At 39.6% G+C, this 57,671-nt stretch carries 38 protein-coding genes (1 of these 38 running past the window's edge); 30 read left to right on the top strand and 8 right to left on the bottom strand.

Features of this window, described 5'->3' with window-relative positions:
• The 3 genes from VB711_RS11195 to VB711_RS11185 all read left to right on the top strand — a co-directional run.
• A protein-coding gene (locus VB711_RS11195) for a ribonuclease R family protein (RefSeq protein WP_323286049.1) crosses the window boundary here: on the top strand, positions 1-735 show its final stretch. It extends 1,614 nt beyond the left edge of the window; the window shows 735 of its 2,349 coding nt (coding positions 1,615-2,349); its start codon lies off the left edge, out of view; the stop codon is at positions 733-735.
• A gap of 161 nt (positions 736-896) precedes the next feature.
• Entirely contained in the window at positions 897-1,517 is a 621-nt protein-coding gene (locus VB711_RS11190; protein WP_323286047.1) for a flavin prenyltransferase UbiX, read from the top strand.
• 175 nt (positions 1,518-1,692) lie between these two features.
• Positions 1,693-2,322 (top strand): LapA family protein, encoded by a 630-nt coding sequence (locus tag VB711_RS11185; protein ID WP_323286046.1) that lies wholly within the window; start codon positions 1,693-1,695, stop codon positions 2,320-2,322.
• Positions 2,323-2,329: 7 nt separating this feature from the next.
• Here the strand turns inward: VB711_RS11185 and VB711_RS11180 are convergent, their stop codons facing one another.
• Entirely contained in the window at positions 2,330-2,524 is a 195-nt protein-coding gene (locus VB711_RS11180; protein ID WP_323286143.1) for a hypothetical protein, read from the bottom strand.
• 357 nt (positions 2,525-2,881) lie between these two features.
• Between VB711_RS11180 and VB711_RS11175 the strand changes: the two genes are divergently transcribed.
• The gene (locus VB711_RS11175) at positions 2,882-3,421 is read left to right on the top strand and encodes a shikimate kinase (RefSeq protein ID WP_323286045.1); all 540 of its coding nucleotides are present in this window, start codon (positions 2,882-2,884) and stop codon (positions 3,419-3,421) included.
• Positions 3,422-3,584: 163 nt separating this feature from the next.
• Here the strand turns inward: VB711_RS11175 and VB711_RS11170 are convergent, their stop codons facing one another.
• Positions 3,585-5,909 carry an AAA family ATPase gene (locus tag VB711_RS11170; RefSeq protein ID WP_323286044.1) on the bottom strand — a complete coding sequence of 775 codons (2,325 nt, stop codon included), beginning with the start codon at positions 5,907-5,909 and terminating at the stop codon, positions 3,585-3,587.
• A 276-nt stretch (positions 5,910-6,185) separates the two neighbouring features.
• On the opposite strand from VB711_RS11170, the gene argB reads away from it, so the two are divergent.
• The 3 genes from argB (at position 6,186) to VB711_RS11155 (ending at position 8,626) form a co-directional block, all read left to right on the top strand.
• Entirely contained in the window at positions 6,186-7,082 is an 897-nt protein-coding gene (gene argB, locus VB711_RS11165) for an acetylglutamate kinase (RefSeq protein WP_323286142.1), read from the top strand.
• A 148-nt stretch (positions 7,083-7,230) separates the two neighbouring features.
• Complete coding sequence (locus VB711_RS11160; RefSeq protein ID WP_323286043.1) at positions 7,231-7,767, top strand: tetratricopeptide repeat protein; 537 nt, start codon at positions 7,231-7,233, stop codon at positions 7,765-7,767.
• Between the two features lie 73 nt (positions 7,768-7,840).
• On the top strand, positions 7,841-8,626 hold the full coding sequence (locus VB711_RS11155) for a DUF3153 domain-containing protein (protein ID WP_323286140.1): 786 nt from the start codon (positions 7,841-7,843) through the stop codon (positions 8,624-8,626).
• A 52-nt stretch (positions 8,627-8,678) separates the two neighbouring features.
• Here the strand turns inward: VB711_RS11155 and ftsH are convergent, their stop codons facing one another.
• Positions 8,679-10,574, bottom strand: coding sequence for an ATP-dependent zinc metalloprotease FtsH (ftsH, locus tag VB711_RS11150; RefSeq protein ID WP_323286042.1), 1,896 nt, complete (start codon positions 10,572-10,574; stop codon positions 8,679-8,681).
• Between the two features lie 604 nt (positions 10,575-11,178).
• Here ftsH and VB711_RS11145 point away from each other — a divergent pair.
• From VB711_RS11145 to VB711_RS11080, 14 genes are all read left to right on the top strand, one after another.
• Positions 11,179-12,846 (top strand): ShlB/FhaC/HecB family hemolysin secretion/activation protein, encoded by a 1,668-nt coding sequence (locus tag VB711_RS11145; RefSeq protein WP_323286138.1) that lies wholly within the window; start codon positions 11,179-11,181, stop codon positions 12,844-12,846.
• A 59-nt stretch (positions 12,847-12,905) separates the two neighbouring features.
• Entirely contained in the window at positions 12,906-15,467 is a 2,562-nt protein-coding gene (locus tag VB711_RS11140; RefSeq protein ID WP_323286041.1) for an S-layer family protein, read from the top strand.
• Positions 15,464-18,448, top strand: coding sequence for an S-layer family protein (locus VB711_RS11135; RefSeq protein ID WP_323286039.1), 2,985 nt, complete (start codon positions 15,464-15,466; stop codon positions 18,446-18,448). The genes VB711_RS11140 and VB711_RS11135 overlap by 4 nt, the downstream gene beginning before the upstream one ends.
• Positions 18,445-21,558: an S-layer family protein gene (locus VB711_RS11130; RefSeq protein ID WP_323286038.1), complete on the top strand. Its 3,114-nt coding sequence runs from the start codon at positions 18,445-18,447 to the stop codon at positions 21,556-21,558. Before VB711_RS11135 ends, VB711_RS11130 begins: the two co-directional genes overlap by 4 nt.
• The gene (locus VB711_RS11125) at positions 21,555-24,488 is read left to right on the top strand and encodes an S-layer family protein (RefSeq protein ID WP_323286037.1); all 2,934 of its coding nucleotides are present in this window, start codon (positions 21,555-21,557) and stop codon (positions 24,486-24,488) included. The genes VB711_RS11130 and VB711_RS11125 overlap by 4 nt, the downstream gene beginning before the upstream one ends.
• Before the next feature lie 43 nt (positions 24,489-24,531).
• Positions 24,532-24,951, top strand: a complete 420-nt coding sequence (locus VB711_RS11120; RefSeq protein ID WP_323286036.1) for an element excision factor XisH family protein — start codon at positions 24,532-24,534, stop codon at positions 24,949-24,951.
• On the top strand, positions 24,939-25,277 hold the full coding sequence (locus VB711_RS11115) for a XisI protein (RefSeq protein ID WP_323286035.1): 339 nt from the start codon (positions 24,939-24,941) through the stop codon (positions 25,275-25,277). Before VB711_RS11120 ends, VB711_RS11115 begins: the two co-directional genes overlap by 13 nt.
• A gap of 100 nt (positions 25,278-25,377) precedes the next feature.
• Positions 25,378-25,983 (top strand): hypothetical protein, encoded by a 606-nt coding sequence (locus tag VB711_RS11110; protein WP_323286034.1) that lies wholly within the window; start codon positions 25,378-25,380, stop codon positions 25,981-25,983.
• Positions 25,984-26,181: 198 nt separating this feature from the next.
• A complete protein-coding gene (locus VB711_RS11105) occupies positions 26,182-28,728 on the top strand; it encodes a CHAT domain-containing protein (RefSeq protein WP_323286033.1) in 2,547 nt (848 codons plus the stop codon).
• Between the two features lie 416 nt (positions 28,729-29,144).
• On the top strand, positions 29,145-30,065 hold the full coding sequence (locus VB711_RS11100; RefSeq protein WP_323286031.1) for a DUF928 domain-containing protein: 921 nt from the start codon (positions 29,145-29,147) through the stop codon (positions 30,063-30,065).
• A 108-nt stretch (positions 30,066-30,173) separates the two neighbouring features.
• Positions 30,174-32,945: a CHASE2 domain-containing protein gene (locus tag VB711_RS11095; protein WP_323286030.1), complete on the top strand. Its 2,772-nt coding sequence runs from the start codon at positions 30,174-30,176 to the stop codon at positions 32,943-32,945.
• Positions 32,946-32,957: 12 nt separating this feature from the next.
• Positions 32,958-34,253 (top strand): response regulator, encoded by a 1,296-nt coding sequence (locus VB711_RS11090; RefSeq protein WP_323286029.1) that lies wholly within the window; start codon positions 32,958-32,960, stop codon positions 34,251-34,253.
• A 189-nt stretch (positions 34,254-34,442) separates the two neighbouring features.
• Positions 34,443-35,438: a zinc-dependent alcohol dehydrogenase family protein gene (locus VB711_RS11085; RefSeq protein WP_323286028.1), complete on the top strand. Its 996-nt coding sequence runs from the start codon at positions 34,443-34,445 to the stop codon at positions 35,436-35,438.
• A 75-nt stretch (positions 35,439-35,513) separates the two neighbouring features.
• Positions 35,514-37,694, top strand: a complete 2,181-nt coding sequence (locus VB711_RS11080) for a pentapeptide repeat-containing protein (RefSeq protein WP_416233574.1) — start codon at positions 35,514-35,516, stop codon at positions 37,692-37,694.
• A gap of 25 nt (positions 37,695-37,719) precedes the next feature.
• Here the strand turns inward: VB711_RS11080 and VB711_RS11075 are convergent, their stop codons facing one another.
• On the bottom strand, positions 37,720-38,205 hold the full coding sequence (locus VB711_RS11075; RefSeq protein ID WP_323286027.1) for a GNAT family N-acetyltransferase: 486 nt from the start codon (positions 38,203-38,205) through the stop codon (positions 37,720-37,722).
• A gap of 67 nt (positions 38,206-38,272) precedes the next feature.
• A complete protein-coding gene (locus VB711_RS11070) occupies positions 38,273-38,971 on the bottom strand; it encodes an ATP-dependent Zn protease (RefSeq protein ID WP_323286026.1) in 699 nt (232 codons plus the stop codon).
• Between the two features lie 185 nt (positions 38,972-39,156).
• Here VB711_RS11070 and VB711_RS11065 point away from each other — a divergent pair, with 185 nt between their 5' ends.
• From VB711_RS11065 to VB711_RS11055, 3 genes are all read left to right on the top strand, one after another.
• Positions 39,157-39,726, top strand: coding sequence for a Uma2 family endonuclease (locus VB711_RS11065; protein WP_323286025.1), 570 nt, complete (start codon positions 39,157-39,159; stop codon positions 39,724-39,726).
• 208 nt (positions 39,727-39,934) lie between these two features.
• Positions 39,935-40,357 (top strand): DUF1636 domain-containing protein, encoded by a 423-nt coding sequence (locus tag VB711_RS11060; RefSeq protein WP_323286024.1) that lies wholly within the window; start codon positions 39,935-39,937, stop codon positions 40,355-40,357.
• Between the two features lie 19 nt (positions 40,358-40,376).
• Complete coding sequence (locus VB711_RS11055; RefSeq protein ID WP_323286023.1) at positions 40,377-41,117, top strand: cobalt-precorrin-6A reductase; 741 nt, start codon at positions 40,377-40,379, stop codon at positions 41,115-41,117.
• Between the two features lie 5 nt (positions 41,118-41,122).
• On the opposite strand, the gene VB711_RS11050 is transcribed toward VB711_RS11055, so the two are convergent.
• Positions 41,123-41,584, bottom strand: coding sequence for a pyridoxamine 5'-phosphate oxidase family protein (locus VB711_RS11050; RefSeq protein ID WP_323286022.1), 462 nt, complete (start codon positions 41,582-41,584; stop codon positions 41,123-41,125).
• 502 nt (positions 41,585-42,086) lie between these two features.
• On the opposite strand from VB711_RS11050, the gene VB711_RS11045 reads away from it, so the two are divergent.
• Together VB711_RS11045 and VB711_RS11040 are read left to right on the top strand one after the other, a co-directional pair.
• Complete coding sequence (locus VB711_RS11045) at positions 42,087-43,124, top strand: ABC transporter ATP-binding protein (protein ID WP_323286021.1); 1,038 nt, start codon at positions 42,087-42,089, stop codon at positions 43,122-43,124.
• Between the two features lie 120 nt (positions 43,125-43,244).
• Positions 43,245-45,404 (top strand): bifunctional serine/threonine-protein kinase/formylglycine-generating enzyme family protein, encoded by a 2,160-nt coding sequence (locus VB711_RS11040; RefSeq protein WP_323286020.1) that lies wholly within the window; start codon positions 43,245-43,247, stop codon positions 45,402-45,404.
• A 309-nt stretch (positions 45,405-45,713) separates the two neighbouring features.
• Here the strand turns inward: VB711_RS11040 and VB711_RS11035 are convergent, their stop codons facing one another.
• Entirely contained in the window at positions 45,714-46,754 is a 1,041-nt protein-coding gene (locus VB711_RS11035; protein WP_323286019.1) for a TIGR03032 family protein, read from the bottom strand.
• Between the two features lie 422 nt (positions 46,755-47,176).
• Between VB711_RS11035 and VB711_RS11030 the strand changes: the two genes are divergently transcribed.
• Positions 47,177-51,850 carry a phytase gene (locus tag VB711_RS11030; protein ID WP_323286017.1) on the top strand — a complete coding sequence of 1,558 codons (4,674 nt, stop codon included), beginning with the start codon at positions 47,177-47,179 and terminating at the stop codon, positions 51,848-51,850.
• 176 nt (positions 51,851-52,026) lie between these two features.
• On the opposite strand, the gene VB711_RS11025 is transcribed toward VB711_RS11030, so the two are convergent.
• Entirely contained in the window at positions 52,027-53,010 is a 984-nt protein-coding gene (locus VB711_RS11025; RefSeq protein ID WP_323286016.1) for a hypothetical protein, read from the bottom strand.
• 385 nt (positions 53,011-53,395) lie between these two features.
• Between VB711_RS11025 and VB711_RS11020 the strand changes: the two genes are divergently transcribed.
• The 3 genes from VB711_RS11020 to VB711_RS11010 all read left to right on the top strand — a co-directional run bounded on the left by VB711_RS11020 (position 53,396) and on the right by VB711_RS11010 (position 57,605).
• Entirely contained in the window at positions 53,396-53,833 is a 438-nt protein-coding gene (locus VB711_RS11020; RefSeq protein WP_323286015.1) for a hypothetical protein, read from the top strand.
• Between the two features lie 342 nt (positions 53,834-54,175).
• Positions 54,176-56,791, top strand: a complete 2,616-nt coding sequence (locus VB711_RS11015; protein WP_323286014.1) for a two-component regulator propeller domain-containing protein — start codon at positions 54,176-54,178, stop codon at positions 56,789-56,791.
• Positions 56,792-56,822: 31 nt separating this feature from the next.
• Positions 56,823-57,605, top strand: a complete 783-nt coding sequence (locus VB711_RS11010; protein ID WP_323286013.1) for a hypothetical protein — start codon at positions 56,823-56,825, stop codon at positions 57,603-57,605.
• Positions 57,606-57,671: the final 66 nt, after the last annotated feature.

Raw genomic sequence — 57,671 nt, 5'->3', positions numbered from 1 at the left:
GGTCAACACTTCGGGTTAGCATTGCCAGAGTATCTCCATTTTAATGCACCTCTACGTCGTTACCCAGACTTAATCATGCAAAGAGTGTATATGGCACTACTCGAACACGGACGCGATCGCCGCAACACTCGTGTAAAAGAGCGTGTTAACCTACGTCACTCCTCCTGTCATGCAGAAATTAATTGGAACGTACTCCCCCCAGAATTGCAACAAGAACTGCAAAGCGATTTAACCAGGGTGATTGTCCAAATTAACGACAGAGAGAAAGAAGTCCAAGAAGCCGAAGCCGATTTAGCCGGTTTGCAAAGAGCCGCATTAATGAAACAACGCATCGGCCAAGTGTTTCAAGGGGTGATTACCGGTGTGCAATCCTACGGGTTCTTCGTCGAAATTGAAGTACCCACCGCAGAGTTAGAAATTAACACCAACCCCGGTACACCCCTGCGAGTTGAAGGACTGGTACACGTCAGTTCCCTCAAAGATGATTGGTATGAATATCGCGCTCGACAACAGGCTCTATTTGGCAGAAAAAACCGTGCTTCCTATAGATTAGGCGATCGCGTTGCCGTCCAAGTTAAGAGTGTCGATTACTACCGTCAGCAAATAGATTTAGTCACCGTTGGTAGCGATGGAGTACCCAAAAGTTTTGGAGTCAACAATGAAGATATCTCAGATATTTACCTATCAAATAACATTGATGTTGACCCCTTAGATGAATATGGTGAAGATGAGTAAAAGGGAATAGGGAATAGGGAATAGGGAATAGGAAATCAATTATTCTCCCCCTGCCCCCTGCCCCCTGCCCCCGGTCACTGAGCGTAGCCGTTCGCGAAGCGTCTCGTAGAGAAGTGCTGCCCCCTGCCCCCTGCCCCCTGCCCCCTGCCCCAAAAAAATCCGTGTCCAATAACACTAAACCTTTGATTTTAGGCGTATCAGGCGCATCTGGCCTGATTTACGCCGTTCGTACTCTTAAATTTCTTTTGGAAGCCGAGTATACGATTGAATTAGTTGCCTCTAAATCAACTTACATGGTCTGGCAAGCAGAACAGGATATCCGAATGCCCTCAGACCTTGATGGACAAGAACAATTTTGGCGAGAAGAAGCTGGAGTGCCACTAGCAGGTAAACTTAATTGCCATGGTTGGAGTAATGTCGGAGCCAATATCGCCAGTGGTTCTTTTCGGACTCTGGGAATGATTGTTATACCATGCAGTATGAGTACAGTGGCAAAGCTGGCAGGGGGATTAAGTTCTGATTTACTAGAACGAGCGGCAGATGTCCAAATCAAAGAAGGAAGAAAGCTAGTGCTTGTCCCTAGAGAAACCCCCTTTAGCCTAATTCATCTGCGTAACTTAACGACTTTAGCCGAAGCCGGAGTGAGGATTGTACCTGCTATTCCTGCTTGGTATCACCATCCCCAAACCGTCGAGGATTTAGTTGATTTTGTCATTGCCCGCACTCTAGACCAATTAGATATAGATTGCATCCCCATTCAACGTTGGGAAGGAACTAGATAAGGGGCAGCACTTCGGCTACGCTCAGTGACCAGGGGCAGGGGGCAGGGGGCAGGGGGCAGGGGAAGCAGGGGAGGAATAATTAATTTATCACCAATTACCAATTACCAATTACCAATTACCAATTACCAATCACCAATCACCAATCACCAATTATCAATCACCAATTCCCCTTTCTATGGCTTTAACTCGCTTAATTTTGTTAGTGGCAGTATTGGGAGGAATAACACTGTTATTAGTACAGAATTTGTCACCTGTCCTCCCATTAGTTTTTTTGGGTATGCGAACCCAAGCATTACCTTATGCTTTGTGGATTTTATTGAGCATTGCTGCTGGCGCATTTACATCTATATTGATTAATACCTTGTTTAAATTTGTCAATTATTCTACCGGACAAACACAAGTAAAATCATCTAAATTTACCGACAGTTCACCTCGTGTAGAGACAACTCCCAGGGAACGAGGTAAATCACCCCCAGTTAGTAAAACCGAGTACAATACCAGCAATGAATTTGATGATTGGGAAACAAGTCCTGGTGAAAATGATGATTGGAACGTACCATCTAATCCTAGCGTAGATAAAAATCAATCAACGCCAAAAGGTGATTCTCAATCAGATTCGGTTTATTCTTATGGCTACCAAGAACCCAAAAATACGGCTGTGGGAAAAACTGAATCTATTTATGATGCTGACTATCGGGTAATTGTCCCTCCACATCAACCAAAAACTAGCAATCAAGACAACGATGATGATGATTGGGATTTTTTTGAAGATGATGAATTTGAGGATGAGCAATCAAATCGGTGAACAAATTCTAGGTAATGCTACACTGTTGGCGTGATTCTTGTATGACTTTACCAGTCATGGCTGCTTCTTGCAAAACCATGAAAGCATTAAAGTCTTCCAAATCATACCGGACTGTTAAAAGTTTTCTTAATTGATTTTCTGCCTCCGTTGTCAAATAGCCAGTTGTTAAAGCTGTTTGTACAACGTCTCGAATTCGAGCCATAGCTGAAACGTCATTCATACCACATTCACCAGATTAGAGTTGATCAAGGCTAAGTATTTACTACGGGACATAAAAAACAAATCATCTCATTGGTATATTTACTTGTAAAGTTTGTATAATCGAGATAGAGCCTTGTTTTTTAGGTTGACAAAGTTTAGTTCCTTAAAGTTTCGGACAAAATATATGAATTTTCCATTAAGATTAAGAATACCCAAGGATTCCATCTATGTCAATTCACTGAACAACAATTCTTCAATTTATGATGAATCCTTGATGAATATGGCTGAATTATGATTTAAGCAGTAGTTTTACTAACAGTGTATTGTTAAATACGATTTTTTAGGAGTTTAAGGTTAAATGAATAACTTACTAAAAGGGGTAAACCTTTACTTAATAGGGATGATGGGCGTTGGTAAGACAACTGTAGGCGGCTTACTAGCAAAGCAACTTGGGTATAAATTTATAGATACTGATGAAGTTATAGTCCAAGCAGCAGGAAAATCTATTAATGAGCTATTTTCAGAAGAAGGGGAACAAGGGTTTCGTCGGTTAGAAAGTGATGTTTTAGCCCAGGTGTGTGCTTATACGAAGTTGATCATAGCGACTGGTGGGGGCATTGTGCTAAGGCAAGAAAATTGGAGTTATTTACATCATGGTTTAATAGTGTGGTTAGATGCCTCAGTAGAAATATTGATAAAGAGATTGGCAGAAGATCACACTCGACCACTGTTACAAGATTCAGACTTGAAAGATAAAGTGCGATCGCTCCTCGAGCAACGTCAACATTTATATTTTCAAGCAGATTTACGCATTACTATCACTGAATCTGAAACACCGGAACAAATTGCCAACCGCATCTTAGAAATAATTCCCAGTATTTTGAAGAGTGAGGAGTAAAAAGCTCCCTTATAAAGCACATCTAGATGGCTTCTCTACGAAATGCTAGGCTAACACTTGAACGAGAAGTTTCTCCATCCTCTAAAATGACTCAATTAATGAAGAATGAGTCAGTGCCATAAGCTATTATGGGACTGACTCAGATGTAAGCACTTGTTAGGGTTTACCTATCATTATTTAATGTGCCTTTATGAATAACGTTCAGAGCGCGTATGGCATAACTGCGTAACTCTCCGTCACTTATATGAACTGTATCCGCTGCTGCATTTGTATCGTGATGAAACTTACCTGCATAGTCATTTATTTCATGAAGTTCGGTTACTAATGGCTTTAGGTAAGAAAGTGGATTAGTTGAGGGAGCGACATTCACATCTCCAATAATCTGTCCAAAAAGTTTCCTCCTTTCCACATATCCTGGAAATCGTCGATGTAAATACCCCTCAAGTAATGGACGAATAGCTCTTGCGACCGTTCGTACATCAACTGACTGGCCGTTATTAATGAAATTATCCAGTGATTTATAGTTTTTATAGTAGTCAGAGGCACATTCACCATCAATATCAAATTCAGAAAAATTGGAGTAATTATTTTGAACCCGATTAATTTTAAGCAGTTGTGCTGAAATATTAACGTTTCTATCTTTCAGATCATCTCGAAGGTCGCGTAAGAAATAAGCATCATGTCCAAGCACAATTAACTGAGCTGATTTTCTACCAATGTTTCGTAAGAGTGTTTTTGTAGTATTTCGTCGATTAAGGTCTAGGCTACATACAGGATCATCTACTACGACAATCTTCTTATTGAGGTTTGGATCATCTTCAAGACGAGCCATGAAAAAAGCAAATGCTAATGTCCTCTTATCACCTTCGCTCAAAGCAGTCGAAAATGATGGAGCAGAATCTGATGAAAGCATTACATCTCGATCTTTTACCTTCAGATAGTAATTGGAACGAGGAAGTCCACCAACATGATCGGAACGTAATGCTTCGATCTGGAATAATGCACTAAACTTTTCCAATAGCTTGTTAATTTCAATCTGGTATTTTTCGAGAGTCGTTGTCATAAGACTATCAAGACTACTACGAGCATTTGCCTTTTGTATTTCATGTAATTTCTTTGCTTCTTTTGCGTCATTCCATTTCTGAATCAAGTCACAAACATTTTGTTCTTGACGAACTTTAATTCGTTTTAATTGTTCAATCTCTTGTTGTATTTGCTGAATATTTTCGCCAGCCAAATTTGCCTTAAAAACTGCGATCTCATCTATCGAAGTACGGATTGACTGGTTATATGTATTTACTGCAAAAAGTATTTTATCCCAGAGAGATATAGCTTGATAATTTTCTGCATCAGATCCTATAGATTCAAGAGGATTTTGCTGTTTGGCTTGTGCCAATTTATTAAATAGATCACGAATTTCCCCAAAATTACATAGTAACTGATCCCTATCAAAATTAGATTTTTGAGAATCAATATTAATATGTTCAGTCCATTCATTAGCTATAGACTGATTTTTTTCTACCGTAACAAAAAGCTCTTGGACAACCGCATCAGAAAGCCTTCTTTCAATATTTAGCGAAAGATTAGCAACTTGAAATTTAATATCTTTATAGGCTTGATTAAAATGAGTTTTGTATGCCATAATTAGGTCACTATTTTTAATAGCTTGTCCGCAATATGGACAATTATTTTCGCTCCCAAATGCTTGACCCTGACTCAGCCAATTCTCAAAGTGTGTATCAGAGTGTTTAGCGATATGTAAACTAACAGTTTCTTCAGCATTTTTTTCAATATCCTCAAGTGTTGTAGAAAGAATTTTGAAAAATGCTTCTAAGTTAAATTGTGGTTCTCTAAGTAGTTCTGGAGATGCTTTTCTTTGGAGATTTTCTCTATTTTTTGCAGTAGTAAATCGCTTTTCTAAAGAGTTAATCTTTTCGTCTACGTTTGGATCTGATTCTAAATCAGCAAATTTTACGAGTGTCATTTCTCCTCTATACTGATTCAATTCTCTCTCGACAATAGTTATTTCTTTTCCTCGCTCAGACGCTTTCTGTGTTTCATTCTCCACTTTTTGTTTTAATTGAACAGCATCTTCACCTAGCGCAAGCGCAAATTCTAATAATCCTTGCCTATGGTTTGGAGCAATTTCGGTACCAGAATATACGTTCTTATTAATAAATTCAGTGTCAAACACTAAAATATCCGGGTACGAACAAGACCATGTGATTCCGTCGAATGTAGGTTGTGGGCGAGAAGTCCCATTGTCGAAAAAGAGTTTTATCTCTGGAGCATTATCACTATCGACTGTCTTCCGACTACTAATTGATGCTGTATCATTTGTGGCACAAGAACGTAATATACTTGCTAGTGTTGATTTACCACGACCGTTTTCAGCATAAATCAAAGTAACTTTATTAAATGCAGGTGAAGTGCAGGTAGCATCCTTAAACAACCCTACATTTTTAATGTGCAATATTTTTTTGAGCATATCTATACCTTGTAAGTAAATTAAACTATAGTTAGTATACAGAAAATTTTACTTACATATACAGTTAGACCTAACTAAGTCACAATAAAACCATGAAAACTCTCTCTTCCTAAGAAAAACAGGTTTTATCCAGTCAAATCAAGATGAAGAGATTCGGTAAATCCTAAATCACAAGGCCTCATGGTTGGGAATAATGATGATTTTGATAAAATTATTGTGGCGAGTTGCAAATTCTTCTAAACTAACTGGATAGGTTTTAAATTTTAACATTTCCTCATAATGGTCAACGATAGAGAGTATATTAGGGAAGTTGAAGCGACTCGCGTGCGTGTCCTCAGCGAAGCACTACCTTACATTCAACAGTTTGTCGGTCGGACTGTGGTTGTCAAATACGGTGGTGCAGCGATGAAAGATAGCACCCTCAAGGATCAGGTGATCCGTGATATTGTATTTTTAGCTTGCGTCGGCATCCGACCGATTGTAGTGCATGGGGGGGGACCAGAAATTAATAGCTGGTTAGACAAATTAGGCATAGAACCACAGTTTAAAAATGGTTTGCGCGTCACCGATGCCCCCACAATGGATGTGGTAGAAATGGTGTTAGTCGGTCGAGTTAATAAAGAAATTGTGTCTTTGATTAACCAGGCCGGAGGCTTGGCCGTTGGACTTTGTGGCAAAGATGGTAATTTAATTACTGCCCGTCCTCAAGGACAAGAAGATATTGGCTTTGTGGGAGAAGTTAGTAATATAAATATCAAGGTTTTAGATATCCTTTCTAAAAGTGGCTATATCCCTGTAGTTTCTAGCGTCGCTGCCGATGATACAGGACAGGCTTATAACATTAATGCTGATACTGTGGCTGGAGAAATAGCTGCGGCATTAGGGGCAGAAAAGTTGATTTTATTGACAGATACTCAGGGGATTTTAAAAGATTATAAAGACCCCTCTACATTGATCCCTAAATTAGATATTCGAGAAGCCCGCGAATTAATTACCACTGGTGTAGTAGGTGGTGGTATGATCCCCAAGGTGACTTGTTGTGTGCGATCGCTCGCCCAAGGAGTCAAAGCCGCACACATTATTGATGGACGGATTCCCCATGCACTGTTGTTAGAAATCTTTACAGATGTGGGGATTGGGACAATGATTCTTGGTTCTCCATTTATGAAATAAGTAGGTGGGCGTTAAAAATTGTCGTTGGAGCAAGGGAACAGGGAACAGGGAACAGGAAGAGAGTTTTGGGCGATTTTACTTTTCTTCACATACCTTTAAATTTGTCCATTTATTGCCACAATTAGGTTAGTGCTGATTGTAGAAACCTGTGAGTACAGAAAGTTTAGAAATTGCCCAATCTCTCTACGAAAGAGGGAAAGCGGCCTTTGAAAATGGTCAATATCGTCAAGCTGTAGAAAATTTAGAAAAAGCCAATGCCCTTTTAACCCGGAATACAGGTTTGGGTGGTGAAGTGGGAATTTGGTTAGTGACAGCTTATGAAGCTGCTGGTAGAAGCCCAGAAGCGATCGCTATTTGTCAACAACTCCGAAAACATCCAAATCAAGAAACTAGACTACAAGCAAAGCAGTTAGTTTACATTTTACAAGCGCCCAAACTCAAAAGACCGAAAGAATGGCTAACAGAAATCCCCGATTTAACTGCACTTTCAGATAATGAATCAAACATTAAAATCACCGTCCAGCCAAAAAAATCGGCCTCTGTCCAGAAGCCTGTAGAACCGGAATATGTTGATTTAAGCCAAGTCAACACCAGAGATAATCGTTTTATTTGGATAGCCTTAATTACTATTGGGTTAATTATTTCGTATCTAATTTGGTTAGGGTTTTCAACATCAATAGATTGATAGTAGGGTGGGCAATGCCCACCTGATCAGGGTTTTCAGTATCAGTAAATTGATCTTTAGGGGATTTTTAATGATGAATTTGTTTAAATTGAAAAAAGATTTATTTTCTTTAGCTAAAATAAAACCTATTTTAGGATTAATAATATCTGTATCATTCCTACTTTCTGGGTGTGTTAAATATGATTTAGGCGTAAACTTTAATAGTGCTAATAACGGCGAATTAGTACAGCATATTAAATTATCTGACCAGCTAACCAGTTTTAGTGGTGATTATATTGATGAATGGTTAAAAAGTCTACAAAATCGGGCTAAAAAATTAGAAGGTTCTGCACAACGGGTTTCTCCAGAAGAAATTATCATCAAAATTCCTTTTAGTAGTGGCAAGGAATTACAAAATAAGTTTAGTGGATTTTTTAACTCCCATATAGATAATCAAGTTCTCAGTGATGATGAACTACCTCTTATTATTTCCAAATTAATAGTAAAAGATCACAATTTTTTACTATTATCTAGGAATCGGTTAATCTATGATTTAGATTTGCGGTCAATGTCTATGTTAACTAGCAAAACAAATACCTTAGAGGGTGCTAATTCTATTATTAACTTAGATTTTAGCTTACAGACTCCTTGGGGAGCTAAAGTTATTCAGCAAGATCAAGATTATATTCAACCAGAAAAGTATGGTAATCAATTGGTATGGCAACTTAAACCAGGTGAATCAACCCACATAGAAGTAGTTTTTTGGCTACCTAATTTTCTAGGAATTGGTGCTTTATTGATTATTTTCTTTGTCTGGGGTGGGTTATATCTCAGATATACATTGATGCCTGTTACTAACATTGAATTTGCATCAAAATAATCTAAACAAGATCCCCAATTTATTTAAGAAATTGGGGATCTATCACACATATCTAATGAGGAACAGCTAACCTTTCATTAGTGATTTGCACCAGAGTATTTTCCTCGATAACCTTCCTAAAGAAATCGCCGTCAATTGTTTCTTGTTCTGCCAACAAATCGACTAAACGCTCCAAAATAATGCGATGTTCTTGTAATAGTTCTTTGGCATGGTTATAAGAACTATTAATAATTTCCCGGACTTGAAGATCAATTTTAGCGGCGATTTTATCAGAATATTCTGATTTATTCATCCAGTCACGCCCTAAAAATACCTCAGAACTTTGATTTTCTAAAGATAGTGGACCCAAATCAGACATTCCAAACTTTGTTACCATTTGTCGTGCCAGATTTGTCACGTATTGGAGATCATTCCCCGCACCTGTGGTAACTTCTGGTTTACCAAAAACAATTTCTTCTGCTGCACGACCACCTAAAGCACCGGTGATTCGGGCGATAATTTGGGAACGGGAAATTAATCCTTGTTCTTCATTGGGAGTGAACCAAGTTAACCCCAGCGCTTGACCCCTGGGGATCAGGGTAACTTTTTGTACGGGATCATGGTCTTTAATCAGAGAACCTACTAGGGCGTGTCCGACTTCGTGATAGGCAATTAAACGCTTGTTTTTGCTATCTACCAAGGCTGTACCTTCCATGCCGGCAACCACCCGATCTATAGCATCATCAATTTCTAAAGTAGTAATTGCTTCTTTGCGTCGTCTGGCGGTGAGAATGGCTGCTTCGTTGAGGAGGTTGGCTAAATCTGCACCTGTAAATCCGGGAGTGCGACGAGCGATCGCCTCTGTAGATACAGTAGGAGCAATTTTTTTATTGCGGGCGTGGACTTGGAGAATTTCCAGCCGTCCTTTCAAGTCTGGTAAATCCACAATCACTTGGCGATCGAAGCGTCCCGGACGTAACAAGGCTGTATCTAAAACATCTGGGCGGTTGGTAGCAGCGATAATAATAATCCCTGTATTCCCTTCAAAACCATCCATTTCTGTTAGCAGTTGGTTGAGAGTTTGTTCTCGCTCATCATTACCTCCACCAATACCCGCACCTCGTTGTCTACCCACAGCGTCAATTTCGTCAATAAATATCAGACAAGGGGCGTTATCTTTGGCTTTTTTGAATAAATCCCGGACACGGGAAGCGCCGACTCCCACAAACATTTCCACAAATTCTGAGCCAGAAATGCTAAAAAAAGGTACACCAGCTTCCCCAGCGATCGCCTTTGCTAATAATGTTTTACCAGTACCAGGAGGGCCAATCAACAGCACACCTTTAGGAATCTTTGCACCCACAGCAGTAAATTTTTCCGGCTGTTTCAAAAAGGTAACAACTTCCTGTAATTCTTCCTTTGCTTCTTCTACCCCAGCCACTTCATCAAACTTTACCCCAGTTTTCGCTTCCATTTGAAAACGAGCGCGGGATTTACCAAAGTTCATCGCTTGGTTAGAAGCATTGGTAGAACGGCGCAGGAACAACAGCATTAACGCCACCAGTGGTAAAATCCACATCAGATTAATTAACAACCCAACAGCAGCCCTATTGTTAGCCGTAGAAACTTCAGCAAAATCAATTTTCTTCTGTTTAAGCTTGTTAATTAACTCAGTGTTTTCTCGCAACAGTTGTACCTGTACAGGTGGTGCATCAGGTTTGCGTCCAGACAAATATACTCTAGCTGTTTGTTCGGTTTGATCAAGTTCTACTTTTTTGATTTGGCCTTTTTCCACTTTTTGGAGTAATTCTCCATAGCTTAAAGTATTGCGCTCTGGTTTTTGGGCTAAAACGGGTGTACCCCCAACAACACTTGGGAAGATCATTAAACCAGCAGCTAAGACTCCTAACCAATTTGCACGCTTACTTTGACGCTGTTTGAGCAAATTTCTCTTTCCTAGATTTTCCATATATAATTTACCCTTTGTCTGTTCGCACAAGTTGAGCGCGGATTTTATGCCTATTCTTCTAACCAAAATAGCAATAACTGGAAATTACTGTTTTCTTATCTAGTTTAACTGTCCCTTCGCGGATTTTAAATAGACAACAGCAATTAAAGTTTTAAAGGAAAAGGATATAGCGGTATGCAGTTGAATGAGATACAACATTATCGGGGGAATCCATGCAAGACTTTCAACTCTGTTCCCTGTTCCCTCCTATAAGAGAGACTTTGTGATTCACAGGGGGAAAGAAGCATGGAAGCGGAGGGCCTGTAGAGTATTGATTTCCTTGCTTTTCAATAGCACCCATTTCCTTAACTCACATAAGGCGTAATATATTAAGATACCAAACCGGTTTGATAAGATTGAGTTGTTGTGAGCCAAGGTATCAAAAATTTCACGTATGTCAAATGTAAACAAGGGAGAAGGGTGCCAGGTGAAACAATTGATTATTAGTTCAATTCTTTATAGAAAAATATTTTATAATATTCTTCTAAGATATATAATCCCTGGTACCAAACCTGCAATACTTGGGTTTATTGTTGCCAATGTGCTATGTATCAATCAACAAGCAATGTCGGCGAGTGGCTATGCTAATGCACAAACTACCAGTCCTACTTCTTTACCGAGCGATGGTGCTTCTGTAAACCCATTACCATGGGATATACTAACCCAACCATCAGAGCCAGAACTATTAATTCCTCCTGCAAAACTGCTAGAACCACAAATTCCCGAACAAGACGATCCGAATCAGAAGTTTAAGATCGATCAGATTGAAGTTGTTGGTAGCACTGTATTCAAGCCAGAAGATTTTATTCCTGTCACATCTCAGTATGTCGGACGAGAACTGACATTTGTGGAGTTATTACAAGTTAAAGAAGCTATCACCAAACTCTATACAGATAAAGGTTATATAACAACAGGTGCCGTGATTACACCGCAGACTATAGAATCTGGGGTGATCAAAATTCAGGTAGTTGAAGGTAGTTTGCAAGAAATTAAAATTGTCGGGAATCGACGATTAAATAGTCAGTACATTAGATCCCGGATCAAACTTGGCGCTGGAAAACCCCTAAATGTACCCCATTTGCTAGAAAAATTACAACTGCTTCGACTCGATCCACGGATTCAAAACCTGTCGGCAGAATTGCAAACTGGTGTGACTCTAGGAACTAATGTGTTACAAGTCGATGTTAAAGAAGCGGACACGTTTAAACTTACAGCAACCCTAGATAATAGACGCTCACCTAGTGTAGGTAGTTTCCGTCGGGAAATAGACATACAAGAAGCTAATTTACTGGGTCTGGGTGATATACTGAGTGTAGGGTATGCCAACAGCGATGGTAGTAATGTAGTCAATCTCAATTACACCCTCCCAGTTAATGCCCATAACGGAACTGTATCCTTTGGTTATAACCAGGGATGGAATAATGTAATTGAAAAACCCTTCACTGTTCTTGATATTCAGTCAAGCAGTAAGTCTTATGACTTTAGTTATCGACAACCACTGGTGCAAACACCAACCAAAGAATTTGGAGTGGGGCTATCATTTTCCCGTCAGGAAAGCCAAACCAAATTAGGTATTGATAATATCGGGGGTTTTCCTTTATCTCCTGGTGCAGACGCAGATGGAAAGACGAAAATTTCTGCTCTGCGCTTTATCCAAGACTATACTCAACGTAGTAATAAGGAGGTTTTTGCAGCGCGATCGCAATTTAGTTTTGGAGTTGATTGGTTCGACGCAAATATCAATAACAACAATGCCCCAGATAGCCGCTTTTTTGCCTGGCGGGGACAAGGGCAATGGGTACGCCAATTGAAACCCGATACTCTGTTTTTAATCAGAGGAGATTTACAAGTAGCAGCAGATTCATTAGTACCCTTGGAGCAATTTGGTCTGGGGGGACAATTAAGTGTACGCGGTTATCGTCAGGATTCATTGCTTACAGATAATGGCGCATTATTATCCACAGAATTTCGGTTTCCTATTATCCGTGACCCAAACAGTAGAGGAGTGTTGCAAATAACACCTTTTATTGATATTGGCAAAGGTTGGAATCAAAATGGCGATAATCCATCACCAAATACACTTGTAGGTACAGGATTAGGACTGTTGTGGAAACAAGATGATAGTTTGTCAGTTCGCCTAGATTGGGGTATACCGCTTAATTCCGTTGAAGGAGAAAAGAATAGTCTTCAAGAAAACGGGCTATATTTCTCACTCAGTTATTCACCGTTTTAGAAGTGTGGGATTTCTAGGAAGTACAAATATTAACAATTAATTTGAGTGAGATTTGGGTTATGAGGGCATTAGCGAAGCTGACCAAAGGTATCGCCAAAGTGACAAACTGGAAAATTAACACATTATTGACAACGGGATTTTTAACATTGGGAATAGTGTCACCAGGAACGGCTCAAGTGACATCCGATGGGACAACTAACACCCTTGTCAACCAAAGTGGGAATAATTTTAATATTCTTAACGGTATAGATAAAGGTAATAATTTATTTCATAGCTTTAGTAATTTCTCTGTGCCTACAGGTGGTTCAGCAAATTTTGATTTAATTAGTACACCAAATATTACAACTATATTTAGTCGGGTGACAGGTGGAAATGTTTCCAATATTGATGGGTTGATTCAAACGCTTAATAGTAGTAATCCAGTAAGTTTATTTTTAATGAATCCAGCAGGGATTTTGTTTGGGCAAAATGCCAGTTTGAATATTGGCGGCTCATTTGTTGGTACGACTGCCAATACGATTAAGTTTGCTGATGAGACAGGATTTAGTGGAATTAACACCAACACAACTCCTTTATTGACTATGAGTGTCCCCATTGGATTACAGTTTGGCGACAATCCAGGAACTATTTCTGTTGAGGGAACAGGAAACAATCACATATTAAATGGTATATCTCCGATTTCGGGATTAACCAGTACCAATGGATTACAGCTATCATCTGGAAAAACACTAGCTTTGGTGGGTGGTAATCTCGTCCTCAATGGGAGCTTTCTGTCCGCACCAGGAGGACGCATTGAACTGGGAAGCGTCAATCAAGGCGATGTCAATATCAATGTCAATTCTTCAGCATTCACCCTGAGCTATCCTCGTGACAACTATAGCTTTGGTGATATTCAAATGAGCCAACGTGCTGTAGCGTCTGTGCGTGGCATCATTCCAGGAGCGATACAAGTTCAGGGAAAACAAATCAGTCTTCAAGACGGTTCTTTGGTGGTAGTACAAAATCTCGGTAGCCAGACTGCGGGTGATATTACTATCAATGCCACAGAGTCATTGCAAGTGATGGGTATGTCCTCAAACTTTCAAAGTTCCAGTGGTATCGTCAATGAAACTCTGCGAGTAGGAGCAGCAGGAAATATTGCTATTATCACCCCAAAACTCACCATTGATCGAGGTGCGATCGTGATTAACCGTACCTATAGTTTAGCACCCAGTGGTAATGTCGTAGTTAAAGCCAATGAAGTTTTAGTGGGTGGGATTCAACCGGGAAATCCTAATGCTAATCCGATATTTGGCGTGCTGATGGCTGCAACTTATGGTAACGGTCAAAGTGGAGATTTATTGCTTTCTAGCGATCGCCTATCAATTTTTGGTGGTGGTAATGTAGGTACGAGAAGCTTTCTTACAGGTAATGGTGGCAACGTTAAAATCAGTGCTGAAACTGTTGATATATCAAGCTTAAATACCCTCCCAGGGTCTTATTTAATTAGTCTGTTATCAGCTAATACTTTTGGCTCTGGGAATGCTGGCAATCTTCAGCTTAATACACGCAAACTGTCGATTCAAGATGGCGGTTTAGCTTCAGTTTCGACTGTGAATTTTGGCAACGCTGGCAACCTGACGATTAATGCCACTGAATCAATTGATGTAAATGGAATCAAAGACTCACAAAATCCTAGCTATATTGGAGCGATCGCTCGTCCATTAACTGTGTTTACAATTTCTGGTATCAGTGATAATAGCAACTCTACTGCCAAAGCCGGTAACATCACCATCAATACGCCTCAATTAACCGTTCGTAACCAGGGACAAGTTTTTACCCAAAACCAGATTCTAGGTGATGCCGGCACTTTAACAATTAACGCAAATACCTTACATCTGGACAATGGTGGTAGTCTTTCGGCATCTACAAAAGCAGGCGAAGGCGGTAACATCAATCTACAACTGCGGGATGTATTATTGATGCGTCAAGGCAGCTTGATTAATGCCGAAGCAGGTAGTAATGGCAATGGTGGCAACATCAACATTAACTCACCCAATGTGATTGGTCTAGAAAACAGCGATATTATCGCCAATGCAGTGCAAGGAAATGGTGGCAATATCGACATCACAACCCAAAGCATTATTGGTCTAGAATTCCGTAACACCCTCACCCCCAAAGATGACCTCACCAATGATATTACCGCCAGTTCCCAATTCAATCTTAACGGTACGGTGCAAATTAATAATGTTGATGTTGACCCCAACTCTGGCTTAGTGGAACTACCACAGAATCTCAATGACCCATCACAACAAATTACCAGTGCTTGTGATGTCAACCAAGGTAGTACGTTTGTCGCCACAGGCAGAGGTGGCATACCGCAAAATCCCACTCAGGAGGTGAGGAGTGATGTCTACAACGGGCGACACCTACGCACCTGGTCTGATATACGTGACATTTCTGCATACCGTAAAACTAGGGCAGTTAAAGTAGAAATTCCTCAGTCTCCAGAAGCCCTTGTGCAAGCAACAAATTGGCGACGCAATGCCCAGGGAAAAGTAGAATTATTTGCCGATAAATTTCCTGTTATCCAACAAAAATTAACTTGTGCTACTGTTTCCAAAGGAGGTTTTGGGTTATGAGGGCATTAGCGAAGCTGACCAAAGGTATCGCCAAAGTGACAAACTGGAAAATTAACACATTATTGACAACGGGATTTTTAACATTGGGAATAGTGTCACCAGGAACGGCTCAAGTGACATCCGATGGGACAACTAACACCCTTGTCAACCAAAGTGGGAATAATTTTAATATTCTTAACGGTATAGATAAAGGTAATAATTTATTTCATAGCTTTAGTAATTTCTCTGTGCCTACAGGTGGTTCAGCAAATTTTGATTTAATTAATACACCAAATATTACAACTATATTTAGTCGGGTGACAGGTGGAAATGTTTCCAATATTGATGGGTTGATTCAAACTCTTAATAGTAGTAATCCAGTAAGTTTATTTTTAATGAATCCAGCAGGGATTTTGTTTGGGCAAAATGCCAGTTTGAATATTGGCGGCTCCTTTGTGGGGACAACGGCAAACAGTATCAATTTTGCTGATGGAATAGAGTTTAGTGCAGTGAATGGAAATAATTCACCATTGTTAACAATGAGCGTACCCATTGGTTTGCAATTAAGTGATTCTACCAGTCAGATTCAGGTGCAGGGTCAGGGTAATGATAGCATTGTTCCTACAAATAACTTGGGAATAGTAGCCTCTCCGGGAAAAACCATTGCCTTAGTTGGAGGAGATGTCACGTTTACGGGCGGTGTGATTACTGGCCTTGCAGGTCGAATTGAAGTGGGTGCAGTAGGTAGTGGAACTGTAAATTTGACTCCTACACCTGCAGGATGGCAATTAGGTTATGCACAAATTGAAAATTTTCGAGATATAAAATTCATCGGGCGTTCTTCTCTGTGGAATCCCGATGCTGTGGGCAATCCTTTTGGGGGTATTCAGGTTGTGGGGCGAGATATCACCTTGGATCAATCCCAACTTGCCGCCGCCACAGTAGGAACTGGGCAAGGTGGTAATATTACAGTGAATGCACAGCGATCGCTCTTTTTGGGTGGTATAAATCCTTCTGCTCAAGCTCCCAGCGCCTGGATTGTCAATCAGGTAACTCCTGGAGCAACTGGAAACGGGGGATCAGTAAAAATTCAAGCAGGTAATTTGACTTTGCAAGATGGTGCAGGCATTGAAACTCTTAGCTTAGGTGCAGGAGCCGCAGGTAAGGTAGAAGTGGTAGCAGATACCATTGCTGCTAGTGGTATCTTTGCTCTGCAATCTCCTTTCTTCGGATCTGCTAATATTAATAGTCGTATCGCCAGTCAAGTCTATGGAGCAGGAAATGGGGGAGATGTTGCCCTGGTAGCTCGAAAACTTATACTAGAAGATGGTGCTTCACTTATAACAACCGTATTTCCTGGAGCAACTGGACGGGGTGGAAATATTTCGGTTGATGGCGCAGATGAGATTTATGCCTTGGGATTGAATGCCATTGGGTCTCAGCCCAGTGGTATCAACACTCTCACATTTGGGTTTGGTAATAGTGGAAATATCAGGGTTTCTTCAGGTAAATTAAATCTGATTGATGGGGGAACAATTAGTACAATTACTTCTCGCTTGACAGGTATCCCTGATAGGGGAATTGGCAACGCTGGAGATATTACGTTAGTTGTGGAGGAATCTAGCAATTTAGTCGGAGTCTCACCCATTTCTCCCGCTCAAAACAGTTTTATTGGCAGTCTCAGCACTAGCTCTGGCAATACTGGCAATGTGTTAATAACAACACCAATACTATCTGTCCAAGATGGCGCTACCTTTGGAGTGATTACTGTACCCGTGATTGGTGGACTCGGAGACCCCAACCGACTTAGTAATCTGGGAAGCAATGGCTCTGTTACTTTAAATATAAGCGATCGCTTAATCATTAGTGGACTCAATCCGATCACTGGCAGCAGTAGTGTTTTAAATAGCGTCAACTATAGCAGCGCCAAACCTGGAGAGGTAACAATCACAACTAATCAATTGCTCGTTCTGAATGGTGGGATCATCAGCAACTCGACCGTGGGAACTGGTGATGCGGGGACTTTAACAATCCAAGCCAATGACATTCTGATAGATGGTGAAAATAATTTTGCAGCGATTATTGCTAATGCCTCTCTTTTGGATGCCACTAATCGTAGCTTGTTTAAGCTTCCAGACTCTCCCACCGGTAACACAGGTGTAATCAACATCAATACTCAGCAATTAACCCTCCGTAATCGAGGTTTTATCAGCGTTACTCATCAAGGTATTGGCAATGCAGGTGAATTAAACATCCAAACTGACCGATTATTTTTAAATGCTGGGGCAATTACTGCAACTACGGCATCTGGAAAAGGCGGTAACATCAATCTAGCATCAACAAATACATTTTTAAGTCGTAATGGCAGTCAAATTAATGTCGAAGCAGGTAGTAATGGTGATGGTGGCAACATTAACATCAATGCTCCCGTGATTGTTGGGTTAGAAAACAGCGATATTATTGCTAACGCTTTGAATGGTGATGGTGGCAATATCAACATTACTACTCAAGGTATATTTGGGCTGAAATTCCGTAGTCAACTCACTCCAGAAAACGATATTACAGCGAGTTCTCAATTTGGTGTGAGTGGTACAGTGCAAGTTAATACAGTTGGCGTTGACCCCAATTCCGGTTTAGTAGAATTACCAGAGAATGTCACCGACTCCTCGCAACAAATAGTTACAGGATGTGCAGACACCAGTGGTAGTAGTTTTGTGGCTACAGGACGGGGTGGCATACCGCAAAATCCCACACAGGAAGTGAGGAGCGATGTCTACAACGGGCTACACCTACGCACCTGGTCTGATATACGTGACATTTCTGCATATCGTAAAACTAGGGCAGTTAAAGTAGAAATTCCTCAGTCTCCAGAAACCCTTGTTCAAGCAACAAATTGGGGACGCAATGCCCAGGGAAAAGTAGAATTATTTGCCGATAAATTTCCTGTTAGCCAGGAAAAATTAACTTGTGCTACTGTTTCCAAAGGAGGTTTTGGGTTATGAGGGCATTAGCGAAGCTGACCAAAGGTATCGCCAAAGTGACAAACTGGAAAATTAACACATTATTGACAACGGGATTTTTAACATTGGGAATAGTGTCACCAGGAACGGCTCAAGTGACATCCGATGGGACAACTAACACCCTTGTCAACCAAAGTGGGAATAATTTTAATATTCTTAACGGTATAGATAAAGGTAATAATTTATTTCATAGCTTTAGTAATTTCTCTGTGCCTACGGGTGGTTCAGCAAATTTTGATTTAATTAATACACCAAATATTACAACTATATTTAGCCGGGTGACAGGTGGAAATATTTCTCATATTGATGGGTTGATTCAAACGACAAATAGTAGTAATCCAGTAAGTTTATTTTTAATGAATCCCAATGGAATTATGTTTGGGCAAAATGCCAGTCTGAATATTGGTGGTTCCTTTGTAGCGACAACTGCCAACACTATTAAATTTGCTGATGGTACTGAGTTTGGGACAACTGATTCTACTACTGTGCCGCTACTGACGATCGCTGTCCCCATTGGTTTACAATTCGGGCAAGATTCAGCCACCATCACCAACCATGCTAATCTTTCGGCAAACCAGGGTTTAACTTTAGCTGCTAATACAGTCCTGAGTGACGGTGCGATCGCTGCTCCCCATGGCGCAGTGACGATTCAAGCCACCACTGGCGATGCTCAGTTACAAGCGATTGCATCTCGCAGTGTGGACATCACCACCCAAGGCAATGTCACCGTTGGCGCAATCAACACGAATAGCTCAACCGAGAGCGGTGGACTGGTTAATATTCAAGCTGGTCGAGCAATAACCGTCAATGACACCATTAATACAGGTTCTACTGCCACCATCGGCAACGCTGGTAATGTCTCCCTATCTTCTGGTGGCGACCTCATCCTTCAATCTATCAATGCTTCTGTCGGAGAGAAGTCCGGTAGCACCAAAACCGACGGCAACGGTGGGGACATCAGTTTGCAAAGTGGCAATCATCTTCTTGTCCAAGACAGCGCAACTATTGAGACCCGCAATAGCCGGAATCAGGGCGTTGGCAATAGTGGTGCTGTGAACATCGTGACGCGATCGCTGAGTCAATACGGCACAGTTTTCACTGATACCAGAGGAAAAGGTGATGCGGGAAAAATTACAGTGCAAGCTGCCGATCTAATTTTGATCCAAGGCAAAGAAGGAGGAACTCGTTCAGGATTTTCAGCGGCGGTGGATCGGGGCGCGATCGGTAATGCCAACGACATTCAAATCAAGGCTGGGTCATTGACAATGGGAGATGTCACCCTGTTATCAACTAACACCTTTGGGACAGGTAATGCCGGTCATATTGACGTGCAGACGGAGGATTTGATTTCCTTGTATGGACGTGTCAATATCTTCTCCAATGTAGAAAGCGGTGCGATCGGCAATAGTGCCGGAATTAGTTTAAAAGCAGACTCTCTGACCGCAGAATTTATTGACTTCACTAAAGCCCCCAATATTTTCTCATCCGTACTGGGCGAAGGCAACGGTGGCGACATCAGCCTTCAGATACGTGACTCGATTTCTCTGAGTGGTGCTAGGATTCGCGCCCTTGTCGATGGAAACGGCAAAGGAGTGGGTGGCAATATTGATATTCGGGTAGGGGGCGCGCTCTATGCCAACAACAACACCCTAATCAATACCCGAGCCAGCACTTTTGGTAAAGCGGGAAATATCAATATTCAAGCCGACTCGATCACCTTAGACGGCGTACTCCCTGCCGAAGGATTTCCCACAACCATCAACACTTCAACCCGCAGTGCCAATGCTGGCGGTCAGATCACCCTAACGAGTCGAACATTTTCGCTCTTGAATGGGGCGCGTCTAGATACCAATACTTTAAATTCTGGAGATGCCGGCGATGTGAATATTCAAGCCAGGGAATTTGTGTTATTAGATGGCGTAGAACAGACCGATCCCGCCTTCTTTATCTCTGGAAACCGGAATATTTCAGACGGTCGTGTACCCAGTTTTATTCGGAGCGAAGTTCAGGGAGTTAACGCCACTGGCAATGGTGGCAATATCAAAATTCAAACACCTGTGTTAATTGTTAGCAATGGAGCTTACATTAGTTCTAGTTCCACTGGCCAAGGTAGTGCTGGCAATGTTGAGATTACCTCTGATGCTGTGACATTTGCGGGGGTTGGGCGATCGCCTCTCCTCAACAGTGATCCAAACCCAAACTTTCCTAGTGGCGCTTTTAGCTTGGCCACAGCAAACGGTAATGGTGGGAATATCACCATTAAGTCCAGTGATTCCGTTTCGATTAACAGCGGCGCTCAATTGTCCGTGAGTAGTAGTGGAACAGGGAGTGCGGGAAATTTAGATATTCAGAGCAACCGGTTACAACTCAAGCAGAGCAGTTTGCAAGCAGAAGCGGTTGCAGGTAGCCAAGGCAATATTTTCATAGACTCCGACCTGCTCTTGATGCTTCAAGGTAGCCAAATTACAGCCAACGCTAAGGAAGATGCGAACGGAGGTAACATCACAATTAATGCTCCGCTCATTCTGGGTTGGGAAAATAGTGATATCGTGGCGAGTGCATTCAAAGGTAAAGGTGGTAATATCCAAATTAAAACTCAGGGCATCTTTGGACTTGAGTTTCGTTCCCAAATCACAGAAGAAAGTGATATCACTGCCAGTTCTCAATTTGGTGTTAGCGGTACAGTCGATATTGATAACTTTGGTATTGACCCCAATTCCGGTTTAGTGGAATTACCAGAGAATGTCACCGACTCCTCGCAACAAATAGCTACAGGATGTGCCGACACCAGTGGTAGTAGTTTTGTGGCTACAGGACGGGGTGGCATACCCCAAAATCCTACACAGGAAGTGAGGAGCGATGTCTACGACGGGCTACACCTACGCACCTGGTCTGATATACGTGACATTTCTGCATACCGTAAAACTAGGGCAGTTAAAGTCCAAATTCCTCAATCTCCAGAAGCCCTTGTTCAAGCAACAAATTGGCGACGCAATGCCCAGGGAAAAGTAGAATTATTTGCCGATAAATTTCCTGTTAGCCAGGAAAAATTAACTTGTACTACTGTTTCCAAAGGAGGTTTTGGGTTATGAGGGCATTAGCGAAGCTGACCAAAGGTATTGCCAAAATGACAAACTGGAAAATTAACACATTATTGACAACGGGATTTTTAACATTGGGAATAGTGTCACCAGGAACGGCTCAAGTGACATCCGATGGGACAACTAACACCCTTGTCAACCAAAGTGGGAATAATTTTAATATTCTTAACGGTATAGATAAAGGTAATAATTTATTTCATAGCTTTAGTAATTTCTCTGTGCCTACAGGTGGTTCAGCAAATTTTGATTTAATTAGTACACCAAATATTACAACTATATTTAGCCGGGTGACAGGTGGAAATATATCTCAGATTGATGGCTTGATTAAAACTCTTGGTGGTAATCATCCAGTGAGTTTGTTTTTGATCAATCCCAACGGGATGATGTTTGGGCAAAATGCCAAGTTGGATATTAGCGGTTCGTTTGTGGGGACGACGGCCACTAGTATTAAGTTTGCCGATGGCACAGAGTTTAGTACCGTCAATGCCAGTAGTCCACCATTATTAACAACGAGTGTACCCATTGGTTTACAGATGGGGTCTAGTGCCAGTCCCATTACGGTACAAGCCAGACCATTACAAGTGGGTACGGGGCAAAGTTTGGTATTATTGGGAGGCGACATTGACCTCAATGGTACGGGCAGTGCCAGGATTCTCGCAACGGATGGGCAGGTGATACTTGGCAGTGTTGCAGCTGAGAATTTCGTTCCCTTGAGCTTCAGTAACGCCCGATTTAACTTTGATTTTAGCGGCATTCCCACCTTCCAAACAGTGCAACTACGAAATGGATTTATTGTAGATGTCAGTAGCACTAGGGGAGGCAATATTCAGATTCAGGGGCGACAAGTCAATATAACGGGAAATTCTCAATTAATGGCCAATAGCACAGGCGACACCGCCGATGGGGAAGGGGTTGTGGTGCGTGCCTCTGATGGCTTGAACGTCGTAGATAGTGAAATACGAGTGCAATTGACCGAAGATGCCCAAGGGCGGGGTGGAAACATCACACTGGCTGCTCCTGTTATGCAAATTACAGGCAATTCTAACATCACAACCGAATTAATCGGAAAAGAAACCTTTGGTACATTAGGACTAGACAAGGGTAGCAATATTACCATTACATCTCAGGATTTTTTGCTCCTTGGCAATGCTACCTCAAGAACTGGTACGGGAACTGCCAGGATCAGAACCCAGGGTCAAGGAGGTGTCGGTCGTGTAGGGGATATCAGAATTACAGCTGATCGTGTCCGCCTTTTGAATAACGCCCGTGTCATTACAGATGTAACCTGGACTCCAGTAGGTGGAAAAGCCCAGGCAGGAGACGTGGTTGTGAATGCAGGGGATCTGGAAATCAGTGGCTCTAGCTCCTCACTGATCAATAGTTGGATTTCGTCCACACTCGAACGCGAGACATCTGGATGGGGGGGTAATATTGAGATCAATGCTAGTCGCTCCGTTCGGCTTTCTGACAGTGGAACCATTCGGGCAGATAGTTTTGGCAATGGCAACGCCAGTAATATTAGCATACGCACCCCAGACCTAGAAATTGTGGGAACTAACGGACTGCTCCGGCAATCTCGTATATCTTCGTCTACGGCAATATTTGCTGCTGATCCAGGCTTTCAGGCAGGAGATATCCAAATTGAAACACAGCGACTAAGATTGTTGGATGGTGGTTCGTTGCTGGTCAGTAGTGCGACAAAAAGCTCTAGTGGTAGCATCAACATTAAAGCTACAGAATCTATAGAGGTGATAGGGGCTGTACTTGATAACAGGGAACGCTTGAGAATCAGTGGGATTGATGCCAGTAGCCAGGGAGAACCCTTACCCGATGGTGATCTGGGCAATATTTCCCGCATTAATATTACAACGGATACACTGCGGGTTCTCAACAGTGGCGCAATTAAATCTTCTGTGACGGGCGATCGCATTGGTGGTGATATCAGTATTAATGCCAATACCATTGAAGTTGGTGATCGAGCAGTACAACTCGACACGATGCCACCTAGCGAAATATCCTCTGCGGCCAGCAATCCCTTGACACCCGGAGCGGGCATTGCTGGTAATATATCGTTGACGACTAATCAGTTACTAGTTAGGGATGGTGGATTAATTTCGGTCAGTGGGAAAGACCAAGCACAAGCCGGAAATTTGCAAATTATGGCGACACAAAATATTAACCTAGCTCAAAATAGTAGTTTGAGTGCGGTATCAAGTGTGGGTGATGGTGGCAATATCAATATCGATCTCAACTCATCAGGATTGCTATACCTGCGGGATCTGAGTCAAATCAGCACCGAAGCAGAAGGCAATGGTAATGGTGGCAATATCAACATCAATGATGCTTTATTTGTGCTGGGATTAGAAAATAGCGATATCGTCGCCAATGCTTTCCAAGGTCGCGGTGGCAACATTGACATCAGCACTCAAGGTATCATTGGTCTAAAATTCCGCAACACTCTCACCCCCAAAGAAGACCTCACCAACGACATTACAGCTAGTTCTGAGTTCAACGTCAACGGCACTGTGCAAATTAATAATATCGGCGTTGACCCCAATTCTGGTTTAGTGGCATTACCTGAAAATGTTACAGACTCATCCCAACAAATAGCTACAGGTTGTGCTGATACTATTGGTAGTAGTTTTGTCGCCACGGGACGGGGTGGGATACCGCAAAATCCTACACAGGAAGTAACGAGCGATGTCTACGACGGGCTACACCTACGCACTTGGTCTGATATACGTGACATTTCTGCATACCGTGAAACTAGGGTAGTTAAAGTACAAATTCCTCAATCTCTAGAAGTTTTTGTGCAAGCCACAGGTTGGCGACGTAGTGCTAATGGCAAAATCGAGATATTTGCAGATAAATCTCCTACTCAAAAACAACAAATATTAACTTGTGCCGCTGTTTCTAGATAATATATTAAGAGTCATCAACGGCAATAATAATTGCCACTTTACTATGCCTGCCAAGGATTTTTATCATGATACCGTTGTTCAAGCCCTAATAAATGATGGTTGGGACATTACCGACGACCCCTTGCTTTTATCCTATGGTGGTAGAGACCTTTATGTTGATTTAGCGGCAGAAAGAACAATAATAGCAGCTCAAAAAGATCATTTTAAAATAGCAGTTGAAATTAAAAGTTTTTTGAAACCTTCACCAGTTCGGGATTTAGAAGAAGCTGCTGGGCAATATGGTGTTTATCAAAGCATTCTGGCGGAAATAGCATCAGAACGAATACTTTACCTAGCTGTTCCCCAGCGTTCCTACGAAAGTATTTTTACAGAAAAATTAGGGCAATTAATCCTCAAGCGCTTAGAAATTAAACTTTTAGTATTTGATGAGCAACAAAGGAGTATTGTGCAATGGATACCTTAAACCGCTATCGTCAAATAGTCCGCAACTTAATCTATGAATATACCAAATATAAACCATCCCACGGTCAAATTGAAACGGAGGCAATTGTTAACACAGAAACAGACCATTATGAAGTGATGCACGTAGGTTGGGATGGGCAGCGTCGGGTACATGGTTGTGTTGTACATATTGATATTATTCAAGGTAAAATATGGATTCAACACGATGGTACAAATCGTCCGGTTGCTGAGGAATTGTTAGAAGCTGGGGTTCCCAAAGAAGATATTATTTTGGGTTTTCATCCACCTCAAGTACGTCAATATACTGATTTTGGTGTAGCTTCTTAATATTAATGGTGTGAGAAACGTCTCTACTACAAAGGTTTTGAAGATTATTTTCATGCTTAAAATCAGCAACACCAAAAATCTTTTAAAATGAGTAATAGCTATGTCCTATAGTGAATTTAGTCTAGCTAAGTCCAAACAAAATTTTGGTTTAACCACGTTAGAAAAACGCGATATTTTCGCTGCGGTTCCCGAATTAGCTGCTAGTGATTTACTCACAGAAACACTTAATTATAACCTAGCGATCGCCATGGGCAGTAACAGTGAAAAAGCCCGTTCTGAATTAATTATTGCGCCAATTTTAGTGGATTTACGCCGACAATTAAACGAGCGGATTAGTTTATTTTCTGGAGTAGATTTTACTGTTGATGAAACCAAAGGATTAAACGGTATTTGCGATTTTATTATTACTAAATCTCCCGAAATTTTAATAGTGACAGCGCCAGTAATTATAGTCGTAGAAGCTAAAAAAGAGAATATTAATGCGGGTTTGGGTCAATGTGCAGCAGAAATGGTTGCAGCCCAAATTTTCAATCAGCAAGCGGCTATAGAAATTCCAATAATTTACGGAGCAGTGACAACAGGTAGCATTTGGCAATTTCTGAAATTAGAAGGACAACTATTAACGATTGATTTGAGTGAGTATTATCTCAAAGATGTGAATAAAATTCTTGGTATTTTAGCTAGTGGCATTTTTCTGGAAACCTAACCGCCCATCCCTACCTCAATATATGCTTTTGATGTAAACTACGGTAACATCAATAATTTCTGAGGCGATGCCTGCGGCGTACCTCTTTGAGGAAGCAAGCTACGCGGTAGCGTCTCGTAGAGAGCGTAGCTATCGCTCTAAAACCCACATAACTCACTAGGCATTCTCTAACCTGTCACCTATCACCTGTAATCTGTTATGGTTTTCCGAATAAGACAAACTGGTTGGCTATATATTAGCCTCAGTATTTTAAGTTTGTGTCTAGTATTTACTGTTGCACCGCTAAAAGCATCTTTGGCAGTAACAAGTCCAGTTATTTCCATTTCTCAACCTACCAACGGTCTAGAACAAGGCAGAAATTTTTACCAATTAGGGAATTTTACGGAAGCTGTTACAGCTTGGCAAAGGGCAGTACAACAGTATCGTTTGGCAGGCGATCGCATTAATGAGGCTTTGAGTTTAAGTTACCTTTCCCTGGCACAACAGGAACTCAACCAGTGGACACCTGCTCAACAATCCATCGAGCAAAGCATAAAAATTTTGCAACCTGCTAAACCCTCCGGTGATGCCATTGTCTGGGCGCAAATACTTAATATACAGGCTAATTTGCAATTACATACAGGTAAGGCCGAAACCGCGATCGCCACTTGGCAACAAGCTCAAAAATACTACGAACAGGCTGGGGATACTACGGGAAGTGTGGGAAGTCAAATCAATCAGGCACAAGCATTACAAAGTTTGGGATTTTACCGCAGATCGAAACAACAATTAGAAGAGTTAACGCAAAAATTATCCGCAATGCCAGATTCGGAGGTAAAAATTAGTGGATTGCGATCGCTTGGTTTGGCCTTGCACAGGACTGGAGATGGTAAAAGTCAGCAAGTATTGGCACAAAGTTTAGCCATAGCTACTAAAATTCAAGCCAAAAACCAGTTAAGTTCGATCTTTTTGAGTCTGGGAAAAAATGCCTCAGATTTGCAAAACCCAGAAGCAGCGTTAAATTACTTTGAAGATGCCGAAAAAGCCGCTACTAATCCCAGTGAAGAATTACAAGCACGTTTGGCTCAGTTCAAGTTATTAGTAGATTATGACAAATTGGAGTATGCGATCGCCATTGCACCACAATTACAGCAACAGTTAGGAGAACTACAACCTAGCCATAATTCTCTTTATGCAGCAATTAATTTTGTCGCTACGATAAATCAATTGGCCAAACCAGACCAAATTTTACCAAGCAAAGATCTAGCGCAACTCATGGCAGCTACTGTTAGGTCTGCACAAAAAATGGAGGATGCTCGTACAGAAGCCTACGCGCTGTATCAGTGGGGACAACTTTACCATCGCACTTCTCAATGGAATGAGGCCAAGGAATTAGCCGATAAATCCCTGAATATTGCCCGTAAACTCCAAGCTGACGATATTATTGCTCAATCGGCATGGGAAGTAGGAAAGTTATATAAACAACAAGGTAATAAACTGGCAGCAATTTCAGCCTATACCGAAGCAGTGAAGTCATTAAAGGCATTACGAGGGGATTTGGTTGTTGTTAATCCCGATGTTCAATTCTCCTTCAAAGAAAGTGTCGAACCTGTTTACCGGGAACTGGTGGGTTTACTTTTAGATGAACAACCCAGTCAGGCAGAATTGATCCAAGCTCGTGAATTGATTGAATCTCTGCAACTGGCCGAACTTGATAACTTTTTTCGGGAAGCTTGTTTAGATAAAGCCCAGCAAATTGATCAAGTTGACCCCACAGCAGCAGTTATTTACCCAATTATTTTGGGCGATCGCTTGGCAACGATTGTCTCCCAATCAGGTAAACCATTACGTTACTATGTAATACGCAAATCTCAAGCGGAAGTTGAACAAACCATGGGTAATTTGTTAGTTGCCCTCAACCCTGTTTCCGATTCTAAAGACAGGGAAAAATTTACTCAACAAATTTATGATTGGCTGATTAGTCCGGCAGAACAGGATGGAGCCTTTGAAAATACCAAAACCCTAGTATTTGTTTTAGATGGGAAATTGCGTAATATACCGATGGCAGCCCTCTATGATGGCAAACAGTATTTGATTGAAAAATATGCAGTTGCCCTCTCCCCAGGACTGCAACTGATGGCGGCTCAATCATTCCAGCAACACAAAATTAAGGCGATTATAGGTGGTATTAGCGAATCCCGCTCTGGTTTTGCGGCTTTACCTGCTGTGGAATCAGAAGTGCAGAAAATATCCCAGTTAGTAGGATCTAATTTGTTACTAAACCAGCAATTTACTAGCAAAGCTTTAGGCGATCGCTTAAAATCCAGTAACCCTGATGTTGTTCATCTGGCAACCCATGGACAGTTTAGTTCTCGCCTTGAAGATACTTACTTACTTACGTGGGATGGACAAGTTAATGTGAAGGAATTGTCCGAACTCCTGAAAAATCGGCGTGGAGATTCATCAAAAGCGATTGAATTACTGGTACTGAGTGCCTGTGATACTGCTGCCGGAGACGATCGCGCTGTTTTGGGACTAGCTGGACTGGCTGTTAAATCTGGTGCCCATTCTACTGTTGCCACCCTCTGGCCAGTCAAAGATAAAGCCGCCGAAATGCTCATGACTGACTTCTACAAACAATTACTACAACCGAAAATTACCAAAGCACAAGCACTGCGGCAGGCACAAATAAACTTAATTCGCCAAACTGATTTCCGTGACCCATTCTTTTGGGCTGCCTTTGTTTTAGTGGGAAACTGGATTTAATTACGTAGGGCTTGCTGATAGCGTAGCGTGCCGTTAGGCATATAAACCCAAAAGCCTGATCAATCAAAGGCTTGAAGCTCAAAAAAAGACGGTAGGTGCAAGGTTATAGCGTCTTGTGTCTGAAAAACCTTGCACTTTTGTTGATAGCCAGGGATGAAAAAATGTTTTTAACTATCCTCCTGACTCCTGACTCCTGACTCCTGACTCCTAGCCCTAACGAAAGGACTTTTTCCGCAAACCCTACGTAGTAATACTTGATCTCTTCCTTAAAACAACGTATTCTCTTTGTAATATTTGCCTCTGAAATCGGTTATAACAGCTAATATATCCTTATTTAGCTTGGGCTGAGAGTTAAAACTACTTTTTCTCTGGTTAAGTCAGTATATATCACAACTTAGCAAAATGATTGAAACGTCATGAAACGTCGATATTTAATTAGTGCGTTAAGCATGATTGCTTTGGTTGTTAGCAGTTCTTGGAGTAGTTCTGACGCTGTGACATTTAAGCCACCCGATAGAAATGCTGCTCCCAGCACTGCCACAGGAGGGGCTTCCCGTGGTAATCTGTTTACTCCCAAAAAAGAAAATCCTGCTCCCAGCACTGCCACAGGAGGGGCTTCCCGTGGTAATCTGTTTACTCCCAAAAAAGAAAATCCTGCTCCCACTACTGCCACAGGAGGAGCTTCCCGTGGTAATTTATTTACCCCAGCCAAGGATAACAGGGTTCCTCAACAGGCAAGTGGAGGGGCATCTCGCGTTGGGACTTACTACTTAAATCCTTCGGCTGTCTCGGCATCTGGTCCAGCAGCATTGATTGGATTAATGCCGCAAAGTTTCTACGGAACAACAGTATCCGAGCGTCCGACAATAATGGTATATATTCCTGCTTCTAATGCAGAAGATGTTGTCTTCAGTATCAAAGATGAAGCTGGTAATATGCACCACCAGATGACCATTCCTGTAGCTGGAAAATCTGGAGTAATTGCGGTCAAATTGCCGAACGATGCGCCCGCTTTAGCAGTTGGTAAAAACTATCAATGGTTTCTGGCATTGAAATTAGACGGGCAACTCAGCCCCAGTACACCTTACGTTGATGGTTGGATTGAACGAATTCAACCAAACGCGGAATTGGTAACAGCTATGCAGCAGAAAGATATTCTGAAACAGGCAGAAGCTTTCGGTAAAAATGGAGTTTGGTATGACTGTGTAGCAACACTGGCTGCACTCAATGTCAGCCAACCAAGCAATCCAACTATTCTCAAGCAATGGGAAGAACTTCTTGCCTCAGTTAGCTTGAAAGAGATTGCCGCGGCTCCAATAGTTGCATCTGGAAACTAAAAAAATACGGTTCAGATCAGACTTCTTGAACTGTATTGAGACTGATCTTAGAAAGTGTTGGTGAGGCAATACCTCACTAACACGAACCAAATCAATTAACTGTATGTAATGTGGCAAAAATTTCGGAATTTTATCCAACATAATCGTAGCATTTTGATTATTACCCCCAGTGTTGCTCTGACAGTTATTGTTGGGCAGTCATTAGGACTTTTTAATTTGCCTGAGTGGAAACTCCGTGATGAATGGATGCGACTTAAATCGCAACAAAAAATAGCTGATGAAGTCGTAATTGTTACTATCGACGAACGGGATATTCAATCAGTAGGTAAATGGCCAGTTCCTGATTGGTCATTGGCACAATTACTCGATCAAATCCGCTTGCAAAAACCCCGGGCGATTGGGTTAGACTTGTATCGAGATTTGCCAGAAGGAACTGGCCATGATCAACTTGTAAAGGTGTTTAATACTACTCCTAATTTGATTGGGGTGGAGAAAATTACTGATGAGCGGATCAATCCTCCACCAGAATTGAAAAAAAAAGACCGGGTGGGATTGGCTGATTTGGTTCTGGATGGCGATCGCCATGTGCGTCGTATCTTACTTACAGCGGAGGATGCTGAAGAAGGTGGCAAAATCAAAGCGGGACTGGCAACCCTGGTGGCACTCATGTATCTCGAAGCTGAAAACATCACTTTAGAATCTGTTGACGAAAAGCAGCAAAAGTTTCAATTGGGTAAAGCTATTTATCAACCACTCAAAAATAAAGAAGCTGGTTATACTGATGCCGATGTCGGTGGCTATCAAATTTTGCTCAACTGGTATGGTTCGGAAACTGCATTTCGTAAAGTCTCTATGCGTGATGTCTTAGGGGGAAAAATTCCCACAGATTTGATGCGCGATCGCATGGTTTTTATTGGCTCAAATGCTGCCAGTACCAATGATTTCTTTAGTACCCCCTTTAGTTCCTCTATACTTTCTGCGCAAAAACCAACTCCTGGTGTGGTTATTCATGCCAATATCGCTCTGCAACTGGTGCAAGGAGCAAAAACAGGAAAAACCAATCTTTACGGCATTCCTGGCAATTTTCTGTATTTATGGATTGTTTTCTGGTCTGGGATTGGTTCTACAGGCAGTTGGTATTTAGCTAGTATGCAGACTAAGCAATGGATTCCTGGTGGGAGAATCCTCTGGTCAGTAGTGGGTATTAGTACAACATTGATGTTCAGTAGCTATGGGATATTTTTGGCTGGTTTACTGATTCCAGTCACACCTGCTTTAGCTGCATTTATTAGTAGTGCGATCGCCACGACCAATACCTATAAACAACAGAAGTTAGAAGAAGCAAATCAGCAATTGGCAATCACAAACGAACTGCTATTAGATTATTCTAAAACCTTAGAAACAAAGGTTGATCAACGAACTCATGAACTGTTGGAGGCCAAGCAAGCTGCTGATGCTGCAAACCAAGCAAAGAGCGAGTTTCTTGCCAATATGAGCCATGAATTACGTACACCCCTCAATGGTATTATGGGGTTTGCTCAACTATTGGAAACATCACCCAATTTAACGGAGAAAAATCGGGAAGGTGTTAGCATTATTTACCAATGTGGTTCTCACTTGTTGATGTTAATTAATGACATTCTCGATTTGTCAAAAATTGAAGCGCGAAAACTCGAATTAGTTTGTAGTAGTCTTCATTTACCCAGTTTTTTACATAGTGTGACAGAAATTTGTCGTATTCGAGCCGAACAAAAAGGAATTGATTTTAATCTTTTAATTAGCGATCGCCTACCATCTACAATTGAAGCGGATGAAAAGCGATTACGACAAGTGTTAATAAATTTGTTGGGTAATGCAATTAAGTTTACCAATAGTGGTAGTGTTACGTTTAAAGTCGAGCTATTAGAAACCAAGCAAACATCCACCATATCACCAATTGCCAAAATTCGCTTCCAAATAGAAGATACAGGTGTTGGTATGTCATCCAAGCATATAGAAAAAATCTTTTTGCCGTTTGAGCAAGTCGGTAAGTTGGAAAAGCGTTTTGAAGGTACTGGTTTGGGATTGACCATTAGCCAAAGAATTGCAGCATTGATGAATAGCCAAATTCAAGTACAGAGTAATCTAGGTGAAGGTAGTATTTTTTGGTTAGATGTAACATTACCTGCATTGTTTTCTCAAGATTCGCATTTAGAAGTAAGCATCCCAAACAAAGAAAAAATTGTCGGTATTCAAGGTTATATACCTAAGATTCTTATTGTTGATGATGATGCTAATCACCGTTTAATCTTAACTAGCTTGCTGCAAGAAATAGGTTGTCTAACTCAAGAAGCCACCAATGGAAAACAGGGATTGCAATTAGTTAATGAAGCCAAACCCGATATGATTTTACTCGATTTAGCAATGCCGAATATGGATGGCTTTGAATTGATGCTTTACCTACAAGCAAATCCCCAAACTAAGTCTATTCCCATTATTGTTTGCAGTGCTAATGTCTTTGACGAAAATCGCCAGCAAAGTTTAGATGCCGGTGCTGCTGCATTTATCCCAAAACCTCTTCAGAGAGATGAATTGCTGAATAAATTGCGATCGTTGCTTAAATTTGATTGGACTTATGCAGTAGAAAACAAAGAATCTCTTCAATCCATACCCCAACAAAATACTGCCAATAATGAATTAGTGCTGCCATCCCAAGATGTTTTGCAACAACTCTATCACTTGGCAATGATGGGAGATATCCCAGGGATTGAAGAAATATTAAAAACCCAAGTAGAGCAAAACCAGCAATTACTTTCCTTTGCCACAGAGTTAACTAAACTTACTGCCAATTTTCAAACAGCAAAAATACGTAACTTTATTAAACCTTTAGTATCTAAATAGAGATTTAATCAAATGATAGAAGATTCTCCCACCAAAAAAATGCTGATTCTTTTAGTAGATGATAATCCTAATAATCTCAAAGTGCTATCAGAAGCGATTCAGGGAAATGGCTGGAAAGCTTTAATGGCAACAGATGGGGAGTCAGCAATTGAACAGGCAGAATATGCTCACCCAGATTTAATTATCTTAGATGTGATGATGCCGGGTATTAATGGCTTTGAAACTTGTCGTCGGTTAAAAGCCAATTTGATCACCGAAAATATTCCAGTTATTTTTATGACGGCCTTATCTGATGCCTTGGATAAGGTCAAAGGATTAGAAATAGGCGCTGTTGACTACATTACAAAACCTTTCCAACAGGAAGAAGTCATTGCCAGATTAAAGTTACACTTAAAAATTTCCCATCTCACCCGTACTTTAGAGCAAAAAGTGGAGCAACGTACCGCAGAATTAAGCCAATCTTTACAACAGCTACAACACACCCAACTACAAATGATTCAGAGCGAGAAAATGTCAGCATTGGGTAATTTAGTAGCAGGAATAGCTCACGAAATGAATAATCCCCTTGGGTTTATCTTCGCTACCCTCAAACAAGTGAAACCAATTATCGACGATATTGTTGAACACTTGCAGCTTTATCAACAAAGTCTACCATCAGTCAGCCAAGAAATTATTGACCATGGCGAGAAAATTGATTTGAATTATTCTATACCAGACTTATACAAGATGATTGACTCAATGGTAATGGCTTGCGATCGCATTAACAATATTAGCAATAGTTTAAGAACTTTCTCTAGGGGAGATAAAGACTACAAACAGCTATTTAACTTACACGAAGGCATTGAAAGTACAATTTTAATTCTCAAGCACCGTCTCAAAGCCAACCAAAATCGTCCAGCAATTGAGGTGATTACAGAATACGGCAATATACCTGAAATAAAATGTTTTCCCGGTCAATTAAATCAAGTTTTTATGAATATTTTGGCAAATGCCATTGATGCCTTAGATGAATCTAATATCAATCGTAGTTTCAATGATATCAAAGCAAATCCCAACCAAATTACAATTACAACCTTTGTCGCCGATCAACAAGTAAAAATCATCATTGCCGATAATGGTGTGGGCATGAGTGAGGAAATAAAACAACATATATTTGATCACTTATTTACCACCAAAGGTGTAAATAAAGGCACTGGTTTAGGACTAGCGATCGCTCAACAAATTATAGCTGATAAGCATGGTGGAAAAATAGATTGTTTGTCAAATCTAGGTGAAGGAACAAAATTTATTATTAGTCTACCCATTTAGCTTTTTCATAGACCTCTTACATAAATACTTTGGTGTCGCCCAGAATATTATTGAAAAGCTCACGCAATCGCGCAAAGACGCAAAGAAGAATTTGAAAATTACGACTTTTGCAAGAAGTCTAATCTCTATGGTAACGCAAGACTTAATTCCTTCTTCGATTTCTAAAATGAGTATCTAGGATTGATTTTTATGAAAGCAGTTTTCATGACAGCCGCAGGTAATCCAGAAGTTCTGCAACTACAAGATATTCCCCAACCAACTCCAGGGAATAGGGAGCTTTTAGTCCGTTTGGTAGCAGCCGGTGTTAATCCTCTTGATACTAAATTGCGAAAACGTGGTACTTTCTACCCTGAACAAATGCCGACTATTTTAGGATGTGATGGTGCGGGTATTGTGGAATCTGTCGGTGTCGGGGTACAAAAATTTAGACCTGGTGATGAGGTTTATTTCTGTTATGGCGGTTTAGGCGCGCATCCAGGTAATTATGCTGATTATACTACTGTAGATGAACGATTTGTTGCCCGTAAACCTCAATCTATTTCTTTTGTCGAAGCAGCCGCAGCACCTCTGGTATTAATCACTGCTTGGGAAGCTTTATATGAACGGGGAAGACTTGAACCAAGGGAAAAAGTGTTAATTCATGGAGGTGCTGGTGGTGTTGGTCATGTAGCGATTCAATTAGCTAAACTTAAAGGTGGTGATGTTGCGACTACTGTGAGTAGCCAAGATAAGGCTAATTTGGTGGCGGAGTTAGGCGCTGATAAGGTAATTTTTTACCAAGAAACTGATTTTGTCCAAGAGACTTTAAATTGGACTAACAACGAAGGTGTAGATTTAGCTTTTGATACTGTTGGTGGTGAAGTTTTTGAGCAGACTTTCCCCGCAGTGCGTGTCTATGGTGATATTGTGACGATTCTTGAACCCAAGAGTAACACTGTTTGGAAAACGGCGAGAAATAGAAATCTCCGCATTGGCTTAGAATTAATGTTAACTCCTATGTTGTTGGGTGATGAAGAAGGACTTCAACATCATGGCGAAATTCTTCAACAGTGCGCCACTTGGATAGATGAAGAAAAGTTGAAAATTCAAGTTAATCATACCTTTCCCTTAGAAGAAGCTGCAAAAGCTCACCATTTGCTCGAAACTGGTTCTATTTCAGGTAAGATTGTTTTGATGATTAGCTAAGAAGAGGGAACAGGGAAGGAATAATTAATTTATTACCAATTACCAATCACCAATCACCAATTACCAATTACCAATTTGCTCTTAACTACCAAATTACGTTATTTATTACCATTAGTATTGTTATCGTATTTTCTTTTTTTCCCCTTTCCTGCTTTTGCAGCAACAGTAGAACGGACTACTTTAACTTTAGAAATTTTACAGGAAAGAATTAAAACACCAACTTTGCGGGAAGGTAGTTTAACTGTAGATTTACGCCAGATGGTGATTGATTTACGTCCTGAAAATGGTAGTTTTCGTGATGATTTTTATCAGCTATTGCGGAAAGAATTACAAAAAACTGGTGCAAAACCTTTGGGTTTAGATTTGAGTTATTCTTTGGTTCAAGGGGATTTTAGCGGTAGTGATTTAGCTTTAAGAACACCTCTTTATGCTCAAGGTATCGCTCCCATTTTTACCCCCTTTGAGCATGAACAACTAGAACGTTTACGAGAGGTATGTTTACAGTCTTTAAATATGGCTTTTCCTGATTCTCAAGATTGTAGATCACTTTTGGGGACTGAATCAACTACATCAGGTGAAATTGCTGTTTTTCGTGGTGCTTTAATTTTGACGCAAACTCGCTTCAATGGAGAAGTGGAATTTCCTAATACTTTTTTTCTTCAGTCTGTTGATGCTCAAAATGCCAATTTTCTTAAAGCTACTAACTGGAATCATAGCAGATTTAGCCGAAATGTAAGTTTTAATGGTGCTAATTTCCGTCAATTAACTAATTTTCAAGGTAGTATATTTTTCGCACAAGCTAATTTTAAAGAAGCAATTTTTCAAGAACTGGCAGATTTCCAAGGTAGTATTTTCGGTGATAAAGTTTATTTTAATCAAAGTAAGTTTAAACAGTTAGCTAAATTTAATCATGTTGTTTGGGAAAATAAAGTTGATTTATCTAGCGTGAATTTTACTAATCAAGCACAATTTACAAAAGCAATTTTTAATCAATCTGTTTTTCTGGTAGAAGCAACTTTTGAGCAAGCAGTAATTTTTAGAGAAGCCGAATTTAATCAATCTGTAAGTCTGCAAGGTGCAAATATTCTCAACCAAGCAGATTTTAGCGATAGTAAATTTTCTCGTGCAGCATTTATAAATGTTTCTGGTTTAACTTTTAATTCTAATCAAGCAAAAATTTTAGGTAATGTTGGTGAAATTGGTAAACGATTTTCTGTTTCTACTTTACAAGGTAATCAAAATATTTTACGAAATTTGAGCCAAAACTTTCGTCAACAGCAACAAGTTACAGATGCTAATCAATTAGAATATACAAAACAACAGCTTAAACTCATAGAATTAAGTTACAAATTAATAGCCACAAATATCAATACTGCTTCTTTAAAAAATTTAATTAATTTGGGTTTTTCTTCTACCCAAGCAGAAGCAATTAAACAACGTCGTGATGTGAAGCCATTTCGCAATCTTCAGGAATTACTGAGTTTAGCAAATATAGATTTAGAATTATATCATAAATTGAGCGATCGCTTAATTGCCAGTGAACCTGTATTCCTTAGTGGGTGGTTATTTCAGGCTTTTAATTGGTTGCTGTTGAGTGTATTATTGTTGTTGAGTGGTTATGGAACAAACTTTTGGTTAGTTTTTGGTGTAGGAGGAATAGCGATCGCTCATTTTGGTGTATTATTTTGGCTAGTTGATCGTTATCGTCGTCTACATCCCCTCCCCATTATTCCCACAGCTTACGAAACTATTTCTATCTTCATCGGTTTTAGCTGTTTATCATCCTTGAGTTTATTAGCTATTTTCCGTAACAGCGCAGACCCTTGGCTAACTTTAGGATGTCTCTCGATTATTATTATTCCCATTCCCCTAATCTTATTATTTAGACTTTATCAACAAGGACGTTATCACGATTTAATGAACGTTTCTTACTTCACAGAAGATGGAACATTACGACAATTAAGATTATTAATTGGACGTTTACCAGTAATTCCCCGAAATCCCACATTTAGAGAAAGATATATGCCTCTTTTATGGAATCGACGTTGGAATTGGTTAAATTACTTTGATTTTAGTCTCAATAATTTACTAAGACTAGGATTTAACGATATTCGTTTGAGAGATGAACATCTCCCCGGAATTATCGCTTCCTTAGCCTGGTATCAATGGACATTAGGATTATTATATATTACCATAGTTTTATGGACTCTTTCTCGCACCATCCCCGGATTGAATTTATTGATTTATCTTAAATAGATATAAGCGTATTGTGGGGTATTTATTAATTTAACTTTCTCATCATCTCGTAAGTTGCAACATTAAAACCATTAGCTTCAAATAGCTTCTTAGCATATTCATTTTGTGCTGCGACTTGAAGCATCAATACTTGTGAACCTAACTGCTTTCCTGCATCTATTGAAGCATTTAACAGCAATTTTCCTGCTCCCAAACCCCGCACTGACTCATCAATATAGATATCATGAAGCCATGCTGCACTTTCAGAAATGTTAACCAAACTTTTTTCTTCTAAGCGTGTAAATGAGTAACCGACAATTTCATTTTCTACTTCCACAATTAAGATAATTGATTTTGGATTAGTTATTTCTTTAACAAAAAAATCAGAAATTTGTTCTTGATGATCTTCAAGCGTAACAAATCTTAATGAATTATAATTGCAATGTTGATTAATAAGTTTCATTGCATACTTAATTATAAACTGATGATCATCTGGAGTTGCTTGTCTAATTGTAATAGCTGGATTTTCCATTTTTCTAGTTTAAATAATTATTCAGGAAAACGTCTGTATCATAAATTTGTAAATAGATTATAGCTTCTTATTCTCTCTGCGCCTCCGCGCCTCTGCGTGAGACAATTAACTCCATACACTCACCAACAGAAACCTTTCGTCGCATTCCTTCCACTAAACCTTGATAACTATCCCAATTTTCCCGAATCAAATTTTTAGCTTGAAGTAGATGAAACCGTTGTTTTTGTTGACAAATCGCATCTGAAAAACCTAACGCCTGTAAAACCTGATTTAACTTAATTTTATCATCATTTCCACCTTCAGCCGAACTAAAAACTAGACTTTCTGCTGCAATACCAGCCATCCAAATATTACAGTACCTTTCTAACATTGAAACAGTGATTTTACCCTTTTTTAATTGTGCGGCTATTTCTTCATCTTCCAGTGTAACACCACCCTGTCCTGGTTGTCCTTGCTGAAAAGCTTCCCACGCACTGAGTGTGTAACCAGTAATGGGAATCCCCAATAAATGAGCTACTAGAAAGTGACCTGCTTCATGGTGGATAATTCGTTCTTGATATTCTGGAGAAAATCTAGCCAACCAGTCTAATAATATCGTTCCTCCCTTCCCTTGCCATGTAAAATTATCTAAGGTGGCGATACCCAAAAATGTGAAGGTAGCTAGTGCGGGTATGGCAGGAGATAGATGTATTAAGGGTCCTAGCAATGTTGAGAGAGTGATGAGGAATATGGATACAGCGATTAGATTGATGGCAGTTTGGCTCATGGGGAGTTTTTGAATACAGGTGAATGCTGCTTGGGTTATGGCAAAGTAACTGCGTGAAATCAACCGATTAGGAAAATATCACAGTCAGAACTTTAGCATTATAATAGATTTTAGTGAGAAATTTACGGCAGAAATACCGTATTGGTAGAAAATAATGTTATCCTGAATTTGATATAATTAAAATTATGCGATCGCCATTAAACATTTTCTCTGTTGAAGAATATTTAGAAGCCGAAAAATCTAGCGATATTCGCCACGAATATGTAGCTGGACAAGTTTTTGCAATGGCTGGTGCTAGTGAAGAACACAATTTGATTGCGGGTAATATTTACGCTATATTACGTCCTCATTTGCGGGGGAGTTCCTGTCGTGCTTTTGTATCAGATATGAAGGTGAAGGTTAAAGTTAGCAGGGCTGATATATTCTACTACCCTGATATTTTAGTGACTTGTAACCCTGAAGATAAAGAAAGGTATTTTAAAACTCGTCCAAGTTTAATTATAGAGGTTTTATCTAATTCAACAGCGAAAACAGATAAGCGAGAAAAGCGGATTAATTATCAAAATTTAGATAGCTTACAGGAATATGTGTTGGTTTATCAAAATGAAATTAAAGTAGAAGTCTATCGTCAAGATATTGAAGGAAATTGGTCAACGGAGGTATTGGGTAAAGAGGATAAATTACGTTTAGATTCTGTTGATTTAACTTTGACTATGGATGATATTTATGAAGATGTGATCATTGATGATTTATAATAGCCCTAGCGACTAGAAGTCACACCTACACAAACAAAGTCCACCTCCGTGGACTAAGATAAGCAAGCCAGGTCTACTATTAATTTAAAATTTTAAGTTACCCAATGTTAACATAGTATGGAGTAATTATTCGGTTCTATATAGTGTTTATTCACCAGCGTTAATGTAGAACCCCTGCTTTTTAGTGTTTCAATTTGCGAGGATACAAATGACTGCTACTGCTAATATTTCTCCTGTTAATAACATGAGTGTAACTGCTCATACTTTATTTGTTTGTAAAAGCTGTGCTAGTGTTTGGCAAGATGGTAAACGTGTTGGTGAAAGTGGTGGTCAAAAACTACTTGAACAAATTCAGCAACTAGCGGAAAATTGGGAGTTACAGGAACAATTCCCTATTCAAGCGGTTGAATGTATGAGTGCTTGTAACCGTTCTTGTGTTGTGGCTTTTGCGGGTCAGGGCAAAGTAACATATCTGTTCGGTGATTTAACTATAGATGATAGTGCTGCCGCTGTTCTGGAATGTGCTAGTAAATACTATAATAAACAAAATGGTTTATTGCCTTGGTCAGAACGTCCAGAACCTTTGAAAAATGGTATTTTAGCGAGAATACCAGCTTTACAACTCAATTAAATTAGTCTGTATATTTTCTATGCTGCGTGTATTAATTCTTGGTGGAACTGGTGATGCGGCAAAACTAGCTGCGGTGGTAGAAAGTATACCGGGAATTGAGGCTATTATCTCTCTAGCTGGACGTACTCGTGAACCTTCCACCCCCGCTGGTGAAGTTCGTGTTGGTGGTTTTGGTGGGGTGGAGGGATTGACTAATTATCTACGACAGATGAAAATAGATGTATTAGTTGATGCCACACATCCCTTTGCTAATCAGATTTCTTGGCATGGGGCAAATGCAGCTACAACAGTTGGTATTCCTCGTTTAATGTTGGTTCGTCCTGCTTGGGAGAAGCTAGAGGATGATACTTGGTTGGAAGTTGGAAATATTACAGATGCAGCCGCAATTTTAGAAAATCAAGCGAAAAGGGTCTTTTTGACTATTGGTAGGCAAGAAATCGCTAGTTTTGCTGATTTAGAAGGGATTTGGTTTTTGATGCGAATGATTGATCCACCTATATCAGATACTATCATACCTGATGGTTTGGTGTTGTGCGATCGCGGTCCTTTTTCTTTAGAAAACGAAAGAGAAATTTTAACTAAACATCAAATTGATACTATTGTTAGTAAAAATAGTGGCGGTAATGCTACTTATGCTAAAATCATTGCCGCAAGGGAACTGGGAATAAAAGTAGTCATGGTAAATCGTCCATTGATACCACCAGGGGAACAGGTTGCAGACGTGGAAAGTGCGGTAACTTGGTTGATAGAAAGATTGTGAGAGAATTAAATGTGCGAAAGTTCTAATAAACTAATTGTTTTAGCAGCAAAATTCGATGAACTATCCCAATAATCTGCTTTGTGAATTTTGACTTTGAGTAACGCAATATTGGGTTCATCTAATCCTTGAGGAAACCAGGTTTCTAATTTTGGTTGCCATTTTTCTTGTAATTTATTATGTTCTCTGACTAATTGTGCTGTACCAGAAATGGAAATATATCTATTATGATCTGGTGCAGAAAAACTGACATTCACCTGTTGATGATGTTGAATTTCATGTATTTTATAGGAATTGGCAAGGGAGAAAAACCAAAGTACACCTGCGGAGTCAATTTCTCCACAAACAGACATAGGACGACTGTGTAAACTCCCATCATCATCAAGAGTAGTTAACATAGCACAATCAATTCCTTCAATCAGTTGACGCAACTGCTGAATATTTTGATTTCGTTCTGTAGGATTTGTCATTTTTTTATCTCACTCATGGCTATTCAGACTACTTTTATTGTTAACGGGTTTATTGTTTATAGCTAGATTCTCAGGATATAGTTTTTGAATACTAAGATTTACTCTAAATTAATCAAATATGCCTAGAAATAGACGTAATTAGACAGGATTTAACTACAGTTATATATTGATTAAAATGATGAAAATTATAGAATTTCCTAGTCTAATCAAGTACAAAATTATCTGCGTTTATCTGCGTTTATCTGCGTTTAATTATTACAGAATCACAATGTAACAATTTTTGATTAAATAAACTCTTACGATTAATTCATATTTGTCCTCTCTGCAATCAAAGTGAAATTACCCAACAAAATAACAGCGAGTATATAGTTACACCCTACCATTCTATTCTAAAAAGGAGATATTTCAGCACTCAAGTGACTGAGCTTTACGCTTGCCCGGTATTCCTGTAAAATCTTACTTAACCAACAGAAGCAAAAGTTTAAATCCCAACCGTCAACCAATGCAGCAACAAATCCTACACTTAGAAAACGTCAGTAAACAATTTTCACAAAACACCCTTCCGGCTGTAAATAAGGTATCATTAACCTTGCAACAAGGAGATGTATTAGGATTGCTCGGACCCTCTGGTTGCGGTAAAACCACACTATTGCGACTGATTGCCGGCTTTGAACGCCTAGAAACAGGTAAAATTGAAATCGCTGGAAACATAGTTAGCAACGCCTCCACCTGGATACCACCCGAACAGCGCGATATCGGCGTGGTTTTCCAAGATTATGCCTTATTTCCCCACTTGAACGTTATCGAAAATATAGCCTTTGGTTTAAAAAATTCTAGTAAACAAGAAGCTCAAAACCGTATCACCCAAGTCTTAGAATTAGTCAGACTCCAAGGCTTAGAAAAACGCTACCCCTACCAACTTTCAGGAGGACAACAACAGCGAGTAGCATTAGCCAGAGCCTTAGCGCCCAAACCACAGATTATGCTCTTAGATGAACCCTTGAGCAATCTAGATATTCAAGTTAGATTAAGCTTGCGAGAAGAAATCAGAGATATTCTTAAAGCAGCAGGCACTTCCGCCATTTTTGTTACCCATGACCAAGAAGAAGCATTAGCCATATCTGACCTAGTTGGTGTCATGCGTCAAGGGAACTTAGAACAACTCGGCACACCAGAAGAAATTTATACCCATCCAGCCTCTAGATTTGTCGCCGAATTTGTCACTCAAGCTAACTTTCTTCCGGCACGCCGTCAAGGTAACTTCTGGGAAACAGAGGTTGGGAATTTTCAGCTAAAAGCTAATTATCATAACGATATTGGCGAAATTATGATCCGTCAAGAAGACTTAATCTTAAAACCTGCCATCAATGCCCCTGTATTCATTCGTACCCGTCGTTTTTTAGGCAGAGAATATCAATATTGCTTACAAACACCTTCAGGAAAAGAACTCCATGCTAGAATTATGGCAGATGTAGCCTTACCTATTGGTACAAGAGTAGAATTATCTATAGTAAGTAACGCAGTAAAGATATTTAGTTAAATTTATGGTTAAACTTTTATCATTTGCATATAGAATCAGTAAAGTTTGACTATAAAATGTGGTTTCTAGAGTCTGGATCATTTGTTTTTTTGGACAACTCTTAGCAGAAATAGGTACATTGTGAGTATACTTGCAGGACGTTACGAAATTATAGAGCAACTAGGCGGGGGTGGATTTGCCATTACTTATCTCGCTAAAGATAAGCTGCAACCCAGTGAGCCTCAGTGTGTTGTTAAGCAACTGTACCCTCACCAAAACAACTCTCGCGTCTTAGAATTTTTTAGAAATGAAGCTGTTATTTTAGAAAAACTAGGCAAACATCCCCAAATACCACAATTACTCGCACATTTTAGCGAAAACGAAAACTTTTATATAGTCCAAGAATTTATTGAAGGACAAGATTTAGGTAGAGAGATAATTCCTGGTAATCAATTAAGTGAAGGTTATGTGATCAAACTCTTGCGGGATGTTTTAGAAGCCTTGTCTTTCGTTCATTCCCAGGGAGTAATTCACCGAGATATCAAACCCCAAAATCTCATGCGGAGACTGACCGATGGTAAAATTTGTCTAATTGACTTTGGGGCAGTCAAAGAAATCAGCAGTTTAATAGTTAATAGTCAAGGTGTAATTACCTCCAGTGTTGTCATTGGCTCTTTTGGTTATATGCCTAGAGAACAAACCAGTGGTAAGCCAATTTTGGCTAGTGACATCTATGCTTTAGGAATAACTGCTATTCAAGCCTTAACAGGACTTGCTCCTACCGAGTTGGAAGAAGATCCCCAAACAGGAGAAATTATTTGGCGACATAAAGTCCAGGCAAATGACTGTTTAGCCGATATTTTAAGCAAAATGGTACGTCGTCACTTTAGCTTGCGCTACCCTTCCGCACTACCAGCATTACAGGATGTCCAAGGACTATCATCATTACCAGGGGCAACTCTACCACCAACACCAGCCTTCAGTGATTCCCGACAAGCATATTTTGATGAAACTCTCAATCGTCTCCAGGAAGGTCAAAGCCAGTTTTCTGTATTTGCCTTGAAGATACTCGAGTCTAAACGGGCAGAGTTGGGTTTATCTGAAGAAGAAGCCCAAGAAATTCAAGACGAAGTTTTGCGCCCCTATCGAGAGTATGAACGAAAATTACAAGAGTATGAACAAGCCTTAATAGTTGCGATTAGTCAACAATATCCCTTTAGCCAAGCTACTGAAAAAGATTTGCAAGACTATCGGCAGTATTTAGGATTAAAAGATCAAGACATTGCTGCTGTCGAGGAAAGGGTAATGTCTCCCCAAAAACCTGAAAATCGAATCCCGCTCAAAGACACCGAATTATTAGTTCCAGAACCAAAACGTAAACCAAGCCAATCACACAGTGCCTCTACTCCAAAATCACCATTACCACCAACTATTGAAACTCAGTCATTTGAATTTGAGACTGCCATTCTCACTCTCAAAAGCGGAAACTTTTTAGGTTTAGGAAAGAGTTGGGAAATTCAACGCAGTCGAAGAACAACAAGGTTTTTTACCGAAGATTTAGGTCGTGGCGTAATTCTGCAAATGGTGGTAATTCCAGATGGTAATTTTTTGATGGGTTCACCAGATAGCGAAATCGAAAGGTCTAGAGATGAAGGTCCACAACACGCCGTGACTATTAAACCCTTTTTTATGGGTAAATTTCCTGTAACCCAGGCTCAATGGCAAGCGATTTCGGCTTTACCTAAAGTACAAATAGATTTAAATCCAGATCCATCTTACTTTAAAGGTGCTAATCGACCTGTAGAAAATGTTTCTTGGATTGAAGCCAGAGAATTTTGCGCTAGATTATCTAAAAAAGCTGGGAAAAATTATTGTTTACCCACTGAGGCTGAATGGGAATATGCCTGTCGTGCAGGAACGACTACCCCGTTTTATTTTGGAGAATCAATTACCACTGATTTAGCAAATTATAACGGTAATCATATTTATAGCTCTGAACCCAAGAGTCAATATCGTGAACAAACAACAGATGTAGGGATATTGCCCGCCAATGCTTTTGGTTTATATGATATGTCTGGTAATATTTGGGAATGGTGCGAAGATGAGTGGCATAGTAACTATATAGGAGCGCCTGTAGATGGCAGTGCTAGGGTCAGCAATAATCATAATCAACTGTTACGTGGTGGTTCATGGTACGATTACCCTAAGTTTTGTCGCTCGTCTTCTCGGATTAAATTTGCCAGAGACTATAGAGATTCACTGGTAGGATTTAGGGTAGTTTGTACCACCTTTAGAAAATAATGCTATACCCGTATTTCTCACAAGTTCCGCGATAGCATTTCCTATAATCCTTACAAAAATTAGAGGTATTTTTGACTGGTTATTTTTTGATACAGTGTGAAAAACCGGAATCTAGATTTTATCAGGCTTTGAGAATTGTGGTGAGAAAATGGAATTGATTCAAGGATGTAAAAATCGCGATACCTTCGGCGATCGCAGCGATCGCTCAAAAAATAGCCGCATATCTGCAATGGATCAGGACTAATCTCAACGGAATCCTATACTTATGACCTGGTTGATCAAAATACTAATATTGTTCTAACCTCCAATTCAGTTACCAATAGTAATTACCCGCCTAATTTCATCAGTGCGAAACCCTATTGCCATTGGTCGGCGAATTTTTGGTAATACTGCTATATCATATAATTCAGTGACTACTCCTTCAATGTTGAGAGAATGAACTATATCCCCTGTTTTTAAGTTAATAACTAATAACCCACATCTGGCTTTAGTGTCTTTGGCTGCTAGTTTATCGTCTAGAGGTAAACCACTGAGGGTTTTAGTATGTCGTGACTCAGAAATGCCGACTATGGCAAAATTATGATGAAATGCTAGTCCTCTTTGATATCCAGGACAAAAAGCTATGGCTTCAAATGTTCCTGTTTCTAGGTTTGCGTATCCAAATTCTCCTGTACCGGAGTTAAGTAACCAAAGTTTATCTTGATACCATCGGGGTGAATGGGGCATAGATAGCCCTGATAAAACTATTTCGTTACTCTCAATATCAATAATGCAACCGCCTCCTACCCGCTTTTGTCGCCATCCTTCCGCTACATCTGATTGACTAATGAGGCTGACGTATTTGGGTTTACCGTCTTTTAATGCCAAGCCGTTGAGGTGACATCGATCTTCCGCTGCTAGTTTGGTGATGAAGGGGGGTTGCCAAATTGGGACAAAACTGTGGGTTGGGCTGACGGTGGCTAGGCAGCTAAATAGGGTGTTGGCAAAAACTATTTGTTGATTGTGGTCTATGACGATATCATGAATATCTAAGTCGCCCGTGATATAGCCTATTTGGGGTAAATAGATAACATCGTGGTCGTTGTGGGTTTCTCCAGGTGCGAGGGTGTTTTCAAATCGCCACAGTTGGTACAGAGTGCTGATATAGAGACTGTTACCGTTGCTATATAAGCCCATACACCTGTCTAGGGTGCGCTCAAATACTGCTAGTTTGCCGGTTGGTTCTAAACCAATAAAAAATACCTTACCTGCTTGGTAAGTGGTAAATACAAGGCCGAGGTGCTGTTCATATAGCCAGGGAACAAATTGGCGAGAAGCGGTAATTTCTAGTTTGGATTCTGCTATCTGCATTTTATACTTGTGTATTCAAATATTCATTTTGATACCCACAGCGTAATTTAGCTCAATCTTCTCTGTTATGTCAACTATGGCAACAACCTGTTATTTCCCATAATTCAAGCAATTAGGAGTTACGAACTGTACAAAAATAAAAAAATATCCCCTATTTGTGATACCGTCGCGTGACGTAATTCATGCACAGGGAGTAGAAACTGCAATACGCCCTTACTTTTAGCCAATCTTAATTACAACCTTTGTTTTAACCTTATGTTAGTTATTTCTTAATTTATTTAGTCTATTTTGAGAATGCTGTGTCAGAGATAATACAAAGAATGTAATTGACATCAATTATATATTTGTTTGATCTCATCTTGATATTTATTGCAGATAAATACAAGTCAGCAATTATCAAACCCAAAACTTTAATTATAGCAATGACAAACCTAATTCAACTGAACAATATTGGAAGTGTAGAGTTAAACGGCGCTGAAATTTCTGATTTTGACCCCAAATCACAACGCCTCTTTATTACTGGTGCATTAGATGGTCAACCAATCCTCCAAGTAGTTGATGCTTCCAACCCAGAAAATCCCACAAAAGAAACTAATATTGATCTTTCCGAATTTGGTGCGGGGATTCAAAGTATAGCTGTTAGGAAAGGGACAGGAAATGCTAATAGTATTGTTGCTGTGGCGATTTCCGCTAATACTCTCACCGATCCTGGCAAAGTCGTTTTCTTCGACGCTACAACACTAACCAAAATTTCCGAAGTAACGGTGGGTGCATTACCTGATATGCTCACCTTCACCCCCGATGGTAGCAAATTATTAGTTGCCAACGAAGGAGAACCCAACGAAGATTATACTGTTGATCCAGAAGGTTCAATTAGTATTATTGATGTTTCTGGAGATATTGCGGCTTTAGATAATAGTAAAGTTACAACTGCCGGTTTTACTGCGTTTAATGAACAAGCAGAAACTTTAAAGGCAGCAGGTGTCAGACTTTTTGGACTTAATGCTACTGTTGCACAAGATGTTGAACCGGAATACATAGCAGTTGCTCCTGATGGTAATACGGCTTTAATTACCTTGCAAGAAAACAATGCGGTTGCTGTTCTTGACCTAACTGCAAATAGCATTACAAATATCTTACCGTTAGGTTTTAAAGATCATAGTTTGCCTGGAAATGGTATTGATGCTAGTGATAGAGATGATGGTATTAATATTCAGAATTGGCCAGTTTTAGGGATGTACCAACCAGATGCGATCGCATCTTTTCAAGTTGGAGACAATACCTATTATATCACCGCCAACGAAGGAGATGCCCGCATTCGTCCTACCGATGATGATATTTTACCCGCTCCCAATGATGGAGAAGGTGATATTTTCAACGAAGAAACAAGAGTTAAAGATGTTGTTTTAGATCCCACCGTTTTCCCCAATGCGGCTGAACTACAAGCTGATGAAAACTTGGGTCGTCTGACAATTACCAACACCTTGGGAGATACAGACGGAGATGGAGATTTTGATCAACTTTATGCTTTCGGCGCTCGTTCATTCACCATTTGGAATGCTCAAGGTGAATTAGTATTTGATAGCGGCGACAAACTAGAACAAATTACAGCAGCCCAAACACCAGAACTGTTCAATGCTAACAACGGAAGTGCTGACGATGTTGACACCCGTTCTGATAATAAAGGCCCTGAACCAGAAAGTGTCACTGTTGGTGTTGTCAACGGCAAACCCTACGGCTTTATTGGCTTAGAACGTGCTGGTGGTGGTGTAGTTGTTTACGATTTAAGTAACCCAGAAGCACCTGAATTTGTCCAGTATATTCGCACCGAAACTGATATTAGTCCTGAAGGATTAAAATTTATCTCAGCCGCAGATAGTCCCATTAGTCAACCACTGTTAGCAGTTGCGAATGAAGTTAGTAATACTGTTAGTTTTTACGAAGTCATTTCCACAGCTAAACCCACCGTTGAAACCACTCCTGCATTGTTGGATGATCCCACCCTACCCGAAGACCAACAAGCTGATGCTGATGACCCAGCTATCTATGTCAATGCTACCGACTCCGCCAAAAGTTTGGTATTAACTGCCGTCAAAAATGCCGGATTGCGGGTTTATGACCTATCTGGGAATCTATTACAAACAATTAACCCCGGTGGCATCCGTTACAACAACATTGATCTACAATACGGTTTTCAATTAGGTGATGAAACCATAGATTTTGCAGTGGCGAGCGATCGCGAAAATGATAAACTCGTGATCTTCAAAATTAACCCCAATTCTACCGACGGCAACTATTTAGAAGATATCACCGACAGCAGTATTGGGACAATCTTCCAAGCAGCCCCCTTTGAACCCCCCTACGAACCAGACTCTCGCAGTTCTTACGGACTTGGACTCTATCGCAGCCCCTTCACCAACGATTACTACGTCTTTACCGGTCGTCGAGAAACTGGAGATGTTGCCCAACTCAAACTAATGGACATGGGTAATGGTAAAATTGGTGCAGAACGAGTACGTGAGTTTACAATACCCACAGATGAAGGAGTTGAAGCCCAAACCGAGGGTATGGTTGCAGACCAAGAAACCGGTTTCCTCTACATTGGACAAGAAAACGTCGGTATCTGGAAATTTGATGCTGAACCCAACGGTGGAACAACCGGCAAACTAATTGATGTCGTAAAAGACTTCGGAGGCGATTACCTCAGCGCAGACGTAGAAGGACTAACCATCTACTACGGCGAAAATGGTACAGGCTACCTACTCGCATCTAGCCAAGGTGATAACACCTTTGTTGCTTACACCCGTGAAGGTAACAACGACTTTGTAGGACGTTTTGGTGTTGGTAGCAACGGAGAAATTGACAGCGTACAAGAATCTGATGGTGCAGATGTCATTAACGTACCTTTACCCGGATTCCCCTCTGGTCTATTTGTCACCCAAGACGGTAACAACGATCCTGCTGTACTGGTTGAAGATGATGGTGAAATAGAAAACATCAGCACCAACTTTAAATTTGTACCTTGGGAAAACATAGCTAATAGCTTCTCCAACCCACTGAAAATTGACACCACCAGCTACGACCCCCGTAACCCCGTAGCCCAACCCAGACTCACCAACTACGAATTTACCGACCTCCCCAAATTAGGAACAACCTCTAAAGGTGAAGATATCTTCCTTGGTGGATTCTCCGGGTTATATTTCCAAGGGACTGCACCTAATGGCAACCTCAAATTTGTCACCCACACCGACAGAGGACCCAACGGTGAACCCACAGGTCAAAACAGACCATTTTTATTACCCGATTTCCAACCAGAAATAGTCAGTTTTGAACTCAACCAAACCACTGGTGAAATTATTATCACCAAGAGAACAGGCTTATTTGCTGAAGATGGTACAACCAAATTAACTGGATTACCTAACCTGCAAGCTGGGGCTGGTGGTACGGCTTATACTGACGAAATTGGTGTGGATTTAGATAATAATGTCCTAGCTAATGATCCTTTAGGTGCAGACGTAGAAGGTATCGTTGTTGCCCCCAATGGTAACTATTGGATGGTTGATGAATATCGTCCAGCAATTTATCAATTTGATGTCAATGGTAAATTACTAAACCGTTTCATCCCCCAAGGAACTGCAACTGCACCCAACCCAGACCAACCAGCAGGAACTTTTGGAACTGAAGTATTACCAGCAGTTTATGCCCAACGTCGCAATAATCGCGGTTTTGAAGCGGTGGCATTGGAAGGTACAAAGCTTTATGCTTTCATTCAAAGTCCCATTGATAACCCTGATGTGACTAACGATGCAACTTCCAGAAATTCCCGCAATTTACGAATTTTGGAATTTGATGTAGTTTCCCAACAAGTAACAGGGGAATATGTCTATTTACTCGATAATGTGACAGCCAGTGGTGCAGCTAGAACCGATAAAATTGGTGATGCTGTGTCTTTGGGTAATGGTAAATTTGCGGTGGTTGAGAGAGATGATAGATCAACTTCTGAATCTAATAAACTCATCTACCAAATTGATTTGGCACAGGCAACAAACATTCATAACTCCGCAAACTTTACCCTACCAGCCGATAAAACCATTGAACAGTTGTCACCAGAGGAGTTAGTTACTGCCAATATTACACCAGTTAGCAAGAGTTTAATTGTTAATGCCGCTCAACTTGGTTACACTGGGGTAGAAAAATTAGAAGGTTTGGCATTAGTCGCACCCAATACCCTCGCTTTAGTAAACGACAACGATTTTGGTGTTGCTGGACCTGTTCCTAACAAAGTCGGTATTTTGGAATTACCTTACAACTTGACAGTTCCTGCCCTGGAATTTGGTTCTACTGGTAATGATAATATTGCCGTTCAACCAAATCAAACCTTATTTACAGGTGATGGTGCAGATCAAGTAGATGCCCTAAACAACAATACCATCTTTACTGGCAACGATAATGATATTGTGACTGTAGGTAGCAACTCATCTGTCTTTACTGGAGAAGGTGAGGATAATGTTGTTGTCGGCCAAAATGGTGGTGCAGAAAACACCAGTGTGAATGGTGGGGCTGGGAATGATACTGTAGTTGTTGCTGAAACCAATGGTAGCAACAGTATATTTGGTGCAGCAGGTGGTGATAATCTCCAAGTTGTAGAGGGTTCAAATCAAATGCTATTCGGTGGTTCAGGTAATGATACTTTAACCAGTGGTGGCAGCAGTAACCGTCTTTACGGTGGTTCTGGGGATGATATGCTCTACTCCAACATGAATGATTGGCTGTATGGTGGTGATGGAGATGATAAACTGTTTGCAGGTCAAGGTGGTGGCAACCGTCTGACTGGTGGTAATGGTGCTGACCAGTTCTGGATTGCTAATGCTAGTCTACCAACCAGCAAAAATATCGTGACTGACTTTACTTTAGGCACAGATGTAATTGGTATTGGTGGTATTGCAAGTGCTACCCAATTTAGTGATTTGACATTAATGCAAGATGGTAATAACACCTTGGTGAAGATAGGTAGCACTGAGGTAGCTTCATTAATGGGAATTACATCAACTAATCTGGTAGCAGGTAACTTTGCTTTCTCTATCAGTGCGGTTTAATTATACTAAACACGGTTTAATCATTTGATTCTGTGGGTAAGGGTTTAGCATTGCTAAACCCTTAAAAATTTGGGTTTTTCGTAATTTTGTAAAAGTCCATGGTCTCTCAAAGACGAAATCTTAAATCCGCGAATATTTCTGATATAGATTTGAGTTTTAGCCTTCTCATAGCCAAGCTACTTATTTAACCACTCCGCATATTTGTTATAAAGCTTTAACCCTAAAACTTTCCTAGAAAATTCTTTAGGCTGTTTGTATTTTTTCGCACTATATTCGTTACGAATTTTGAAGACTTGCTGACAGGGATGATGCCATTGCTCTAATAAAGCTACTAACTGTTTAAACTGTGAATAGGAGAGTCCGTGTTTAAATTCCAAAGCCACCAGTTGGACAATGATAGCAAAGTTCTCTGGAGTGAATTTCTCCGGTGGATACTTAATAATTGGAATCAAATTCTCCAAAATTTTATAAGCATCTATGATAGATGGAATTATCACTGTAGGATCAGTTAGATCATCTGCTTGAATTGTATCTACTATAAAACTAATAGTTCTCAACACAAGAAAATCACCTAAGTTTAGACTTTTAAATAAACTAAAAAGTTCTAGTCCCAGTTCAGTTGCCGATAACTTTTCTATAGCATCTTGATAGGCGTTTAAAGCTTGTCTACCCTTATCGCTAGTAATTTCCGACAGAATTTCATTTAGCTTTGCATTACACAAATGCACAAATTCTGTTCTATTTTTATCAAGGTGAGATTCAACAAATTGATAGTATTCTGTCTGCTTTCGAGAAAGATATTGAAATTCCACCTGCCAAATCGTTTCAAAACAGTCCTTTACTTCGATCGCAGCTTTAAGCCGTTGGGCGCTCACACTTATTTCTTGATAATAATTTGTTCCTTTGCTAATATTTCTACGAATAGTTAAAAGTGTAATAAATTCCTTGCTAGTAAATTTTTTATCATCGATCTTTTCTGCCTGATTAGCTATGATTTCCGCCGATTCAAGTTCTCGATTGTGTAAAAAAATCATACCATCTGGTACTTTAGGTTTAAAAATTGAGGCAACCAAAGCTTCCCATAAACTTTTATCAGACCACAATGGACGATTCCACCAAGGCTGTTTTTCACTATCATTTTTATGAGTTTCTTGATTCATTGTGGTTCAGGATATTTGCTGAATGTTGTACAAATTCTAAGCGTTAATACTAGCCAGAAAATTTTTCGATGATCTTACCATATTTATACTTAATTTTCAATAGGGATATACAAAAAAGAGCTAGTATTAAATCACACAAGTGTTGTGGCTATACTATTTATTGTACAGGGATAACATGATATTTTGTATCTATCCAAAGACTGAATTTTGTAATTAGATAAGGTAAATTGCTAGTTAGATCAAATAAGGTGCGTCAGAAACTTAAAATTAGCGATTTTACCCTAAATTATTCGGTCTGACGCACCCTACACAGTAAGACGGCTATTATAAGTGCTAATTTTGCGTTTTGAATACGGGGGGTGATGTGATCATCTCCCGTTTTTTTATGAATGGATTTGCGACAATTGGAGTATTGTTATGTAATTTATCAATCATGGACCCGATTACTACGGCTATTATAAGTGCGATCGCTAATCTGAGCAAAGATGTGATCAAAGACAGTTACACCACCCTCAAAGCGGCTTTAGAAAAGAAGTTTGGCAAAGATAGTAACCTAGTTGATGCTGTCAATGGGTTAGAAAAAAAGCCCGAATCAGAAGGACGTAAAACAACTCTGCAAGAAGAAGTAGATAGTTCCAACGCTAATAATGACCCAGAATTACAGCAATTAGCACAAAGTTTACTAACACAACTGCAAGAACAGCCGGGAGGACAACAAATTATCAACCAAAACATTAGTCATGTCAAATATGGTGCTATTTCTGCAACTGGCAATGCTACCATAAGTAATATTACAGAACATAGAACAGATCCAAATAGCTGATATGATGCTTTAATCTAAAAATTTGGGAACTTCTAGAATTAAATAAAACTCTTTTAGGATGGGTATTTTGTTCATCCTAAACCACATCTAGTTTGAGAATCGTAGTTTTTTACCGAGATTCTGAGATTGCTTCCTTACGTCGCAATGACACAACAGAATCATTAAAAACTTCAGATTTCAACATGGATGAGGTTTAATTTAACCCAAGTTGCTAGTTATCTAGTTAAGATTGGTAATTAGCGATCAAATCTAGACTTCATCCTGTTCATCCTTAAATCCTGGAAATCCTGATTCAGACAGTTATACTAACTTAGCAAAAAAATATTAGTGAGGAAGGTTGAGGTGTCGGAAGCAAACCAGATAAATCAAACTATTACAAACGCAGAACAGGTTGCTAGTAGTATATCTGGCGATGTAACTATTTACAATTATCACTATTACTCTCACCAATCAAACAAATCAGTCCCTAATAGTTCTGACAAAACTTCTCATGTAAATCTCACCTGTCCCTATCGAGGATTACATCACTTCAGTCCCCAAGATGCTGAATACTTCTTTGGTCGAGATGTTTTTGTTGATAAACTTATAAATGCTACTAAAACCAAAAACTTTATCTCTGTTCTTGGTGCATCAGGAAGCGGAAAATCTTCTGTAATTTTAGCTGGTTTAGTACCCAAACTACAAGAACAAGGTAATTGGCAATTTACTCATTTTCGTCCAGGTATTGAACCTTTCCATGCACTAGCTGAAGCTTTAGTTCCTCTTTACGAACCTGATAAAGATGCAACTGAACAAATGCGTCAAGCCCGTAAATTATCTAGATCATTAATTTATCACTCTATTCTTCTACAAGATGTATTCATCCGCATTCAAAACAATTACCCCGACAAAAAACTGTTATTAATTGTAGATCAATTTGAAGAACTTTATACTCTCTGTAATGATGATAAAATTCGCTGTAGCTTCCTAGATTGTATATTGAAAAGCTGTAAATCCTCAGTTGTAATAGTTGCAACCATGAGGGCTGATTTTTTAGGAAATGCTCTTACTTATCGTCCATTAGCAGATAAGTTGCAAAATAATATTATCATGTTGGGAGCAATGAACCGAGAGGAACTTACTCAAGTAATTGAGCAACCTGCTAAACAACTAGATATAAATTTTCAAGAAGGTTTAATAGAACGTATTTTAAATGATATTAAAAATGAGCCTGGTAACTTACCATTGCTAGAATTTGCCTTAACTTTATTGTGGGAAAACCGCACAGAAAAACAATTAACTCATGCAGCTTATCAAGCCATTGGTCAAGTACAAGGGGCTTTAACACTTCATGCAAATGAAACTTATAACAAGCTAACTCAAAAGCAGCAAGAACAGGCAAAGAAAATTTTTATTCAATTGGTGCTTCCAGGAGATAAAGAAGATACTCGAAGGGTAGCTACCAAAAGAGAATTAGGTGATGAAAATTGGGATTTAGTTACTAAATTAGCTGATGCAAGGTTAGTAGTTACAAGTGTTAATTCTGTAAATCAAGAAAATGTAGAAGTTGTTCATGAAACTATTATTCACCATTGGGATAAATTAAGAGAATGGATAAACAAAGACCGAGATTTTCGTCTATGGCAAGAACGTTTAAGAGTAGTAATGCGTCAATGGGAAAATACTCAACGAGATAAAAGTACATTATTACGAGGTGTGTTACTTGCAGAAGCAGAAGAAAAATTGAAAGAACGTGGTGAAGAACTAAGGCAAGAACAAGAGTTTATTGAAGCTAGTTTATTATTACAAAAAGAGGAATATAAACAACACAAAGCAACTCAATTACAAATTTTGATGGGTAAATTGTATGCTGTTATGCTTGCTTTTTTTGCGTTAATATTATTGTATATTAGCAAAGAACCAATTCAAAGATTAACAAATGAAAGAGAACAAGATAGTCTTGCCGAAAAAATTGCTGATATTACCTTAGTCCCAGGAACTGAAAAATTTTCTGTAGAACCATTGTTTTTAACAAAAGATGAAATATGGCTCAATAGATATAGCTATGACAGCAAAAATAAAGAGTTCCCAAAAGGACTGATAAGGTATAATTTTAAAAATAAACAACCAAAATCTTATTTTGACAATAAATCAGTTACATCTGTGTTAGTAGAAAATCGAGATATTTGGGCTGGGATAGCAGAAGAAAATGGTAAAAATGTTAAATATTATATTCTACATGGTGTTCTTGAAAATGGTTTATTAAAGAAGAAACTAACTATAACTGTTTCCTCTTTAGTTACTAGCTTAGTTATGGATAAAAATAAGCGTTTGTGGGTTGGTACTTATCGGGGTGTATGTTTAATAAAATCAAAATCACAGCAGTGTCAGTTTATGAAAGAAATTAATTCTGCTTGTTCATTACTTGCAGGAGAAAAGGATATTACAATTAATAAAATAATTTTAGATCAACAGAGGAATTTATTATGGATAGCTGCTAATAGGGGTCTTATTCGTTGGTATTTAGATAGTAAAACCCAATTCTCAGGATGTTTATTAGACAAAAATGATGATAACCGTGAAATTCGATCATTACCATTACCTGATAATTTAACCACTGTAACTATTGACAGTAGAAATCAAAATATTTGGGTTGGTAGCGATCAAGGATTTGTTAAATATTTTCTTGAAGGGATAAAGACTCCAAAAAACATTGATGATAAATGGAAGACTTATACAAATACAACGGAAGAAATAATAACACTTATTCAAATCAAAGAAAAATTTTTTCTTGCAGGAACAGGGAGTGACAAAACTTTTCTTTATAGTACATATACAAATAAATGGATACCTGTTAAAATCAACATAAAAGAGTCCTTAAACAAGATGGTTTTGACCGATGATGGTTATTTATGGATAGGAACAGATAGAGGTTTATATCAAACAAAATTATCTCTAATTAGTAACGCTAATAACTGACAATAATTGAAAATATTTGGAGTGATAAACTATGCCAAATCCAATTGAAGCAACAAGAATATTTGCTGACTGGACAAGAAAAGTAAAGAACATCATAATTCATAGAAATGATCAAACTATAACTGCTAGTGGTGATCCAGCAACTAGCAACAGAGACAGAGGAAGATTGATTTCAATAGAAATATTTGCTAACTGGGCAAAAGAAATAAAGAACATCATAATTCATAGAAATGATCAAACTATAACTGCTAGTGTTGACCCACAAACTAGCAACACAGAGAGATTTAGTTCAAGAGAACTTAGTCTAACAGAAGATACAGATTTTGATGTAGATGAATTTATTCCTACTAACAATTTTTTGCAAAGACTAAGTTCATTAGAAAGTATCCCTAAAGAAATTCGTGAAGTACCCGTAACGGAAAGAGAAGATTTAGCAAGGTTTTGGGAAATAATAACTGATAACCCAGTTTTATTGAATCAACTTCTTATCCCTCTAGAAACTTTACGTCCTGACCCAAATCAACTCATTTCTCAACCACAGGATATAGTAGAACAAATTAAAACAGAACTAGGAGAAAAAATTCCTGAAAATACGTTAAAAAATCTAGAAACTACTGTTAATGAAATTGAGATTCCTATTCCCATTCCTTCTATTGAAGAGGTGTTTGCTGCTATTGAAGCAAAAGATCCTAAAATAGAAATATTGGCAGCAATTGATAAATTAAGTCCAAAAGCGTGGAAATGGTTAGGGACATTGCTAGTTTATCTTGTGCAAAATCCTAATGCAGAAATAGACTTATGGACTATAATATAGCCATTTTTGTGCGCTAATTTGAACAAATATCTGATTAATTTTATGTAACTACTTACCCAATACTTG

The organism is Cronbergia sp. UHCC 0137, from assembly GCF_034932285.1.
In the GTDB taxonomy this organism is placed as follows: Bacteria; Cyanobacteriota; Cyanobacteriia; order Cyanobacteriales; family Nostocaceae; genus Cronbergia.
This window is presented reverse-complemented; position numbering and strand designations above follow the sequence as displayed.

What these genes read in the sequence shown, in the direction of transcription:
- VB711_RS11065 (WP_323286025.1), top strand. Translation starts at nt 39,157, where the DNA reads ATGCGATCGCCATTAAACATTTTCTCTGTTGAAGAATATTTAGAAGCC.
- VB711_RS11135 (WP_323286039.1), top strand. Translation starts at nt 15,464, where the DNA reads ATGAGGGCATTAGCGAAGCTGACCAAAGGTATCGCCAAAGTGACAAAC.
- VB711_RS11035 (WP_323286019.1), bottom strand. Translation starts at nt 46,754, where the DNA reads ATGCAGATAGCAGAATCCAAACTAGAAATTACCGCTTCTCGCCAATTT.
- VB711_RS11100 (WP_323286031.1), top strand. Translation starts at nt 29,145, where the DNA reads ATGAAACGTCGATATTTAATTAGTGCGTTAAGCATGATTGCTTTGGTT.
- VB711_RS11075 (WP_323286027.1), bottom strand. Translation starts at nt 38,205, where the DNA reads ATGGAAAATCCAGCTATTACAATTAGACAAGCAACTCCAGATGATCAT.
- VB711_RS11120 (WP_323286036.1), top strand. Translation starts at nt 24,532, where the DNA reads ATGCCTGCCAAGGATTTTTATCATGATACCGTTGTTCAAGCCCTAATA.
- VB711_RS11055 (WP_323286023.1), top strand. Translation starts at nt 40,377, where the DNA reads ATGCTGCGTGTATTAATTCTTGGTGGAACTGGTGATGCGGCAAAACTA.
- VB711_RS11145 (WP_323286138.1), top strand. Translation starts at nt 11,179, where the DNA reads ATGTCGGCGAGTGGCTATGCTAATGCACAAACTACCAGTCCTACTTCT.
- VB711_RS11090 (WP_323286029.1), top strand. Translation starts at nt 32,958, where the DNA reads ATGATAGAAGATTCTCCCACCAAAAAAATGCTGATTCTTTTAGTAGAT.
- VB711_RS11175 (WP_323286045.1), top strand. Translation starts at nt 2,882, where the DNA reads ATGAATAACTTACTAAAAGGGGTAAACCTTTACTTAATAGGGATGATG.
- VB711_RS11185 (WP_323286046.1), top strand. Translation starts at nt 1,693, where the DNA reads ATGGCTTTAACTCGCTTAATTTTGTTAGTGGCAGTATTGGGAGGAATA.
- VB711_RS11155 (WP_323286140.1), top strand. Translation starts at nt 7,841, where the DNA reads ATGAATTTGTTTAAATTGAAAAAAGATTTATTTTCTTTAGCTAAAATA.
- VB711_RS11170 (WP_323286044.1), bottom strand. Translation starts at nt 5,909, where the DNA reads ATGCTCAAAAAAATATTGCACATTAAAAATGTAGGGTTGTTTAAGGAT.
- VB711_RS11070 (WP_323286026.1), bottom strand. Translation starts at nt 38,971, where the DNA reads ATGAGCCAAACTGCCATCAATCTAATCGCTGTATCCATATTCCTCATC.
- VB711_RS11045 (WP_323286021.1), top strand. Translation starts at nt 42,087, where the DNA reads ATGCAGCAACAAATCCTACACTTAGAAAACGTCAGTAAACAATTTTCA.
- VB711_RS11105 (WP_323286033.1), top strand. Translation starts at nt 26,182, where the DNA reads ATGGTTTTCCGAATAAGACAAACTGGTTGGCTATATATTAGCCTCAGT.
- ftsH (WP_323286042.1), bottom strand. Translation starts at nt 10,574, where the DNA reads ATGGAAAATCTAGGAAAGAGAAATTTGCTCAAACAGCGTCAAAGTAAG.
- VB711_RS11050 (WP_323286022.1), bottom strand. Translation starts at nt 41,584, where the DNA reads ATGACAAATCCTACAGAACGAAATCAAAATATTCAGCAGTTGCGTCAA.
- VB711_RS11115 (WP_323286035.1), top strand. Translation starts at nt 24,939, where the DNA reads ATGGATACCTTAAACCGCTATCGTCAAATAGTCCGCAACTTAATCTAT.
- VB711_RS11010 (WP_323286013.1), top strand. Translation starts at nt 56,823, where the DNA reads ATGCCAAATCCAATTGAAGCAACAAGAATATTTGCTGACTGGACAAGA.
- VB711_RS11180 (WP_323286143.1), bottom strand. Translation starts at nt 2,524, where the DNA reads ATGGCTCGAATTCGAGACGTTGTACAAACAGCTTTAACAACTGGCTAT.
- VB711_RS11095 (WP_323286030.1), top strand. Translation starts at nt 30,174, where the DNA reads ATGTGGCAAAAATTTCGGAATTTTATCCAACATAATCGTAGCATTTTG.
- VB711_RS11110 (WP_323286034.1), top strand. Translation starts at nt 25,378, where the DNA reads ATGTCCTATAGTGAATTTAGTCTAGCTAAGTCCAAACAAAATTTTGGT.
- VB711_RS11125 (WP_323286037.1), top strand. Translation starts at nt 21,555, where the DNA reads ATGAGGGCATTAGCGAAGCTGACCAAAGGTATTGCCAAAATGACAAAC.
- VB711_RS11025 (WP_323286016.1), bottom strand. Translation starts at nt 53,010, where the DNA reads ATGAATCAAGAAACTCATAAAAATGATAGTGAAAAACAGCCTTGGTGG.
- VB711_RS11140 (WP_323286041.1), top strand. Translation starts at nt 12,906, where the DNA reads ATGAGGGCATTAGCGAAGCTGACCAAAGGTATCGCCAAAGTGACAAAC.
- VB711_RS11060 (WP_323286024.1), top strand. Translation starts at nt 39,935, where the DNA reads ATGACTGCTACTGCTAATATTTCTCCTGTTAATAACATGAGTGTAACT.
- VB711_RS11130 (WP_323286038.1), top strand. Translation starts at nt 18,445, where the DNA reads ATGAGGGCATTAGCGAAGCTGACCAAAGGTATCGCCAAAGTGACAAAC.
- VB711_RS11085 (WP_323286028.1), top strand. Translation starts at nt 34,443, where the DNA reads ATGAAAGCAGTTTTCATGACAGCCGCAGGTAATCCAGAAGTTCTGCAA.
- VB711_RS11030 (WP_323286017.1), top strand. Translation starts at nt 47,177, where the DNA reads ATGACAAACCTAATTCAACTGAACAATATTGGAAGTGTAGAGTTAAAC.
- VB711_RS11020 (WP_323286015.1), top strand. Translation starts at nt 53,396, where the DNA reads ATGAATGGATTTGCGACAATTGGAGTATTGTTATGTAATTTATCAATC.